The following is a 57,671-nucleotide window of genomic DNA, read 5'->3' as shown; positions in this document are numbered from 1 at the left end:
ACTGCTATGAACGACAAGAACCTGCTCGATCCGGGCTTCGAGCTGACGCTGCGCCCGATGCGCTACCCGGACTTCTACGACCGCTACCGGGACGCCATCAAGAACACCTGGACGGTGGAGGAGGTCGACCTCCACTCGGACGTCGCCGACCTCGCCAAGCTGAGCCCGGGCGAGCAGCACCTGATCGGCCGTCTGGTCGCGTTCTTCGCGACCGGCGACTCGATCGTCGCGAACAACCTGGTGCTGACGCTGTACAAGCACATCAACTCCCCCGAGGCGCGCCTCTACCTGTCGCGGCAGCTCTTCGAGGAGGCCGTGCACGTCCAGTTCTACCTGACGCTGCTGGACACCTATCTGCCCGATCCCGAGGACCGCGCCGCGGCCTTCGCCGCGGTGGAGAGCATCCCGTCGATCCGGGAGAAGGCCCAGTTCTGCTTCCGGTGGATGGACTCGGTCGAGAAGATCGACCGGCTGGAGACCCAGGCCGACCGCCGCCGCTTCCTGCTGAACCTGATCTGCTTCGCGGCGTGCATCGAGGGGCTGTTCTTCTACGGGGCGTTCGCCTATGTGTACTGGTTCCGCTCGCGGGGTCTGCTGCACGGACTGGCGACCGGGACGAACTGGGTGTTCCGGGACGAGACCATGCACATGAACTTCGCCTTCGAGGTCGTGGACACGGTCCGCAAGGAGGAGCCGGAGCTCTTCGACGACGCCCTCGGGCAGCAGGTCACGGACATGCTGAAGGAGGCGGTCGAGGCCGAGCTGCAGTTCGCCCGCGACCTGTGCGGCGACGGGCTGCCGGGGATGAACACCGAGTCGATGCGCGAGTACCTGGAGTGCGTCGCCGACCAGCGGCTGACCCGGCTGGGCTTCGCCCCGGTGTTCGGCTCGCAGAACCCCTTCTCCTTCATGGAGTTGCAGGGCGTGCAGGAGCTGACCAACTTCTTCGAGCGCCGGCCGTCGGCGTACCAGGTCGCGGTCGAGGGCACGGTCGACCTGGACGAGGACTTCTGAGGCAGCCTTCCGAAGACCTCTGACGAGGGCTTCTCGGGGAGGGCGCGGGCCGCGGACGAGGCGGGCGCCCGGACCATCGGTGGTCCGGGCGCCCGCCCGCGTCGTGTGTCGTCCGCGCGGGCGGGTCCGCCCCACCCGCTCCGGCCGCTCCGGCCGCTCCGGCCGCTCCGGTTCCGGATTCCGAACCCGCTCCGGCCGCTCCGATCCCGGATTCCGAACCGCTCCGACCGGTCGGATCCCGGATTCCGAACCGCTCCGACCGGTCAGATCCCGCAGCTGGACGCCGACCAGAAGCGGCTCGCGCGGTGGTCGAGGTGGGTGTGGTCGCCGTGGCCGGGGTAGCCGGGGCCGAGGATGCCGTTGAAGCCGTGGTTGCGGGCCTGCTGGGCGAGGGTGCACAGCGAGTGCGGGCCGGCGCCCAGGTCCGCGGCGTCACCGTAGAGATGGCGGCTGCCGGACGCGCCGCCGACCGCGTCGTTGCAGGCGTGGGAGCGGAAACCGCTGGTCACCCGGATGGGCTGGTCGCCGAGCGCGTGCCGCATGGCTTCCAGCTTCCACATCGTGCGCAGGGCGTTGGACTTGGCGGTGGCGGCGCTCACCGCGCCGCCCGACCAGGTGGAGTTGCAGTCGTTGAGTTCGGCGTAGCTGAAGTGCACGGGGGTGCAGTCGTCGTCCTGGAGGGCGTACAGCTTGTTGAAGGTCGCGGAGCCGGCGACACCGTCGGCGGTGAGACCGTAGGCCGACTGGAAGCGTTTGACGGCGGCGGTGGTGGCGGGCCCGTAGTCGCCGTCGACGGCCAGGACCGCTCCGTAGCCGGGGTACCCGGCCACGCGGATCTGGAGCTCGGTGACATCGGCGCCGGTGGCGCCCTGGGAGAGGGTGCGGGACCAGGTGTAGCAGCCGTCGGCCTGCGCGGTGCCGGCGGTGGCCACGACCCCGCCCGATGAGGCCACCATGAGCATGACAATCGACAGCAGGAGTCGCGCGGTACGTCGGGGCATCGGCCCTCCATGACGAGTCCACCGGATAGGGAGTGCACGCCAGAGACTGGCCCCACGGTCGACGCGCGTCAACAGGGCGTGGGCAGCTGTCATTTGTCGGCCCACTGGCGGTCGCGACCGCGCCCCGCACCGGTGTTCGGGGGCGGGGCGCGGTCAGGACCGGCGGGCACGGAACGGCCGGCGGGCACGGAACGACCGTCGCACGCGGGCCGGTCCATGGGCCGCTCCGTCGCCGGCCGGCCAGGGTCGCCGGCCACGCTCAGGCGCCGGCCACGCTCAGTCGTTGGGGCCGCTCAGTCGTTGGGGCCGCTCAGTCGTTGGGTACGGTCTCGTAGCGCGGCGTGCCCTCGGCCATCTGCCGCAGCGCGTCCTTGCGGTCCCGCTTCGACAGCCGGTCGATGTAGAGCCGGCCGTACAAGTGGTCCGTCTCGTGCTGCAGGCACCGCGCGAAGTAGCCCGTGCCGCGCACCTTGATCGGCTTGCCCTCGGCGTCCTGGCCGTGCACCTCGGCATAGTCCGGGCGGGCGAGCGACGCGTACGCCGTCGGCACCGACAGGCATCCCTCGTTGGAGTCGTCCAGGACCCGGCGCTCCGGCGGCAGCTCCTGCAGCACCGGGTTGCAGACGACGCCCACGTGCCGCACGCCCTCGTCGTCCGGGCAGTCGTAGACGAAGACCTTGAGGTCCACGCCGATCTGGTTGGCGGCGAGGCCCACGCCCTCCGCCGCCCGCTGGCTGGCGAACATGTCGTCGATCAGCGCCGCGAGCTTGTCGTCGAACTCGGTGACGTCCTGGCACTCCCGGTGGAGCACCGGGTTGCCGACGACGGTGATGGGACGGGCGCCGCCGCGCTCGCGGTGGGTCCGCTCGCGCTCCTCGCAGTCCTCCGTGTCGACGACGAAGCCGTCGTTGATCTGCTCGTCCGTCTCCTGCTGCGCCATTTCCGCCGTAAGCCTTCCTCAAAACCGTCTCGATGACCCGTACAGCCTACGGCCCTGCGCAGGTGGTCAGCAGACCTCCTCGAGATCGCGCCACTCCCGGCTGTCGGGGCTGTCGGCCACCCAGCCGTCGAGCAGACCCCGCACCAGCGCGGCGGGGGCGGCGATCCCGCACTCCCGTTCCGGCACCCAGAGCTCACCGGCCGTGCGGTGGCCCAGCGGGCCCGGATGACCCGGCTCGCTGTGGTCGTGCGGGTCCAGGTGCTCCCCCTCCCCCTCGGCGCTCGGCATCACGCCCTCGGAACATGCCCGGCACAGCAGCCGCACCGACGAGGACCAGTCCTCGGCGGCGAATCCGGCGTCGGCGGCGAGCTGTTCCAGCGCGTCCCGGTCCTCCTCGGTCGCGGCCTCGAGCAGCACCACCCAGGTCGGCACGGGCGAGGGCGCCCAGAGCTCGATCTCGTCGAAGACGGGGAAGCTGTGCCCCGCGGTGGTGGTGCGCTCGCCGTGCGGAACACCGTCGTGCAGGACGACCTCGCCCCAGCGCCTGCCGGACGACGGCAGCGGGATCGACAGCACCTCTATCCGCGCGGGATCGAGCCTGCGGCCCCACACGACCTCCGCCTCGCCCTCGGGCGACAGCCGCACGGCCGCGCTGCCCAGTTCCATCCCGACGGGCTCCGCGGCCGCCCCGCCGCCCGCGGCCCTGGCACCACCGGGCACCCTCAGCCCGTAGGCCTGCCAGGCGCGCCGGGCCAGCGGCCAGTCCTGCAGGGCGGTGGCGGCGATCCCCACGTTCCACCAGTCGGGTGCTCCCGCCTCCTTGTCCAGGAGGGCGACGGCCCGCAGGCCCGCGGCGCGGGCCTGCTCCCAGTCGTGGCGGAACTTGTGCAGCAGCGCGAGGTTGAACCAGGACTCCGAGAGCCAGGGCTCCAGGTCCGCCGCGCGCGTCAGCAGCGCGCCCGCGTCCTCGTACCGGCCGTCGCCGATCAGCGTGAACGCGCGGTCGGTGGCCTGCCGCCAAGAGGCGGAGGGCCGATGCCGTACCTTCCCGAAGATCCTCACGATTCCCGCCTGCCGGTCGCTCGGGTCATTGCCCCCGCACACCGCCTGAGTGACTGTGTGCCGATATCTCTCAGTGGTCCTTCTTTCGCATCCAACCATGCCCGGTCGGACGCCCGCTCATTACCCATGGGTTACCCGGCCTGAGCGGGCCCGAGACCACCGCGCGACAGCACACGGGCCAGGGACTCCACGACCTCGGGCTGGTAGTCGTGCGCGGTTCCCAGCCGGAGCCGTTCCAGTGCGGTCAGTGCGCTCCCCGCACTGTCACCGGTGAGATCGTCGTACGCGTTGACGGCGCGGACGATTCGGGCGGGCAGCGGCTGCTCGCGGTACGGGTCGGCCTGCCGCTCCACGACCACCGCGACAGCCGGCGGAACCCCGGTCTGGCGAACGACGGCACCGCCCAGCAGGGCGATCCTGCGCTGCTCCTGCGCCGGAAGCAGGGCGGTCGCCCCGTCCGGGACGGGGTCCACCAGGGACAGCTGGCCGATGTCGTGCATCAGCGCCGCGTACTCCAGTACGGTCAGGTCGGGCCCGGAGAGCCCCATCTCCCGGCCGACCAGGGCGCTCAGGGCCGCGACCCGGCGCGCGTGCCCCTGGGGGGTGTAGCCCGCGATCTCGGTCGCCCGTGCGAGTGAGGCGATGGTCTGCCGGTACGTCGTCCGCACCGCCGCGAACCTCCGCAGCGACAACTGGGTGAGCAGCAGCGGCAGGCAGAACACCGGCGGTGCCCAGAGCCCGGCGACGGCCGTGCCCAGCGCCATGACGGCACCGGTCGCACAGACCGCGGAGCCGATACCGGGGAGCGAGCGCAGTTCGTCCCGCAGCAGCGGCCCGAAGGGTACGGGGGCACCTCCCGTGCGCTCGGCGCCACGGGGGAGGGTGCGGGACCGCACCACCAGGGACGCGAGGACGGCGTCGCACAGGGCGGTGAGCACCAGCACGAGCAGCATCGCCAGGACGTGGCCGGGGCCGGTGGCGAGCCGTTCCGCGGGGGCGCCGGGGCCGTGGAGGGGCTGGACGCAGGCCGCGGCGAAAGTGACCGTGATCACCCTGCGGGCCACCTGGTCGGGCGCCGGTCCCCGGCCGCGGGCGATGTGCGGGACGGCGCCGGCGAGGGTGCCGGCCGTGACGACGGCCACCGTCTGCGGAACGCCGTGCGAGGTGGCCTCCCCGGCGTTCGCGCCGAGCAGGGCGTAGGCGAGCGCGCTCGCGGCGCCGAGAGGGGCGGGCTCCCGCTCCCCCGGCAGGGCTCGCCGGCGGGCGAGTTCGCCCACCGCGATCATCAGGCCGAACACCAGGGCGACCACGGGTTCGGCGACCCCGTGGCGGCCGGTCCACCCGAGCCCGGCCGCGGCGAGCACGGCGGCCGCCCCGTTCACGGCGGTGACGGTGCCCGGTGCGGGCGGCTTCATCCGCCCTGCCGGTGCCGGGCGGCGGGTGCCGCTTCCTGCCGGGCAGGCGTGCCGCCTCGCCCGCGGGACGGCTGGGCGGGCACGGCCGGCTCGTCCGCCGTGACGGCGGCCTCCCAGCCGTGGCGTTCCAGGGCGCGGACGAGGGCCCGGACCATCCGGGGGTCGAACTGGGTGCCGGCGCATCGTTTGAGCTCCTCCACCGCGGCGGGCACCGGCCGCGCCCTGCTGTAGGAGCGGGTCGAGGTCATGGCGTCGAAGGCGTCGGCGACGGCGACGACACGGGCGACCTCGGGGATCTGCCGTCCGGCGAGGCCGTAGGGGTAGCCGCTGCCGTCGAGCCGCTCGTGGTGGTGGAGGATCGCGTCGCGGGCCTCGCCGAGGAAGCCGATGCCCCGGACGATCTCGTGCCCGTACTCGGGGTGCAGCTCGATCACCCGGCGTTCCTCGGGGGTCAGCGGGCCGTCCTTGCGCAGCACCCGGGTGGGTACGCCGAGCTTGCCCACGTCGTGGAGGATGCCGGCGAAGCGGAGCACTTCGAGCCGTTCCTCGTCCATGCCCAGCTCGCGGGCGATCAGCACGCTCGCCCGGCCCACCCGCTCGCTGTGCCCCCGGGTGTAGCGGTCCTTGATGTCGACGGCCTGGACGAGGGCGCGGATGGTGGACCGGTGGGCGCCCTGCTCGCGGTGGTACCGCGCGAAGACCCGGCAGGAGATGTACACGGGCAGCAGCACGAGGAGCGCGGCCGGCGGGCCGTAGGGGCTCCGCCACAGGACGGCCGCCGTCAGCCCGGCCAGCCCGTGGACGAGGTGCGGACCGAGTGACCCGGACAGCAGCCCGCGCCAGGCGGTCCGTACCGGGATGCGCTCGGCGGTGGCGAGGATGCCCCCGTCCAGGGCGGTCACGACGAGGCAGCACGTCAGCGCCGCGGCACCGGCCGGGACCAGGGCGTACGGGAGGGCGGGGCCCGCCAGGACGGCGGGACCGCCGCACAGGGCAGCCGCGGCGGACGCGGCCCCGGCGGCCAGGGCGAGCCGGGCGGCCCGCCAGACGCGCCGGACGCCTGCCGGGCGCCGGTCCACGCGTCCGAGCAGGGCCGCCGGCACCGCGGCCAGCGCGGCCCCGGCGGGTGGCAGCAGCAGCGCGGCGGCGAACAGGACGGGGAAGAACGATCCGGACCCGACCGGGGCGGACCCGACCGGGGTGGACCCGCCGAGCAGCCGCCCGAGGATCGGGGAGCGCCCCGGCACCTCGCTCAGGGCGTGGAGCCCGGCCAGCAGCGCCACGGTGGTCCAGGGCGTGTCCGCCCCGGGGAGCACCGCGGGCAGGGCGCACGCTCCGGCGCCCACCACCGCGCAAAGGATGTACGCGCGCGCCGGTCCGGGAATGCGTCTCACCCGCCGTCAGCCTCCTCGGCAGCCCCCAAACAGAGCGTCAGGCTAGCGAGTCGTCCACGTGCGGACGTTCCGTTGCGGCCGATTGGCACCATCGGGTGACAGGCGCGCGCATGTGCCCATACGAAAGGGCGGCGGACCGAGGACGCGGCGCAGGAGATGAAGCAGACATCGCGCGGGACATCGCGCGGGACACGGCGCAGGGGCGCGACCTCCCGGGTCGCGCCCCTGCGTCCGCCGTCCTGACGGGCCGGCCACTGGGCCGGGCGGGCTACTCGGCCGGGCGGGCTACTCGGCCGGGCTCGGCACGTCCGCCGGGCCGGCCGTCACATCATGGTCGGGCACGGCCTCACCGGCCCTGATGAGCTCGATCCGCCCCATCACCTTGGCGCGCAGGTCCACGGGCACGTCGTCATGGCCGCAGCAGCGCTTGACGAGCTTCTTCACCGCCTGCTCCAGGCCGTACTTCTCAAGGCACGGGGAGCATTCCTCGAAGTGCACCTCGAACTTGGTGCAGTCGGCGTCGGGCATCTCACGGTCGAGAAACTCGTACAGATGGTCGAGTACCTCCGCGCAGTCCGTCTCGTGCGGCTCTCCGCAGCTCATGAGCCCGCGCCTTTCCGATCGTTCGTCGACTCCCCGGCGCCCGCGGGAACGAGCCCGCGCTCACGGGCGTAGTCCTCCAGCATGCCGCGCAGCTGGCGGCGGCCACGGTGCAGTCGGGACATCACCGTACCGATGGGTGTCCCCATGATGTCCGCGATCTCCTTGTACGCAAAGCCCTCGACATCGGCGAGATAGACGGCGATGCGGAACTCCTCGGGGATCGCCTGCAGGGCTTCCTTGACGTCGGAGTCCGGCAGGTGGTCGAGAGCCTGGGACTCGGCCGAGCGCAGGCCGGTCGACATGTGCGACTCGGCGCGGGCGAGCTGCCAGTCCTCGATCTCCTCCGCCGCACTGCGCTGGGGTTCGCGCTGCTTCTTGCGGTACGAGTTGATGAAGGTGTTGGTGAGGATGCGGTACATCCACGCCTTGAGGTTCGTGCCCTCGCGGAACTGGTGGAACGAACCGTAGGCCTTCGCGTAGGTCTCCTGCACGAGGTCCTCGGCGTCGGCCGGATTGCGCGTCATGCGCAGCGCGGCCGAGTACATCTGGTCGAGGTAGCCGAGGGCGTCCCGCTCGAATCGCGCGTTGCGCTCGGCGGCCGTCTCTTCCGTGCGGCCGTCGTCGGTCCCAGTGACCGGACCCACCTCCTCCAACGCTGTGACGGGACCGAGACCGGACCCGCTCGAATCGGAGGATAGACGACCAACCGCTCCGCCCGCCGCCCGAGTCGTCGCCGCCTTCGGTGCGGGCAGCACGGCCCAGTCCAGGTCCGCGGCCTGCGACCGGCTCGGGCAGATGGTCGAACCCATGCGACGGACTCCCTCTCCACTCTCCTGTGCTGACGTGCTGCACAACAGGGAGCGCGCCCTCCGCTATTCCCGGCCACCGCCCGGGCCCGGTCAACGGCCGCCGTTCCCGGCCGCCACCCGGGCCCCGTCAACGGCCGCCGTTCCCACCGTCCGCCGCCCGGGCCGGAGTGCCGCACCGGGGCGCCGGGGCGCCGGGGTGTCACACCAGGGCGGTGATCCACTTCCGTACGCCGTCCACGACCGTCCCCAGCGCCTCCTGCTGGGTCAGGGCGGCCCGCTTGGGCACCGAGAGTGCGTGGTCGGCGGCGTCCACCGGGATCAGCTCGTACCCACCGTCCGGGAACTCCTCCGGCCTGCCGAACGGATCGTTGCCGCCCTGGACGACCAGAACCGGCACCCCGGCGCCGAGGAGCTCGTCCGCGCGGGACTTCTCGGGCCGTCCCGGCGGATGCAGCGGGAAGCTCAGCGCGAGGACGGCTCCCGCCCCCAGCTCACGGGCGGTCCGGCAGGCCACCCGCGCCCCGGCGCTGCGCCCGCCGGCGACGATCGGCAGCCCCTTCCCCTCCAGGGCGGGCCACAGGCCGCGCCATGCGGCGTCCAGGGTCTTCGGCGCGGGCGCGACCTTCTTGCCCGCCACCCGCCACGGCTGCTCCACCAGGGCCACCGTGACCCCGGCGGCGGGCAGCCCGGCCGCCAGGGCCTGCAGGTCGCGGGCGCCGATGCCGCCGCCCGCGCCGTGGCCCACCGCCAGCACCGCGCGGGCCCGGCCGGGGGCCGGGTGCCAGGTGATACGGGCGTCCCCGGCGGGTGTTCCCACGATCTCGCTCTCCGTCACGACAGCAGTGTCACACCACGGCCCGGGAATCGGGGGAAGGATCAGAAGAGCGTGCCGACCTCGGGGGCCGCCAGCTCCTCCACCAGCTCCGGCCCGTTGTTGCGGACGTTGGAGACGGCCGTGCCGACGGGATAGGCGCGCATCAGCCCCGTGGGCGGCGGCGCCAGCAGCCCGCGCAGCTCGTCCGGGTCGGTACGGGACGGGTCCAGCCAGGCGTCCCAGCGGTCCTCCGTGAGCATCAGCGGCATCCGCGGGTGGATGTCGGCCAGCGAACGGGGGCCTTCGGCCGGCGCCACCCCCAGCGGCCCGGTCTCCGCCTCGGTCGTGATCACGGAGCAGGTCACCCACCAGGACTGGGGGTGGTCGTCCGGCAGGGTCCGGTCGCGCCAGAACTCGTACAGCCCGGCCATTGCGAAGACCGAGCCGTCGGCCGGGGTGACGAAGTACGGCTGCTTGCGGGGCCGCTTCTTCCTCCCCTTCACCTCCAGCTCCCGCTCCTCGGTGCCGGTGACCCACTCGTAGTACCCGTCCGCGGGCAGGATGCAGCGCCGGGCCTGGAAGGGCCGGCGGAAGGACGGCTTCTCGTGGACGGTCTCGGCACGGGCGTTGATCATCCGGGCCGCGCCCTCGGGGCTCTTGGCGAAGGACGGGACGAGTCCCCACCTGAGTGTTCGCAGCTGGCGCACCGGACGGCGGTCGTCCGCGTCCTTCAGGGGACGCTCCAGCACCGCGTGGACCTCCTTGGTGGGGGCCACGTTCCAGTCGGGGGCCAGGGCCTCCGACGGCTCCCACTTCTCGACCCGGAAGAGTCCCGTGAGGTCCTCGGGCCTCCGGCTCGCCGCGTACCGTCCGCACATGTGTAACCACCCCTCCGCCCTGTGGATGCGCCCAGTGGAGCGGGCCGCCTCGGCCCGGCACCGGGCGTGGTGCCGGGCCGGCGCCGCATACGTCGCCTCGGCCGCCCGGCCGGTGGCGTCCGGGGTGAGGTACGCGTATGCGCCCGCCGTCTCCTGGTCGCTCCTGTGTCCCAGTCATCCCGGCCACGATGCCCATGTCCCACTGCCACCGGAACACGTCCAAGAGTGGCAGACCGCTGCCGCACGCGGTCACGGCGTCCCGGTCCCCGCAGGCCCGCGCCGGGACCCGGCCGCACAGAACCCGCCCTCACCGGACGCGCCCGCACAGAACCGGGCGTCACAGGACCCGCCCGCACAGAACCAGGCGTCACAGGACCCGCCCGCACAGAACCGGCGGCACAGAACCGGGCGTCACGGGACCCCACCGTCACGGAACCGGCCGGGACGCGAAACCGGCCGTCACGGAACCGGCCGGGACGCGAAACCGGCCGTCACGGGACCGGCCGCCACCGACCCGGCGCGGGCCGGTTGCCGGCCGTCACACGTCCGTCCCGGGGCGCCCGGCTCGGCGCACCCTCACCACCGGCGGGGCGAAAGCCCCGCGGCACCCCGCAGCACCCCGCCGCTCTCACCCCGTGACCTGCACGTTCACCGCCAGGAACGATCGCAGCCGGGTCGGCGTCTCAGATACCGTCCGCAGGTGAGTGCCACCCCGCCACGCCCCGAGCCCCCCGAGGAGCCACCCCGGAAATGGTCACACCCGAGATCTTCGCGACCCAGCCGGCCCCCGACCGCTGGCTGGTCATAGGCACGGCCGTGCTCGCCCTGGCCGCGGTCGTCCCGTCCGCGATATGGCGGCTGTCCCGCAACGCCATCACCATCGCCCACGAGGGCGGGCACGGCCTGATCGCCCTGGTCACCGGCCGGCGGCTGGAGGGCATCCGGCTGCACTCGGACACCAGCGGCCTGACGGTCAGCCGCGGCAGACCGACCGGCCTCGGCATGATCCTCACCGCGGCCGCGGGATACCCCGCCCCGCCGCTGCTCGGTCTCGGCGGCGCCTGGCTGCTCGCCGGGCACCGCATCACGCTGCTGCTGTGGATCGCCACCGCACTGCTGATCGCGATGCTGGTGATGATCCGCAACGCGTACGGGGCCCTCACCGTGGTCCTCACGGGCGCCGCGTTCCTGCTGGTGTCCTGGCTCACCGAACCGGAGGTGCAGGCGGCGTTCGCCTACGCCGCCGTGTGGTTCCTGCTGCTCGGCGGCGTCCGGCCGGCCTTCGAGCTGCAGGCGAAGCGCCGGCACGGGGGTGCGCCGGACTCGGACGCGGACCAGCTGGCGAGGATGACGCACGTGCCGCCCGCGATGTGGTTGTTCCTCTTCCATGCCGTATCGCTGTGCTCGCTGATCGGGGGCGGTCGCTGGCTGCTCGGTCTTTGACCGGTCGGTTTGCCGTGTGACCGGTCGGCGAACGACCGGGCCTCCGCGGGGCCACTAAAGTGTGGGCCATGACCGAGAGCCCCGTGCACACCGCCCTTTGGCCCGCCCCCCACGCGAGTGGGCCCGTCGATGCGACGGTCACCGTTCCCGGATCGAAGTCGGTCACCAACCGCGCGCTGGTACTCGCCGCGCTCGCCGCGGAGCCGGGCTGGCTGCGCCGCCCCCTGAGGTCGCGGGACACCCTGCTGATGGCGGACGCGCTGCGCGCCATGGGCGTCGGCATCGAGGAGCAGGTCTCCTCCAGTTCCACCGCGACCGGCGGCCCCGACAGCGGCGAGGCCTGGCGGATCATTCCGGCCGGGCTGCACGGACCCGCGACGGTCGACGTCGGCAACGCGGGCACGGTGATGCGGTTCCTGCCGCCGGTCGCCGCGCTCGCCGACGGCCCCGTCCGCTTCGACGGCGACCCCCGGTCCTACGAGCGGCCGCTCGGCGAGGTGATCCGCGCCCTGCGGGCCCTGGGCGCCCGGATCGACGACGACGGGCGCGGGGCGCTGCCGATGACCGTGCACGGCTCCGGGGCGCTGGACGGCGGCACGGTGGAGATCGACGCCTCCTCGTCCTCCCAGTTCGTCTCCGCGCTGCTCCTCTCCGCCCCCCGGTTCAACCAGGGGGTGGAGCTCCGGCACCGTGGCTCACGGCTGCCGTCCATGCCGCACATCCGGATGACCGTCGACATGCTCCGCGCGGTCGGCGCACAGGTCGACGAGCCGGAGACCGGCGGTGAGCCGGACGTCTGGCGGGTCCGCAGCGGCGCACTGCTGGGCCGGGACCTCACCGTGGAGCCGGATCTGTCCAACGCCCAGCCCTTCCTGGCGGCGGCGCTGGTCACCGGCGGCCGGGTGACCGTCCCGGACTGGCCGGAGCGCACCACCCAGCCCGGTGACGCGCTGCGGCAGATCTTCACCGAAATGGGCGGTTCGTGCGAGCTGACCGAGGCCGGGCTGACCTTCACCGGCTCCGGCCGGATCCACGGCATCGACGTGGACCTGGGCGAGGTCGGCGAGCTGACCCCGGGCATCGCCGCCGTGGCCGCTCTGGCCGACTCCCCCTCCACGCTGCGCGGCGTCGCGCATCTGCGGCTCCACGAGACGGACCGCCTCGCGGCCCTGACCAAGGAGATCAACGAGCTCGGCGGGGACGTCACCGAGACGGAGGACGGTCTGCACATCCGGCCGCGCCCGCTGCACGGCGGGGTGTTCCACACATACGACGACCACCGGATGGCCACGGCCGGAGCGCTGATCGGCCTGGCCGTCGAGGGCGTGGAGGTCGAGAACGTCGCGACGACCGCCAAGACCCTGCCCGACTTCCCGAGGATGTGGACCGACATGCTCGCCGGGAACTGAGCGGGGCGGCACGAGATGCGCCGCTACGGCAAGCACACCGACGAGGACGACGTCCGGGTCCGCCCGAACCGCAAGGGCAACCGGCCCCGTACGAGCATCCGCCCGAAGCACGAGGACGCCGCGGAGGGCATGGTCCTGACCGTCGACCGGGGCCGCCTCACCTGCCTCGTGGGAGACCGCACCGTCGTGGCGATGAAGGCCCGGGAGCTGGGCCGCAAGGCGGCCGTCGTCGGCGACCGGGTGGGCCTGGTCGGCGACCTGTCCGGCGCCAAGGACACGCTCGCCCGCATCGTCCGCATCGAGGAGCGCGCCTCCGTGCTGCGGCGCACCGCCGACGACGACGATCCGTACGAGCGGGTCGTCGTCGCCAACGCCGACCAGCTGGCGATCGTGACGGCACTCGCCGATCCCGAGCCCCGCCCGCGGCTGATCGACCGCTGCCTGGTCGCGGCCTACGACGGCGGCCTGGAGCCGCTGCTGGTGCTGACCAAGTCGGACCTGGCCCCGGCGTCGACACTGCTGGACCTGTACGGCGCGCTCGACATCCCGTACGTCGTGACCTCACGCGACGAGCTCTACGCGGGCGAGGCGGCGACCGTGGTGCGCGAGTACCTCGACGGCCGGATCACCGCGTTCGTCGGCCATTCCGGCGTCGGGAAGACCACGCTGGTCAACGCGCTGGTGCCGGAGGAGAGGCGGCGCACGACCGGGCGGGTCAACGCCGTCACGGGCCGCGGCCGGCACACCACCACCTCCGCGCTGGCCCTGCCGCTGGCGGGCGCGGGAGGCTGGGTGATCGACACTCCGGGAGTGCGGTCCTTCGGGCTCCACCACGTCGACCCGTCCCGGGTGATCCACGCCTTCCCCGACCTCGAGCCCGGCACGGAGCACTGCCCGCGCGCGTGTTCGCACGACGAGCCGGACTGCGCCCTGGACGAGTGGGTGGCCCAGGGGCACGCCGATCCGGCGCGCCTCTACTCCCTGAGGCGGCTGCTGGCCACGCGGGAGCGACGCGAGGGCGACTGACCCGCCTGCCTGCGCGGGCGACCGCGGTAAGTGCATAATCGCACCAAGTGAGACGAAGCGGTCGCGGGACGCGGTACGCGGGATCGGGGACGCGGGAGGCACTGACATGGCGTGGCTGCTCGTGGTCGTCGCCGGATTCCTCGAGACGGGGTTCGCCATCTGCCTGAAGCTGTCCCACGGCTTCACCCGGCTCTGGCCGACCATCGCGTTCGCGGTCTTCGCGGTGAGCAGCTTCGGGCTGCTGACGCTCGCCCTGCGCAAGCTCGACGTCGGACCCGCCTACGCGGTGTGGACGGGCATCGGGGCGGCGGGCACGGCCATCTACGGAATGGTCTTCCTCGGGGAGATCGCCTCGACCCTGAAGATCGTCTCGATCACGCTGGTGGTGGCCGGGGTCATCGGCCTGCAGCTCTCCAGCCCGGCCCACTGACGGCGGTACGGACCAGCCGGCCGACCCCCTCGGACGGACCCGCGACCACACAGGACAGCGCCAGCCGCACGGCCAGCTCGCAGCGCCGGCCGGCCTCCGCCGCCTCCTCCTCCGTACGGCGCCCGGCGCCCTGCTCCAGCGCGGCAAGCGACCGGTCTCGTACCGCCGCCACCAGCTCACAAGGGGCGGGGTGGCCGGCGTCCGCGCGCCGCTGGGCCGGGACGGCCGGACCGGCGGCGGACCGGACGGCGGGCCTCGGCGCGGGGAGCCGGTCGCTCCACCAGCCCGTGAGCAGGGCGCGCAGCAGCGGCCGGGAGCACGCCTCCGCCACGGTCCACTCGGCCAGCCGGACCAGCTGCTCGCCGGCCGCGGCCGGCTCCGCGAGCACCCGGTCCACGCCGGAGAGGTAGGCGTCGGCCTCGCGCCGCACCAGTGCCCGGGCGAGGCCGTCCTTGCCGCCGAACTCGTTGTACAACGTCTGGCGCGAGACACTCGCCGCCGAGGCGACGTCGACCATGCGGACGGCGGACCAGGGCCGGCCGGCGAGTGCGGCGTGAGCGGCGTTCAGCAGGGCTTCGCGCGCTGTGGGCATCGTGGGCCTCCCGGGCGGGGCCCTCCACGACCCCGCGGCTCTTCGCTCAGAGTTGACGCACGAACACCCACTGTCAAGGGCGTCGGCGGGCCGCGGACGCCCTCCGGCCGCGGAGGCGACCGGGCGGAACGGCCGGGCCGCACCCCGGGGATAGAGTGCGGACATGGCCGACTACCACGATGATCTGCGCCTCGCCCATGTCCTGGCGGACGCCGCCGACGCGGCGACCATGGACCGGTTCAGGGCGCTCGACCTCAAGGTCGAGACCAAGCCGGACATGACCCCGGTGAGCGAGGCCGACAAGGCGGCGGAGGAGCTGATCCGCCACCAGCTCCAGCGCGCCAGGCCGCGTGACGCGGTCCTCGGCGAGGAGTACGGCATCGAGGGCACCGGCCCCAGGCGCTGGGTCGTCGACCCGATCGACGGCACGAAGAACTACGTCCGCGGGGTTCCCGTGTGGGCGACGCTGATCTCCCTGATGGAGGCCGGCGAGGGCGGGTACCAGCCGGTGGTGGGTGTGGTCTCGGCGCCCGCGCTGGGCCGCCGCTGGTGGGCGGCGAAGGGCGCGGGCGCGTACACCGGGCGCAGCCTGTCCGCCGCGACCCGGCTGCATGTCTCCAAGGTTGCGAGGCTGTCCGACGCCTCGTTCGCGTACTCCTCGCTCGGCGGCTGGGAGGAGCGGGGCCGGCTCGGCGGCTTCCTGGACCTGACCCGGGCCGTCTGGCGGACTCGCGGGTACGGCGATTTCTGGCCGTACATGATGGTGGCCGAGGGCTCGGTGGACATCTGCGCGGAGCCGGAGCTCTCCCTCTGGGACATGGCGGCCAACGCGATCGTCGTGCAGGAGGCGGGCGGCACGTTCACCGGCCTCGACGGGGTCCACGGCCCGCACAGCGGAAACGCGGCGGCCTCCAACGGGCTGCTGCACGGGGAGCTGCTGGAGTACCTCAACCGGGACTGAGCGCGGGCCGCCCACGGCGGTTACCGGCCAGTTCGCCTCCCGTGCTCCCCCTTGGGCGCCGCGTCCCCTCTTGTTGCCCCGCACGATCGCTGCGAGTCTGAGAGTCTCCCCATTTGTGAACTTGTGAATCCCTTCTCGTTGAAGGGTTCATCAAGGAGGTGGCTCCATCCATGCTCGTCCGTGACGCCATGAGCACGGTGGTCCTCACCATCGGCCCCGCACACACCCTGAGGCAGGCCGCACGGCTGATGGCCGCACGGCGTGTCGGGGCGGCCGTCGTCCTCGACCCCGACACCAGCGGCCTCGGCATACTCACCGAGCGGGACGTCCTCGTCTCGCTCGGCGCCGGCCAGGACCCCGACCTCGAATCCGCCGCCGCCCACACCACCACCGACGTCGTCTTCGCCGCCCCCACCTGGACCCTGGAGGAGGCCGCGGGCGCCATGGCCCACGGCGATTTCCGCCATCTCATCGTGCTCGACGCCCAGGGACCCGTGGGCGTCGTCTCGGTACGCGACATCATCCGCTGCTGGGCACCCGCCCGGCACCGGACCGACCGGACCGACCGGACCGAGGCGACCCTCGCGGGCTGACCGCGGACACACGAGCGGGCCGGACCTCCTTCCGGGAGGTCCGGCCCGCTCTGCCACGGCAAGCGGTCCAGTGCTGGTTTTCGTCAGCCGCGCAGGGCCTGGACCGCGGCCTCCAGCCGCTTGCCGAAGTCTCCGTCGGCCCGACGGAAGTTGCCGATCGCCCGCTCGGCGATGTCGTCCCGCGAGACCTTGGCGATGAAGCCGGCCAGGTTCCCGACCAGCCGGCCCCTCTCCTCCTCGGACATCAGCCGGTAGAGGTTGCCGGCCTGGACGAAGTCGTCGTCCTCGGAGTGCGACGGGGCCTCGTGGCCGCCGGTGGCCCCCGAGACCGGGACGGGCTGCCACAGCGGCCGGTCCGTCTGGAAGGGACCGCCGAAGCTGTTCGGCTCGTAGTTCTTGGCGCCCTTGTGGCGGCCGTCGTAGAGCAGGCCGTCACGGGAGTGGCTGCGCGCCTCGGTGGCGCGCGGACGGTTCACCGGCAGGTGGTCGGCGTTGATTCCGACGCGGTAGCGGTGGGCGTCGCCGTACGCGAAGAGACGGCCCTGGAGCATCTTGTCCGGGGAGGGGCCGATGCCCGGCACGAAGTGCGCGGGGCTGAAGACGGACTGCTCGACCTCCGCGAAGATGTTCTCCGGGTTGCGGTTCAGCTCCAGCCTGCCGATCTCGATCGGCGGGTAGTCCTCGTGCGGCCACACCTTGGTGAGGTCGAACGGGTTGAACCGGTAGGTCGCCGCGTCCGCCGCGGGCATGATCTGGACCTGCACCGTCCACGACGGGAAGTCACCGCGCTCGATGGCCTCGCGCAGGTCGCGCTGGTGGCTGTCCGGGTCCGCACCGGCGAGCCGGTCGGCCTCGGCCTGGACGAGGTTCCTGATGCCCTGGTCGGTCTTGAAGTGGTACTTGACCCAGAAGACCTCGCCCGCCTCGTTGTTCCACTGGTAGGTGTGCGAGCCGTAGCCGTTCATGTGGCGGTACGAGGCCGGGATCCCCCGGTCACCGAACAGCCAGGTCACCTGGTGGGTCGACTCGGGCGACAGGCCCCAGAAGTCCCAGACGTTGTCCGCCTCCTGGCTGCCCGTGTACGGGTCGCGCTTCTGCGTGTGGATGAAGTCGGGGAACTTGATGGCGTCCCTGATGAAGAACACCGGGGTGTTGTTGCCGACGAGGTCGTAGTTGCCCTCCTCGGTGTAGAACTTCAGCGCGAAACCCCGGGGGTCGCGCACCGCGTCCGCCGCGCCGAGGCTGCCCGCCACGGTGGAGAAGCGCAGGAACGTCTCGGTCCGCTTGCCGACCTCGGAGAGGAAGTTCGCCCGGGTGTAGCGGGTGACGTCCGCAGTCACCGTGAACGTGCCGTAGGCGCCGGCGCCGCGGGCGTGCACCACCCGCTCCGGAATGCGCTCACGGTTGAAGTGCGCGAGCTTCTCGAGCAGCAGCTGGTCCTGGACCAGGACGGGTCCGCCGGCACCCGCGGTCTCGCTGTTCTGGTTGTCCGCGACCGGCGCACCGGCTTCGGTGGTGAGCGGTCCCTGCGACATGTGCGCCTCCTGCGAAAACTGCGTCATCGCCTGCCAGTCCTGTCCCTTGGCTAATGATGTTCACGATCCTACAATGGACATTATCTAAGTCAAATGCCCATCCAAACTCACATCCGTTCGGGACCCGCTCCCCCGACTGTTAGGCTGATACGCATGAGCGACCTGTTGGAACGCCTGCGCGGACGCGGCTGGCGCATGACCGCGCAGCGGCGCGTCGTGGCCGAGGTCCTCGACGGTGAGCACGTCCACCTGACCGCCGACGAGGTGCACGCCCGCGCGGTCGAGCGGCTGCCGGAGATCTCCCGGGCCACGGTCTACAACACCCTGGGTGAGCTGGTCTCACTGGGCGAGATCCTGGAAGTGGCGACGGACCACCGCGCCAAGCGGTACGACCCGAACGCCCACCGCCCGCACCAGCACCTGGTCTGCGCGCGCTGCGGCGCGATCCGGGACGTCCACCCCGACGGCAATCCACTGACGGACCTGCCCGACTCGGAGCGCTTCGGCTTCACGATCTCGGACGTCGAGGTCACCTACCGGGGCCTCTGCCCGAGCTGCGCGAGCGCCTAGCACCGCGCGGGGCGGGACCCCGCGACCGCTTCACGGGCGGGCCGCCACGGCCCGCCCGTTCCCGTCCTCGTTCCGTACCCGTCCGGTTCCCGTTCCGTCCCCGTACCCGTTCCACCGACGGCACTCGTCCGGCCGGCCCTCCCTCGGCGGCTCTCCGCCCGGCCGCCGGCGCACCCGCCGGCGCACCCGCCGGCCCACTGCGCCGCCCGCGGCCGGCGAGGAGCGCCACGCGCCACGCCCGACCGGGATCCGCTCGCCCCGGGACCTCACCGCGAAGGCCGCCCCCCGGGATCCGCTCGCCGGGGTCGGGCCGCCGGTCGGCCCGACCCGGATTCGGCCCACTCCAGCCCACCGCCCACTCCGGCCCACTTCGGCCGGCAACGCGCCGAAGGCCCGGATCCAGTGGATCCGGGCCTTCGGTCTTCAGTAGCGGGGACAGGATTTGAACCTGCGACCTCTGGGTTATGAGCCCAGCGAGCTACCGAGCTGCTCCACCCCGCGTCGGCGTGCTCAACAGTACGACACCCCGCGGACCAGAGCAAATCCGTATCCGATCAGCCGTTCGGGCCGCTGAGCCGTGTGACGCCTGCCTCAGGCCGTGAGCTCCTGGTGCAGCGCCTCACGGAGCGCGGCCGCCCGATCCGCGACCTCGGCGGGCCCCAGCTCCACCGCGCGGGCGCACCAGCGCTGGCCCTCCGCCAGCTCCCCGCGGCGCGCGGCCAGCAGGGCGAGCCGGAGCGCCGCGCGCCCGTGGCCCGCGCGGGCCGCACGGGCCCACCAGAGTGCGGCCTCGCGCTCGTTGCCCTCACGGGCCAGCAGCAGACCCAGGTTGAACGCGCCGTTGCGGCTGCCCGCCTCCGCCGCCTCCCGGTACCAGCGGGCGGCCTCGGAGACGTCGCCACGGGCCGCGGCGAGCATGCCGATACGCACCTGCGCCCGGCGGTGCCCCTGCACGGCGGCCCGCTCGTACCACTCCTCGCACTCGGTCTTCTCGCCCATCGGCTCACCCAGCGCGGGCGCGCCGGGCGGCGGCTGGCGCGCGTCCAGCAGCGTCGCGAGCCGGAACGCCGCCTCGGCGCTTCCGCTGCCGGCGGCGCAGCGCAGATGCCGCTCCGCCGCATGCTCGTCCCCGTCGCGCAGAGCGGCCATCCCGACCTGCAGGGCGGCCTCCGTGTGCCCGGCGGCCGCCGCCCGGGCGTACCAGCGCAGCGCCGCACGGTCCTCGTCCCGCCCCGCGTAGAGGATGCCGAGGTTGAACGCGGCGTCCACGCTGCCCGCCTCGGCGGCCTTGGAGAACCAGGGCTCGGCACCGGCCGGGTCCCCGGCCTGCAGCAGCAGCACGGCGAGCGCGTTGGCGGCCTCGCGGTGCCCGGTGTACGCGGCACGGCGGTACCACTGCTCGGCCTGCCCGGTACGGCCCTGGGCCGCGCACAGCAGACCGAGGTTGTACGCCCCGTTCACATCGCCCGCGTCCAGGGCGGCGCGGTACCAGCGCTCGGCGGACTGGTGCTCACCGCGGGCGGCGTGCAGCGCGCCCAGCGCGTTGGCAGCGTTGCCATCGCCGTCCTGGGCGGCCCGCAGCCACCACACGGCTGCGCCCTCCTCGTCGCCGGCGTCCTTCAGCAGGAACCCCAGGGCGCAGGCGGCCCGCGCCTCGCCGTCCCTGGCGGAGGTGAGGTACCAGCGCGCAGCCTCCTTCAGCTCGCCCCGGCGCTCCAGGATGCCGCCGAGGTGCAGCGCGGCCCTGCGGTGCCCGCGGGCGGCCGCCTGCCGGTACCACTGCTCCGCCTCGTCCTGGCGCTCGGACGCCCCGGACACCGCGCCCGCGGTGGGGCCGTCGGCCACCACGGACACGGCCGGGCCGGAAGGCTCGGCGGCACTGCGGGGGATGACCTTGAAGTTGTCCAGGGTCTCCTGCGTGCTCTTGATGTCCTGGAAGGTCTGGACGGGCAGCTCGCGGGCCCCTGGCCCTGGAACGTGCTCGGCTGGCCGGGCGTCAACGTCCCCGCGGGCTTCACCTCCGACGGTCTTCCCGTCGGGGCGCAGCTGCTCGGCCCGGAGGGCACGGAGGAGCTGCTGATCTCGCTCGCCGCGCAGTTGGAGGCCGACCGGCGATGGTACGAGCACCGCCCCGACCCGCTGAGGACGTGGAGCGCCCCGGTGGAACAATGACGCGCATGCCCAGCCAGACCAGCGCCTCCGCGGAGCCCGCCGCAGCCGCCACTTCGGCTCGGCCGCGCCGCCGGTCGTACCGGCCACGGCCGCGCCGGTGTCACCGGGCCTGCGGGGCCCCTTGCCGCCGGCGGCCGCGACGGGGCGGCGGGCCGCCGGAGCGCCACCGCCCGGCGATCGCCGCTCGAGCGCACGTGCCAGCCGGTACGCGGCCTCGCGGTGGCCCTGCTCGGCGGCCGCGCGCAGCCAGCGCTCGGCACCCGGCTCGCTGCGGTGCTCGAGCAGATCGGCCAGGGCGTAGGCGCCGAGGGCGTGCCCCTGCTCGGCGGACTGGCGCAGCCAGTACTCGGCGGCCGGCTCGTCGCCCCGCTCCCGGAAGTGCCGGCCGAGCGCGTGCGCCGCCGCCGCGGAACCGGCGACCGCGGCGATCCGCCACCAGCCGGCCGCCTCGTCGGCGTAGCCGCGCTGGTGCAGCAGCACACCCAGATTGTTCGCGGCGGCGCGGTCCCCCTCCGCGGTGGCCGTGCGCAGATGCGGCTCCGCTCCGTCAAGGTCGCCCCGGCGCAGGAGCATCGCCCCCAGGACGCTCATGGACGCCACGTCGCCCGCCTCGGCGCCGCGACGGTGCCGGGCCTCGGTCTCCGCCTCGGCGTCGGTGACCGGCAGCGGTTCCACGGGCGTCAGGGACTCGAGCGGGTCCACGGCGTCGACGGCGTCGACGGCCGTCGCATCGGCCACACCCACCGCCGCTCCGGCGGTGACGGCGTGCTCGTGCGCAAACCGCCCCATCTCCAACAGAGTTGTCCCGTCCCCCATGAAATCCATCGTCGCACCACCTGCAACCCGCGTACACCTGGTATACCGCAGCCAGTGAGGTCACTTCAGCGTTTTGTCGACATGCCCACAGAGAGACAAGTCAAACACGCAGCACTCCAGAGCGCCGGACTCAACCCGCCCGAATCGGGACAGACTTCGGGAACAATTTCCCCCGCACACGCCGAGGGCCCGGATCCTGATGGATCCGGGCCCTCGATCTCAGTAGCGGGGACAGGATTTGAACCTGCGACCTCTGGGTTATGAGCCCAGCGAGCTACCGAGCTGCTCCACCCCGCGTCGTTGTGTACCTACCGTACCACGGTGCGGAGTGGAGCCCGTCCGGTGAACCACCCGTTCGGTCAGCCTCCGGGTTTACGCGACGGTGCCCCGGGGGCCGCCTGCGACTGTGCCGCCGCCGCCCGGTCCAGCGCCGCCTGCAGATCGGCCTGGGCCTTGCCGTACGCCGTCCAGTCGTTCTTCTTGAGCGCCTCCTGGCCCGCCTCGTACGCCTTCTGGGCGTCCGCGATGGCCTGCTTCAGCGCCGCGCTGCCCGTCGCCGGCGGCTGGGGCGTGGTGTCGCCCGGCTCCGCCGGAGGCTGCGTCGTGGGCGGCGGCTCGGCACCGTCGACCCCGAACACCGCGTTCAGCGCCTCGTCGAGGCTGTCCTTGAAGACCGGCTTGCCGCCGTAGGACACCGCCACCTTCTTCAGCAGCGGGTAGTTGGCGGCGCCGCCTCGGGCGTACACCGGCTCGACGTACAGGAACCCGCCGTCCAGCGGAACCGTCAGCAGGTTGCCGTAGTCGATCTCCGAATCGGTGCCCCGCAGGTCGCGGACGAACGTCGCGACCTCCGGCACGCTGTTGAGCTCGCTCTGCACCTGGGACGGCCCCTGCACGGTGGAGGTCACCCTCAGCAGTCTGATCGAGCCGTAGTCCTTGCTGTTCGCATCGGCGTCGACGGCCATGAACGCGCCCAGGTTGGGCCGCCCGCTGGGCGTGAACGTCGTCGTCAGCGAGAACTTCTGCTCCTGCTCGCCCGGCATCTTCAGGCTCAGGTAGTACGGCGGGACCGCGCTGCCGTCCTTCTGCGTCGGGTCGTTCGGCACCTGCCAGGCGTCACTGCCGGTGTAGAACTGCTCGGGGTCCGTCACGTGGTACCGGGTGAGCAGCTCCCGCTGGACCTTGAACATGTCCTGCGGGTACCGGAGGTGGGCCAGCAGGTCCGGCTCGATCTCGCCCTTGGGCTTGACCGTGTCCGGGAAGGCCTTCATCCAGGTCTTGAGGACCGGGTCCTTGGTGTCCCACTGGTACAGGTCCACCGTGCCGTCGTAGGCGTCGACCGTGGCCTTCACCGAGTTGCGGATGTAGTTGACCTGGTTCTGCTGCGCCACGACGGCACGCTGGCTGTCGGTCAGCGAGTCGGCCGTGGTGTCCCCGAGCGTCGTGCGCGAGGCGTAGGGGTACCCGTTCGTCGTGGTGTAGGCGTCGACGATCCACTTGATGCGGCCGTCGACCACCGCCGGGTAGGCGTCGCCGTCGATGGTGAGCCAGGGGGCCACCGCCTCGACGCGCTCCTTGGGCGTGCGGTTGTAGAGGATGCGCGAACCGTCGCCGATCGCTCCGGAGTAGAGGATCTGCGGCTCGCTGAACGCCACCGCGTACGCGGCCCGGTTGAAGGCACCGGAGAGGTCGACCCCGCTCTTGCCCTTGAAGCTGGTGGTCACCTCGCCGTTCTTCTCGTAGTCCAGCTCCTTCTGCGGCCCGCCGACGATCGAGTACTGCTCGGTCTTCTCGCCGTAGTAGACCCGCTGCTCGTACGTGCCGAGCTGGCCCTTGGTGGGCAGGCCGGACTCGATGAAGTCCGGGGCACCGACCGTGCCCTGGTCCTCGTCGGTGATCGTGTTGGTGCCCTTGGCCGCGATCGCGCCGAAGCCGTGGGTGTAGGTGAAGTGGTCGTTGATCCAGTTGCGCTTGGGGATGCCCTTGATGTTCAGCTCGCGCAGACCGATGACCGTGTCCTGCGGCTTCCCGTCGGGGCCGGTGTACCGGTCCACGTCGAGGGTCGCGGGGAACTGGTAGTACTTCCGCTCCTGCTGGAGCTGCTGGAAGGCGGGCGAGACGATGTTCGAGTCCACGAGCCGGTAGCTGGCCGCCGTGGCGGCCTGCTCGCGCTGCTGGGCCTTCCGCTTCGGGTCGCCCTTGCCCCCGTAGTTCTCGGCCTTCGCCGCGTCGATGCCGTACGCCTCACGCGTGGCGTCGATGTTCTTCTTGATGTACGGGGCTTCCTTGGCCTGCTCGTTCGGCTGGACCTGGAACTTCTGCACGATGGCCGGGTACAGACCGCCGATGAGGATGGCCGAGAGCACCATCAGCCCGAAGCCGATCATCGGCAGCTGCCAGGTGCGCCGCCAGAGCGTCGCGAAGAACAGCAGGGCGCAGATGACCGCGATGCAGAACAGGATCGTCTTCGCCGGCAGATAGGCGTTCGCGTCGACGTACCGCAGGCCCGTCCAGTTGCCCGCCGCCTTGAAGTCACTGGACTTGACGGCCAGGCCGTACCGGTCCAGCCAGTACGCCACGGCCTTGAGCGCGACGAAGATCCCGAGCAGCACCGACAGATGGCCGGTGGCCGCGGCGGTGGCGCGCGCGCCGGGGCTGGTGACCCGCAGCCCGCCGTACAGGTAGTGGGTGAGGACCGCGGCGATCAGGGAGAGCACCACCGCGGCGAAGCCGAAGCCCAGCAGGAACCGGTACCAGGGCAGGTCGAACGAGTAGAACGCCACGTCCATCCCGAACTGGGGGTCCTTCTGGCCGAACGGCACGCCGTTGACCCACATCAGCCAGGTGCGCCACTGGGAGGAGGCGGACGCTCCGGCGATCAGACCGACGAGCGCGGTGATCCCCAGGAGCGCCCACTTCTTGTACGGGGCGATGCCCATGCGGTACCGGTCGAGGCTCTGCTGCTCGAGCGACATCGCGCTCAGCGGCGGCCTCAGCCGGTGCGCCAGCCAGATGTTCAGCCCGACGGAGGCGGCCATCAGCAGGCCGAAGACCACGAACAGGCCGATCTTGGTCCAGAGGGTCGTGGTGAACACCGACGAGTACGCCACCGAGCGGTACCAGAGCCAGTCGGTCCAGAACCCGGCGAACATGACAAAGGCCATGGCGAGCACGGCCAGCACGCCGAGCGTCATCAGCAGCGTCCGTACGCGCCGGGACGGCCGGCCCACTCTCATCCGTGGCCCGGTCGGGCCTCCGCCGCGGTCCGGCATCTGGAAAGCCAACGTGCGCCCCTCGAGTTCGCGGTTGTATAAGCGTTGTCCGGTGCCGTCCCATGCGTCCGGCACCTCTGCTGCAGGCCCACGCGATCGTAGGGCCCACTCATGCAACTTACTGAAGCTTTACCTAGTTCCCGACTCCGGGGCCGGAGGAGGCAGGATATTGAGCATGTCCAACGTTTCCCCCGGCGGCCCCCCGATGGCCGCGAGCCCGCTCACCCGCGCGGTGCTCGAAATCGACGAGTACGCCTCCGGCCTCGGCTGGGACCAGCCGGCCCGGCTCTTCGCCCTCGTCGACACCGCACAGCTGCGCGCCCAGGAGCCGGGTCTCGCCGCCCAGCTCGGTCTCGACGAACCCGACGGAGCGGACGCGGCCGCTCCGCTGACCCCGGTCGAGCAGGACGAGATCCCCTCCGGCACCCCGCTGGACGAGTTCCTCGGAACGATCGCCTGGCCCGACGCGGTGGCGGGGTGCGCACTCACCGTGGAGCGGCTGATGCTGCCGCCGTCCGCGGAGACCTCCGTCCCCGAGGGCCTCGACGAGGCGGGCCTGGCCGCCTGGGTGGCCGCGCATCCGGACCGCCAGGAGGTCCGGATGACCGTGGCGGTGCTGCGGGACGGCGCCAGGGAGTCGGCACTGCGGCTGCGGGAGAAGGACTCCCCGACCGAGGTGCTCACCGGAGCCGACCTGGTGCCGGGGCTGGCCGAGGCCCTCTCGGCGACGTTCGAGGTGTGACGGCGCGCAACCGCGCCGAGGAGTGCCAAGAGGGGCGTGCCGCGGTCGCGGCACGCCCCTCTGCCCCCGTGCGGAAGCCCGTTCGGCCGCGAGCGGGGCCGGTGCGGGCGCCTCGCTCCCCGAGGGGGCCGCTCAGCCCTCCGAGCAGCCGGGCAGACCGGCGGTCTTCCCGGTGCGGATCTTCTCCAGCGACTTCGTCGCGTCGTCGATCGTCTTCACCCTGACCAGCGTGAGGCCGTCGGGGACGTCGGAGGCCGCGGCGGCGCAGTTGTCGCTCGGCGTCAGGAAGTACTCCGCCCCCGCGTTCCGCGCGCCGACCAGCTTCATCTCGATGCCGCCGATGGGTCCGACCACGCCCCGGTCGTCGATCGTCCCCGTACCGGCGATGAACCTGCCCCCCGTGAGGTCCACCGGGCTGAGCTTGTCGACGATCCCCAGGGCGAACATCAGCCCCGCGCTCGGGCCGCCCACGTCGGCCAGCTTGATGTCGACGGAGAACGGGAAGGTGTGGTCCGTACCGGCCGTGATGCCCACGATCGTCCGCTTGGCCTGCTCCGACCGCACCGTCCCGACCTGCACGTCCTGGGAGGTCGTCGGTTCCCTGCCGGCCTTCTCCGCCGCGGCCGCCTCCTTGGCCGGGACGATGGTGAAGGTCACCTTGGCGCCGGGCTTGTGCTTGACCACGGCCTTGGAGACGTCGTCCGGCTTCTTCACCGGCGTACCGTCGACCGCCCTGATCACATCACCCGCGTGCAGGGCGCCCTGGGCCGGGCTGTCCTTGCGGACCGAGGACACGACGACCCGGGAGCTCACCGGGATCCCCAGCTCGCGCAGAGCCGCGACCTTGGCACTCTCCTGGGACTGGCTGAACTCCTCCGCGTTCTCCTGGTTCGACTGCTCCTCGGTCTTGCCGTCCGGGTAGAGCGTCTCGTGCGGCACCACGACGTTGTCATGAGCCAGCCAGCCGTACACGACCTCCGCCAGGTTCATCTTGTAGTCCGCGCCCGTGACCCGGACCGTCGTCATGTTGAGGTGACCGGAGGTCGGATAGGTCTTCCGGCCGGAGATCCGCAGGACCGGCTCGCCACCGGAGTCGCCGAGGGTGTTCACCGTGGGCCCGGGCGTCATCTCCGAGTAGGGCGGAGTCATGAACACACCCACGCAGAGCAGCACGATGAGGACCAGGGTGGAGGCGAGCATCGTCGCTGTGCGGCGTGGCATGGAACGACAGTACGGGACTGGTCCGTCAGTGCACCTGTCGGGCCGGTCCGTACGGGGCTCGCGGCAGGGCCGCCGCGCAGGGGCCGTGCCGGACGCCCCCGGAAGGCGACAGCAGCCCCCGAGCCGCCCCCGAAGAACCCCGGCTACGACCGGTCGACCGGTCGACCGGTCGGGTCAGACGGCGTCCGTCCCGGAGTGGGACCTCTCCATGGCGTCCCGGAAGCGTGCGTAACCGGCGAGCTCCGCGATGTCACCGGTGGTCCGGTTCCTCGATGCCCAGCTCCCCCATATCGCCGCGCCGACGACGGCGAAAAGCGGGATCAGCAACCAAGCGAGCGCCGCCATCACGACCTCCCTACCCCATGAGCCGGAACCACTGCCTGTGCAGCCGACCGATCAGCAGATTAACCGGGTGCCGCTTCAACGCTGGTGCCAGGGGGGCGGTTACGCAAATCGGGCCCATGGCCGCCGGGGACGGCGTCACGCGCCCCTCCGACGGCACCGAGAGCCGCCCACCCGTCACCCGACCACCACCCCACAACGACGGCGCTACGCGCCGACCCACCCACCCGTCACCCGACCACCACCCCTGGAAGACGGCGCTACGCGCCGACCCATTCTTCGGTGCCGTCGGAGAACTGCTGGTGCTTCCAGATCGGGACCTCGTGTTTGAGGTCGTCGATGAGTGTGCGGCACGCCTCGAAGGCCTCACCCCGGTGCGGGCACGAGACGGCGACGACCACGGCCAGGTCCCCGATCTCCAGGTCGCCCACGCGGTGGACGGCCGCCAGCGCCCGGACCGGGTACTCGGCCGTGACCTTCTCGGCGATGCGGCGCATCTCGGCCTCGGCGGTGGGATGGCAGGAGTAGCCGAGCGCGTCGACGTCCGCGCCGCCGTCGTGGTTGCGCACGGTGCCCACGAACAGCGCCGTGCCCCCGGCCGCCGCATCGCCCACGGCGCGGAACACCTCGTCGACGGAGAGCGGGGTGTCCCGGATCGCCAGCAGCCGGATCGGGTCCTCCGCCGCCTGCTCACCCGGGTGATCGTTCATGCTTCCCATGGAGCCATCGTGCCGCACACCGCCGACATCCCGGAATAGCGCATTCGACCGGGCGGCGGCGAGGCAGCTTGGAGTCTCCTACAGAAGGGGACTCCACAGGTACAGAAGGACACTCCACAGGAGACATCCTCCTCGCCCTCCAGGGCAAGACCGCAGGGGCCTCCCGGCAGGAGACGCTGCGGCCCCCCGGGGCGAGTGCCCGGTTCAGAGACCTCGGCGCTTGCGGGCGCGGCGGACGAGCGCCGCAGTGCCGAGCAGGGCGACGGTCGCGCCCGCGGCGCCCGCCGCGGCGGTGGCGTCCTTGCGGCCGAGGCGGCGGCCCGCGACCGTGTGCCGGCCCTGGACCTCCTCGAGCAGCGCCCCCAGCACCTCCTCGTTGGTCCACCGGGGGCGCCAGCCGGCGTCGTGCAGCCTGCCGACGCTGACGACCCACGGGTGCATGGTGTACGCGAGGTCGCCCGCCGGGGAGGGGGTGAGGCCGATCCGGTGCAGCCGCGCCGCCGCCCCGAGGGCGACCGCCGAGGGCAGTTCCATGCGCCGGATACCGCTGAGCTCCTCGACCTCCTCCTGCTCCAGCCAGCCGTCGCAGCCGACCGCGAACTCTCCGTCGACCTTCTCCAGGGCGGCGTACTCCAGCGCGCTGACCAGGTCCTCGACATGGCAGAACTGCCAGGTCGGGCGGGATCCCGCGACGACCAGCAGCCTCGGCGACTCGAAGTAGCGGGTGAGCGCCGTGTCGGTGCCGCCGACCAGCACGGCGGGCCTGGCGACGGTGACGTTCAGCCCCGGGTGGGCGCGGGGCGCCCGGCGTCCCAGGCGCTCGATCTCCAGCAGGTCGCCGACGGCCGTGGCCTCCGCCGTGGCACGCAGCTCCGCGTCCTCGGAGAGCGGGACGTCGTTGTCGGCCAGCGCCCCGTAGACCATCGCCGAGGTGCACAGCACGACCCGGCGGACACCCGCGGCCGCGGCCGCGGTGAGCACGGTCTGCGTACCGCGGACGTTGTACGCGGTACGCGCCGCGGAATCGGTCTCGAGGTCCAGATCGAGCGCCAGGTGCACGACGACGTCGGCTCCGCGGAACTTCTCGGCGATCGCCGGGTCCCGCACGTCCAGGACGTGCCAGTGCGCCTCGGGCACGTCGCCCCGGCGCTCGTCGACCGCGATGACCCGGCCGATGTCGTCCGACGCGACGAGGCGCCTGGTCAGCAGGTCACCGACGCCGGAGGCGGCGCCGGTCACCGCGACCACGGGGCCGCGCCCCGCGGCCGGGGTCGAGGGGTTTCGCGTTGCGCGAACCTGCGGATCTGGGGAACTCACCGGGCGTCTCCAGCGGTTGTCTTCAGTACGTGCGCGGACGGTCGTGTACGTACCAGGTGGCGTCCATCCTGCCGCAGGCCGTGAGCCGGTGGAGCATCCAGCCCATGTCCGGCTTCACATGTCGACGCCTCCGCCGCCGGCCGGGCGCCGCTTAGGCTGGTGGTGTTGTCGGGCATTCGCCGCCGGCGGGAAGCCGGTGGCCCTACGAGCCGAGGAAACCCGTGAGTGACACCCCATTCGGATTCGGCCTTCCGCCGGAGGAGCCGGAGAACGGCGACGAGGGCAAGAAGAAGGACCCCGCCGGAGGTGGGCAGGGCTCCGGCGGCGGCCAGGGCGGCCCGGCGAACCCCTTCGGATTCGGGTTCCCGGGCGCGGGCGGTCCCGGCGGCGGCGCGGACAATCCGTTCGCCGCGATGTTCGGCTCGCTGAACCCGGCCGACCTCGGGGCGGCCTTCCAGCAGCTCGGCCAGATGCTGAGCTACGAGGGCGGTCCGGTGAACTGGGACATGGCGAAGCAGATCGCCCGTCAGACGGTCTCCCAGGGCACGCAGGACGGCACGAAGGACTCCAGCGTCGGCCCCGCCGAGCGCGCCGCGGTCGAGGAGGCCGTGCGTCTCGCCGATCTGTGGCTCGACGATGCCACGTCCCTGCCGTCCGGTGCCGGCACCGCCGTGGCGTGGAGCCGCGCGGAGTGGGTCGAGGCGACCCTTCCGGCGTGGCAGCAGCTCGTCGACCCGGTCGCCGAGCGCGTGGGCGTCGCCATGGGCGATGTGCTGCCCGAGGAGATGCAGGCCGTGGCGGGCCCGCTGATCGGCATGATGCGCTCCATGGGCGGCGCCATGTTCGGCCAGCAGATCGGCCAGGCCGTCGGCGTGCTCGCGGGCGAGGTCGTCGGATCGACGGACATCGGCCTGCCGCTGGGCCCGGCCCGGAAGGCCGCGCTGCTTCCGCTGAACATCGAGGCGTTCGGCAAGGACCTCGGCGTCCCCAAGGACGAGATCCGGCTGTACCTGGCGCTGCGCGAGGCCGCCCACCAGCGGCTCTTCGCCCACGTCCCGTGGTTGCGCTCGCATCTGTTCGGCGCGGTCGAGGGCTACGCCCGCGGGATCAAGGTCGACACGTCCAAGCTCGAGGACGTGGTCGGCCAGTTCGACCCCGCGCACCCCGAGCAGGTGCAGGAGGCACTCCAGCAGGGCATGTTCCAGCCGGAGGAGACCCCCGAGCAGAAGGCCGCGCTGGCCCGTCTGGAGACCGCGCTGGCCCTGGTCGAGGGGTGGGTGGACGCCGTGGTGCACAACGCGGCCAGGAACCGGCTGACCTCGGCGGACGCCCTGCGCGAGACGCTTCGCCGCCGCCGCGCCTCGGGAGGTCCGGCGGAGCAGACGTTCGCCACCCTCATCGGGCTCCAGCTGCGTCCGCGCCGGCTGCGGGACGCGTCCAGGCTGTGGGCGTCGCTCACCGACGCGCGCGGCGTGGACGGCCGCGACGGACTCTGGGCGCACCCGGACATGCTGCCGACGGCCACCGATCTCGACGACCCGGACGGATTCGTCCACCGTGAGCAGCTCGACTTCTCGGAGCTGGACAAGATGCTCGGCGAGGCGGCCGAGGGCCGGGACGGGGACGACACCGACTCGTGAGCCTGTACGACGACGCCATCCGCGTGCTCGAGGAGTACGACGGCGGGCAGGCAGAGCTGCGCCGGACCTATCTGGATCATCTGGCGGACCGTCCCGACGGCGTGTGGAAGGCGTGCCGGGACGGTCACATCACGGCCAGTGCCCTGGTCGTGGACCCGGCGCGGGAGCGGGTGCTGCTGACCCTGCACCGGAAGCTGGGCAGGTGGCTGCAGATGGGCGGTCACTGCGAGCCCGGTGACACCGCGCTGGCGGACGCCGCGCTGCGGGAGGCGATCGAGGAGTCGGGCATCACCGGGCTGACGCTGCTTCCCGGCGGTCCCGTGACGCTGGACCGGCATGCGATCCCGGCGCCGTGCCACTGGCACCTGGATGTGCAGTACGCGGCGCTGGCGGCCCCGGACGCGGCTCCCGCGATCAGCGACGAGTCACTCGATCTGCGCTGGTTCGGCTACGCGGAGGTGGCGGATGTCGCCGACGCGTCGGTGGTCCGTCTGCTGGAGCGCACCCGCGCTCGGCTCTGACGCGGCACCGGCACGGCTCCGACGCGGATCTGGGGCGGCTCTGGGGCGGCACCGGGACGCTCTCGGCCCGGCTTCGGCGGTGCCCGGGCCGTGCAGCGGCCGTGCCGGCACCTCCCTCGGTAGCCGAACCGTCCTCCCCGCTCCACGCCCCGGCCGGCTCGGGGCCCGGGCGGTCGTATCCGGCCGATCGCGGCAGACCGACCCGGCCGGCCGCTCGAGGCCGCCGATCGTGGCCGGGTGCCGGGTGCCGGGCGTCCGGGACCGGCCGCGGACGGGGCCGGGGCAGGGGGCCGGGGTCGGGGGACCGGTCAGGCGCCGGGCGGGTCGGGGGCGGTCCGTCGTCGCGTACCGCCCCCGACCGGTCGCCGGGTGCTCAGCTCCAGACGTTGCCCTGGTTCTGGCCGCGGGATCCGTGCTGGCCCGCGCCGAACTGGGCCCGTACGCCCTGACCCACCTGGGCGTTCTGCGGCGGCAGCACCTCACTGGGCTGGACCAGCGCGAAACCCTGCCCGAGGAAGCTCAGTTCCCAGCCCTCCCCCGTGTTGCCCCGGCGCCGCCAGACGCCGGTGGAGTGGGTCTGCGCCTGCATCTGCACCCGCAGCGAGGAGGACCAGGCGACGATCGCGTCGGCGTCCACGTTGACGTACTTGTCGGGGGTGACCTGCATCATCAGCGGCTGACCCGAGGTCATCAGCGCGACCTTGCCCCGCCCCGAGATGTTGAGCTGGTACTTCCCGGAGCCGGAGATGCCGTACTGGCTGTCCACGGCGATGACCTCCGTGTGCAGCGTGGAGTCCAGCGCCAGTACATAGGCGCTGTCGACCGTGATGCCCTCCTGGTCCACGTCCACCACGTGGACGTACTGGGCGAGGTTGGCGAAGTAGACCGTGCCCTGGCCCGAGCAGCGCATCAGGTCGAGGCCCTCGCCGGTGCGCGCACGGGCGCCGCGCCGGTTCCCCGGCTGGTACTCGCCGTCGAAGTCGATCAGTCCCTGGTAGGCGACCATCGCGCCCTTGCGGGCGAGGACATCGTCGTGCCCGGTGAGCGCGACCCGCAGGAGCTGCGGGTTCTGCACGACGTAGCGGTCCTGGGACTGCTGCTCCGCGTGGCTGAAAAGCGGACTCTGCATGATGTGTTCTCGCTCCCCCTCAGCCCCGGACCCGCAGTCGGTCGGTGCTGTCCTCACTCGGCTGTACGACGACGATGCCCTGGCCCGAGAAGGCCATCTGGAAGGCCTCTCCGCTGCCCCGCCCGATCAGGGAGGAGGCCTTGAAGCTGCGCTTGCCCTTCACCTTCAGGTTCGGCGACCAGGCCACGAGGGCGTCCGGGTCGACGTAGGTCTCGTCCTCGCCGCGGCCGCAGTCCACGACGACGGGCGTGCCGCGCGAGGTGAGCGCGACCCACCCGGTACCCGAGACCGTGATGTTCCACAGCCCCTGGCCCGCGAACTTGGCGAGGCCCTTGACCCTCTCGACGCCCCACTGCAGATGCGCGTCGAAGGCCAGCAGATTGGTGCCGTTGACCGAGATCGAGTCGTTGTCGAGGTTGACGACCACGACGTCGGCGCCGTAATCGGCGAGGTAGAGCAGTCCGTCTCCGGAGCACTTCATGATGGGCGCGCCCTCGCCGGTGACCCACTGGCCGGCGATCTGCCGGACGGCGGGCGGGTTCGGCTCGTACTGGATGAAGCCCTCGTAGGCGACCATCGAGCCGGCACGGGCGAACAGGTCCTGGCCGGAGGCCATGGCGACCTTGAGCATCGTGCGGCCGTGGTTCTCCATCCGGGCCACCACGGGCGTCGGGGCGAAGCCCGCGAGTTGCTGGTTCATTTCTCCGGGCTCCCTCAGACCTCGTAGGGCTGGACGACGACGAAGTTGCCGGGGGCTCCCCGGAACTGGAGGTTCACGGTCTCTCCGCTGTGGCCGGGGTAGGCGTTGCGGCGCAGCCGCACCTGGCTGGAGAGGATCACCTGGGACGCCGCCGACCAGGCCACGACGGCGTTGGAGTCGGCGAACGTGGTGGGCGTCACCGGGAGGACCACCGGGGTGCCGTGGGTCTTGACGACGACCGTGCCGGTGCCCTGGAACTGCATGGTGAACAGCGCCCCGCCGGGTATGCCGTGTCCCTCGATACGGCGGACCTCGTGCTGCAGCGACTCGTCGAAGGCGAGCACGTTCTCCGCGGAGACGCAGATCGCGTCCCCCTGGAGCTCGATGGGATGCAGATGCGCGCCGCCCTCGGCGAGGAAGACCTGGCCGCGGCCGCTGCAGCGCATCAGCTGCATCTCCTGGCCCGTGGCGTTGCCGACGATCCGGCCGGAGAAGCCGGCGCCCTTGTAGCCGAAGTCGACCTTGCCCTGGTACATGACCATGCTGCCCTGGCGGGCGAGCACGGATGTGCCGCCCATGGCCAGGTCGACGCGCATGAGCTGCTGGTTCTGCGGGGTCCACCGCTGGCCGGTGGGGAGTTCCTTGTACGGCTGGAGGGCCGCCTGGAGGCCCGGGCCGGTCTGCGGGACTCCCTGGGGGACGCCCTGGGGGACGCCGGGCACGCCGTACGGGGCGGGCTGCTGCCCGTACGCGGCCGGTGGCGCCGGGGGCACCTGCCCCGCGGGCGGGCCCGGGATCTGCCCGAACTGCGGCTGCTGCGGGGGCTGTCCGTACGAGGGCGGCGGCGCCTGCGGCGGCACCGTGCCGACCGGCGGGGTCATCGGGGCGGCGATCGTCGGCGCGGAGTGCACCTGCGGGTCGGCCGGTGCGGGCGCGCCGAACCCGGGCGCGGGCTGCGGCGGCCGGCCGGCCTGCGGGGCCGGAGGCGCCGCGGGAACCCCGAACGGAGGGGGAGCGGCGGCGGGGGCGGGAGCGGCCGGCGGGGCGAACCCGGGCACGGCCTGCGGCGGCTGCTGCGGAGCGGGCTCCTCCTCGGCCACCTCGCCGCCGAAGTTCTTCAGCAGCGCGTCGAGGCCGCCGTCGAAGCCCTGGCCGACGGCGGCGAACCGCCAGACGCCCTTGAGGTAGAAGTCGCCCAGCATCACGGCGCGTTCGGTGGAGAACTCCGCGCCGGTGAAGGCGTAGCGGACGACTTCCTCGCCACCCGCGACGATCCGGATGTACCCGGGGCCGATCTGCGACATGTCACCGGCACCGTCGACGGTCGCGGTGAACGACAGCCGGTGGATGTGCGCCGGCAGGCGGTCCAGGGTGACCCGGAACGACTCCGTGTCGCCGGCCTGCGCACCGAGCAGCTGAATGGACTCCTCGGGTGACTTCGGCTGGTTGAAGAAGACGAAATAGCGGTCGTCCGAGAGCCGTTCGTCGGCGTCGAGCCCGAAACAGCTGATGTCGAAGCTCAGCCCGGGGGCGGAGATCTGCACGCCCACGTACAGATCGGTCCCCGGTGTCAGGTCACTGATCTTGGCCTTGTGGCCGCGTTGGAATTCCCTGGCCATGCGTAACGACCGTCCCCCATCCCGACGAAATGCGATTGCGTCGCGCCAGGCTAACGGCTTGCGGTGACATTGAGCCAAGCCGGGACGCATTCGGTACAGGATCGGAAGGCGTCACTCGCCGCGGGCGGCGGGCAGATGGGGCAGCCGGTCCGCGGCGACCACTCCCTCCAGGTAGCCGCGGGCGCGCTCGGTGCGCGGGTACCCGTCGAGGAGCCGCCAGAAGCGGGGCCCGTGGCCGGGCACCAGCAGGTGGGCCAGCTCGTGGAGGAGCACATAGTCCACCACGTACTCGGGCATGCCCTTCAGCCGGTGCGAGAGGCGGATGCTGCCCTCCGCGGGAGTGCACGACCCCCAGCGGGTGTTCTGGTTGGTCACCCAGCGCACCGACGCCGGCCGCGCGCGGCCGTCCAGGTACTGCTCGGAGAGCCGGCGGGCGCGCTCCGCCAGTTCCCCGTCGCCCAGGGTCCGCCTGCTCTCCTGGGCCGCGAGCTTGTCCAGCATCACCGTCACCCAGCGCTGCTCCTCGGCCTCGGTCATCCGGGCCGGGATGAGCACGACGGTCCGGTCGCCGTCCCGGTACGCGGAGACCGTTCTGCGGCGCCTGGCGCTGCGGCGGACCTCGACCGCGCTCGTCGCGGCGTGGTGGGAGGGCTGGGCGGTGGTACTGCGGTGCTGGCTCGGGGCGCGGAGCGGTCGGTCGGCGGGCACGCCCCGACGGTACCCGCTGGAGCAGGGGAAGTCCCGCCCCGGGCGGTCCGGGGCCGGCCGGGAGAACGGTCCGGGCCCGCACCACGGAACAGTGCGCACTATTCGAATGACTAATACCCCACACCTGTGGACAACTTTTCCGCCCTTCGGCGCGGGCGGGCATTCTGATGCCGGACGGAATCGGTCTCGCCGACGGGGCGCGGAGTTCTGCCGGATGGGGCGCCGAGCCTTGTCCGATGGGGCGCCCGCGGGACCCGTGGGACCCGTGGGACCGCGGAACGGACGGTACACGTAGGGAGCGTGCACCGAGCGATCACGAATTGGCCTTGGAACGGGGGTTGTTGTGCATCCGGTGGTGAAGCCCGCACTGCGGCGGGCATGGCGGGATCTGCGCTATGTGCAGTTCGGGATGACGGCGGCGCATGCCGTGGTGATGGGTCCGGTGGACACGGCGACCGGCAGCCTGCTGTCGCGGTTCGACGGCACGCGGGGGCTGCCCCGGCTGCGAGCGGAGGCCCGGGCGATGGGGCTGCCAGACGGCCACGTCGACGCCCTGCTGGAGCGGCTGACCGAGGCGGGCCTGGTGGACGACGTGACGGGCGGCGGTCCGGCGGTCTCCGCGCTGCGGAAGCGGAAGGAGGCGTACGACCGGCTGCGGCCGGACCTGGCGTCGCTGTCGGTGGTCCATCCCGAACCGGGCGGCGGCGCGGCCCGGCTGGCCGCCCGCGGCGCGATGCGGGTACAGGTGCGCGGCGCGGGCCGGGTCGGTGCGGCACTCGCCGCCGTGCTGTCCGCCTCCGGGGTGGGCCGGGTGGACGTGCTGGACGGGGGGCGTGTGGAGCCGTGGGACGTGGCGCCGGGCGGGCTGCCGGCGGAGGCCGTCGGCGAACGCAGGGCCGTGTCCGCCCGGCAGCTCGTGCTCCGGTCCGCCCCGGGCAGGGGGCGGCGAACCGCCCGGTGCTCCGACGGCGACCCGCCGGAGCCACCGCCCCTCTCCCTGGTGATCGTCACCCCGCGCGACGGCTTCCCCGCGTACGCCCCGGACCCGGTGGCCGCCGAGGACTGGATGGCCACCGGGACTCCCCATCTGTACGCGGGTGTTGTCGAGGCGTCCGGCGTGGTCGGCCCGCTGGTGCTGCCGGGCGGCTCGGCGTGCGCCGGCTGTCTCGCGCTGGGGCGGGCCGACCGGGATCCGGTGTGGCCGCGGATGGCTGCCCAGTGGCGTACGCCCCGTCACCGGGGATCGAGCCCGGGTCCGTGCGACCTCGGACTCGCCACGGCGGTCGCCGGCATGGCGGCCTCGCACGCCCTGTCGTTCCTGGACGGTGAGCTGCCGGCCTGCACGGGCACCCGCTGGGAGGTCTCGCTGCCGCTGCTCGAGTGGCGGTCACGGCGGATCCGGCCCCACCGTGACTGCCCCTGCGGGGCGGCTGGGCAGACTGAGGGGGAGCGCGCCTCGGGGGCGGGGACGCCGCACGACACAATGGCCGGGGCAGCGGCGTCGACGGAGCGGTTCCGGATGACGGACGCGGCACGGCAGCTGGGAATTGGAGGGGCGCATGTCTGATCTTCCCCGGAAGGCGGTCACCCGTACGGCCAAGTTGGCCGCTCTGCCACTGGGCTTCGCCGGCCGCGCCACATGGAGCCTGGGCAAGCGGATCGGCGGCAGATCCGCGGAGATCGTGGCACGCGAGTTGCAGCAGCGCACGGCGGAGCAACTGTTCAGGGTGCTCGGCGAGCTGAAGGGCGGCGCGATGAAGTTCGGGCAGGCCCTGTCCGTCTTCGAGTCGGCTCTGCCCGAAGAGGTGGCCGGGCCCTACCGGGCCGCGCTCACCAAGCTCCAGGACGCCGCTCCCCCGATGCCGACGCGCACGGTCCACGAGGCGCTGGCGGAGCGGCTGGGCGACGACTGGCGCACACTCTTCCTGGAGTTCGAGGACAAGCCCGCGGCGGCCGCGTCCATCGGCCAGGTCCACCGAGCGGTCTGGCACGACGGGCGCGAGGTCGCGGTTAAGGTCCAGTACCCGGGGGCAGGAGAGGCCCTGCTGTCGGACCTGTCCCAGCTGAGCCGGTTCGCGAGACTGCTGGGACCGCTGATCCCGGGGATGGACGTCAAGCCGCTGATCGCCGAGCTACGCGACCGGGTGTCGGAGGAGCTGGACTACGAACTGGAGGCCCGCGCCCAGCGGGAGCACGCGGCGGAGTTCGCGGGCGATCCCGACGTGGTGGTGCCCGACGTGGTGCACCAGGCCGACCAGGTGCTGGTCACCGAGTGGATCGACGGGACTCCGCTGGCCGAGGTGATCAGCGGCGGCACGCAGGAGCAGCGGGACCGTGCCGGCCAGTTGCTGGCACGGTTCCTGTTCTCCGGCCCCGCCCGGACGGGGCTGCTGCACGCCGATCCGCATCCGGGGAACTTCCGGCTGCTGCCACCGGCCGGTACGGCGGAGGGGGAGGGAGATCCGGCCGGGTGGCGGCTCGGCGTCCTGGACTTCGGCACGGTGGACCGGCTGCCCGGCGGACTTCCCCGGACGATCGGCGACTCGCTCCGGATGACTCTGGCGAGGGAGGCCGAAGCGGTCTACGGGGTGCTGTGCGAGGAGGGCTTCGTCAAGGAGTCGATCGACCTCGACCCGGACGCGGTGCTGGAGTATCTGCTGCCGATCATCGAACCCGCGGAGGCGGACCGGTTCACCTTCACCCGCGGCTGGATGCGGACCCAGGCCGCTCGGATAGCGGATCCCCGTTCCCCCGCGCACCAGTTGGGCAAGCAGCTCAATCTGCCGCCGTCCTATCTGCTGATCCACCGTGTGACGCTGAGCACGATAGGCGTGCTCTGCCAGCTGAACGCCACCGTACGGCTCCGGGACGAACTCGAGTCCTGGCTGCCCGGCTTCCTTGCCGGCCCCGAGACCGGCCCCGAGACCGGCAGCGAGACCGGTGCCGAGGCCGGCGGCGTTACGGCGGAGGTCTGACCTCCTCCGGCCCGTCCTCGGACGCGGCACGGGCCCGGTCTCCCGGCAGGACCAGTACGTCCGGCCGGGAGCACGGCGGCCCGGCCCGCAGAACATGGTGACCGGTGGGCCGGTCACCACCAGGACGAGTCGAGCCGGCCCTCGATGGCCCTGATGTTGGCCCGTGCGCACTTCTCGCAGAAGTAGTGTCGGCGTCCGTTCTCCACGGAGCAGGTCCAGGTGGGGGGAGTGCCCTCGGCGACCGCGCCGCACCGGGAACACACGACGTTCTCGGCACCCGGCGGGGCTGGGTGATGAGTCTGTTCGTCCACCACGTGACGATAACCCCGTACGGCGCCCGGGGCGGGACAACGCACCGTGGGGGGCCGGTCCGGAGACCGGCCCCCCACGGGAGGCGCTGATGGTGCGGACGGCCAGGCCTCCGTCGACGACGGAGACCTGACGGCCGGGTTACTGCATGACGGCCATGGCCAGCGCGCGGCGGGCGCGCAGCGAGGCGCGTTCGGCGCGCCGCTGCATCCGGCGAGCGGCCGCCAGGCGCAAGGCCCGGCGCTCCGCTTCCGCTTCCCGCAGGCGCTCGTGCATATGCGCACGGGCCAGGGCTTCTGGGATGAGTTGCATCTCACGGGTCCTGTTCTGACGCGAGCTGTTCGCGCCGATGGTGGTGACGTACGGGGTCGCGGTGCCGGACGGCTCGCTGGTGGAAGAGGTCATCGGGGCCTGCTTCTGGGGATCGTGCGTGAGGGGGCGGTCGACGGTTCCCGGATGCGCGCTCATGCCGCGACCGGGTTCTTGCGCGGGCGGCCACGCGGCCGCTTGCGGGCGACGACCACACCCTGGACGAAGAGCTCTCCGCCCCAGACGCCCCAGGGCTCACGCCGCTCCTTGGCACCGGCGAGGCAGGCCTCGACCAGCGGGCAGGTGCGGCAGAGGGACTTGGCGTACTCGACGTCCGCCGGCGACTCGGCGAAGAAGACCTCCGGGTCGTAGGAACGGCAGGGGACGGGTGCGCCGAGGCTCTCGATGGCGTCGTCGAGCGCGGAGAGCGCGGTGAGGGGGGTCAAGGTGGAGTCCTCCGTGAGACCGGGCGGGGGGATCGTTTGGGAAGGCGGTACGGACGGGGCGTGCGCTTCGAGTTGCACGGTGGTGTCTTCCTCGTCTTTTCGGTCCGGTCGGTGGACCGGGCTTCGGCTGGTACCGGGTCTTGCTGGTCCCGAGGCCCCTTCGCTCTGTTTCCTCCTCGGGGAAACAGAAGGGCCGCGGATCCCTGGTGGGGTTCCGCGGCCCTGAAGGCGCCGGCCTGATCATGGATCAGGCTGGATCACTCCAGGGTTCGAGCCCACGGAAGGCCCACATCGTGTGGTGCTGCGTCTGCTTCTTGATTCCGGCACCGGTCGCCGCGAGGGCATAGGCCTTGGCCTCTGCCGTCACTGCTGCTGCTTCCAGTGCCCTGGTCGGTCGCTCATTGCGCTCCCGGACAGGCAGATCCGCACCGAAGACGGCCGGACGGGCGGCCACGGAGCAGGGCAGACCGGTGCCAATGAACGCCGAACCGGAGAGGCCGAGCGAGCAGGCGGAGACGACCGAGCGATCGGTCATTTCGGCGGTCGTGCGGATGAAGCTGGTGTTGATGCTGATCACTGGAATCGCCTCCTCTCGGCGTCTCGGGGACCGGCCGGGGCCGATCACGCGTATTCGGATAAGTAGAGCACGGCAGCAGGGCTTCGGAGAAGCCGCCGTTCCCGTGGTTAAGAACCTATGGGGACGACTGGCACGCGCGCAAACTATTTTCCCGACGAGTTTGCATCAGTCGCCCTCCTCGCCGCCCCCGGCCTCCTGGCCTGCGCAGATGGCCAGGACGACGGCGCCGAAACGGTCCAGCTTGCGTCCCCCCACCCCGGAGATCGCGGCAAGCTCCCGCTCGCTGCCGGGCACGGCCTCGGCGATCGCCATGAGGGTCTTGTCGGTGAAGACGCAGTACGCCGGCTGGCCCAGCTCCCTGGCTTGCTCCGAGCGCCACTCGCGAAGCCGCTCGTACAGCGCCTCGTCCATGTCCGAGGGGCAGTCCTCACAGCGCATCAGCTTCATCTCGCCGGCGTCGGTGAGCGTCTTTCCGCACACCCGGCACAGCACCGGGCCGCGCCGCTTCCGCCGGCCGGTGTCGCCGCGCTCGACGCCTCCGGCGCCGCCGGCCGCTCGGGGGCCCGGGGCCGCGGAGCCGGGCCTGAGCCCGTTCAGGAAGCGGGTGGGGCGGCGGGAGGCACGTCCGCCGGGCGAACGGGAGAGCGCCCAGGAGAGCGAAAGATGGAGCCGGGCGCGGGTGACGCCGACGTACAGGAGCCGGCGCTCCTCCTCGACCTGTTCGTCGGTCTTGGCGTAGGTGATCGGCATCATCCCCTCGGTGAGCCCGACCAGGAACACGGCGTCCCACTCCAGTCCCTTGGCCGAGTGGAGTGAGGCCAGGGTGACGCCCTGGACCGTCGGGGCGTGCTGGGCCGCGGCGCGCTCGTCGAGCTCGGCGACCAGGTCGGCGAGGCCGGCCCCGGGCCTGCCGCGCGCGAAGTCCTCGGCCAGCCGGACGAGGGCGGCCAGCGACTCCCAGCGGTCGCGCACCGCACCCGAGCCGGTGGGCGGCTCGGTGGTCCAGCCCTTGGTGGACAGTACGGCCCGGACCTGCGAGGGCAGATCCTCCGCGTCGTCCAGCAGGGCGTCGTTGCCCCCGGCGCGGGCCGCTCCCCGAAGCGCGACGCCGGCCTCCCGGACCTCGGCTCGCTCGAAGAAGCGCTCCGCGCCGCGCAGCTGGTAGGGCACACCCGCGTCGGCGAGGGCCTGCTCGTAGACCTCGGACTGGGCGTTGACCCGGTACAGCACGGCGATCTCACCGGCCGGGACGCCCGCGGCGATCAGGTCGCGGATCCGGCGGGCGGTGCCCTCGGCCTCGGCGGGCTCGTCCGCGTACTCCGTGTAGGACGGCTCCGGGCCCGGGTCGCGCTGCGAGACCAGCTCCAGGCGGTGCTCCGCGGCGCGGCCGCGTGCCTGCCCCAGCAGACCGTTGGCCAGATGGACCACCTGGGGGGTCGACCGGTAGTCGCGCACGAGTTTCACCACCGTCGCCTGGGGGTGACGGGTGCGGAAGTTCAGCAGATGGTCGGGAGTGGCACCGGTGAAGGAGTAGATCGTCTGGCTGGCGTCGCCGACGACGCACAGGCTCTCCCGGTCGCCGAGCCACAGCTCCAGCAGCCGCTGCTGGAGCGGCGACACGTCCTGGTACTCGTCCACCACGAAGTGCTGGTACTGACGGCGGATCTGGTCGGCGATGTCGTGGCGGTCCTGGAGGATGCCTACGGTGAGCAGCAGGACGTCCTCGAAGTCGATCACCGATCGATCGCGCTTCAGCTGCTCGTACAGCGCATAGATCTGGCCGATCTCCGCGGGGTCGCGCGGAGCGTCCCTGAGGGACTTGGCGACGGCGGCCGGGTAGTCGGCGGGGACGGTCTGGGTGACCTTGGCCCACTCGATCTCGCTGGTCACGTCCCTCAGCTCGTTGCGGTCGAGCCGGACACGGCAGCGGGCGGCCGCCTCGGCGACGAGCTGGATCTTGCGCTCCAGCAGCCTCGGCAACTCCCCGCCGACGGCTTTCGGCCAGAAGTACTGGAGCTGCCGCAGGGCGGCCGAGTGGAAGGTGCGGGCCTGCACGCCCCCCGCACCGAGCTGCCGCAGCCGGCCACGCATCTCCCCCGCCGCACGGTTGGTGAACGTGACGGCCAGCACACTCGCAGGCTGGAGTATCCCGGCCCGCACCCCGTAGGCGATGCGATGGGTGATCGCCCGCGTCTTGCCCGTGCCGGCGCCGGCCAGGACGCACACCGGGCCGGTCAGGGCCGTCGCGACCGCCCGCTGCTCGGGGTCGAGCCCGTCGAGCACAGCGTCCGCGGACTCGGGGACCGGAGGGAAGAGAGAGGAGTGCGTTGCTGCTGTCACCCCGCCATGCTGCCAGGTACCGCGAGATCACCGGGACGGTTGTCCACAGTGGGACGGGATTGGTCGTACCGGTGGGGCCGAGGGGGCCTGGGTGGGCGGGAGCCCATACGGGAGCCCATACCGGGATACCGCTGGTACCGATTGCCCGGCTACCACCGGATGGCAATGGAAACCACCGGACAACCGGTGGACACCGGCGGTACCGGCGGTACCGGCGTGGGAATGGCGGCGGGGCCGCGTACGTTCACCACCCGGAAACCCCGTGGGGCACCCACCCCCACCGGCCCAGAGAAGCGGGAGAGGAAACATGCAGGGAACTCTGACGATGTACAGCACCACCTGGTGCGGCTACTGCCGGCGGCTGAAGAGCCAGCTGGACCGCGAGGGGATCTCGTATGTCGAGATCAACATCGAGGAGGACCCGCAGTCGGCCGCGTTCGTCGAGAAGGCGAACAACGGCAACCAGACCGTCCCGACCGTCCTCGTGGTGCCGCCGAACGGCGGCGAGAACATCGTCATGACGAACCCCAGCCTGGCCCAGGTGAAGCAGGCCCTCGCGATCTGACGCACCGGCCCCGCCCCCCGTCACGCCCCCTCGGACGGAGAACGCCGAAGGGGGCGTCGTCGTGCCGGAGCGCCTCCGCCCGGCGCCCGCCGCCCGCGCCGCGCCTGGAAGCCCGGTGGGAGGACGGCCCCGGGCAGGTGGCTCCGTCCACGGCCTTCTCGCGGGCCGGAGCCAGAGGCGGGGGCCCGGCCGGAGGTGAACGGTCTCAGGCGGGGGAACCCGGCTTCGGCAGGGGCTTTCCGTACCAGAGCTCGATCAGCCGGGAGGCGATCGAGATGCCGTACGGGGGGAGGACCTCCCCCGACTCGAAGGCCGCCCGCAGATCCTCCCTGGAGAACCAGCGGGCCTCCTGGATCTCCTCGCCGTCCACGGAGACCTCGGACGAGGTGGCGCGGGCCATGAAGCCGAGCATCAGGCTGGACGGGAAGGGCCACGGCTGGCTGGCGACGTACTCGACCTCGCCGACCGTGACGCCTGCCTCCTCGTACACCTCCCGGATCACCGACTGCTCGATCGACTCGCCGGGCTCGACGAATCCCGCCAGCGTGGAGAAGCGGCCTTCCGGCCAGTGGACCTGACGGCCGAGCAGCGCCCGGTCCTCCTCGTCCGTGACGAGCATGATCACGGCCGGGTCCGTACGCGGGTAGTGCTCGGCGCCGCAGGCCGGGCAGCGGCGGATGTGCCCGGCGGCCGCGATGACGGTCCGCTCGCCGCAGCGGGAGCAGAACCGGTGGAGCCGCTGCCAGTTCTCCAGGGCGACCGCGTGGACCATCAGTCCCGCGTCCCTGGGCGGCAGCAGCAGACCGGCCTCACGCAGTCCGGCGGGTCGGGCGGACTGGTCCATGCGGCCCGGCAGCGAGTCCTTCTGCAGCGCGAAGTAGCTGACGCCGTCCCCGTCGGTGCCGAGGAAGTACCGGTGGGTCTCGGTGGGGGGCGCCTCGAACGCCGGGGTCGTGACCAGCTCGGTGCCGCCGTCGGGGGTGTCGTCGACCAGCACCTGCCCCCCGGAGACGACGAACACCCGGGTCGTCGGGTGGCTCCACGCCGCAGCCAGCCATGCCTCGTCGAGTCGGTGGTGCGCGGCGCGGTCGATGCCGCTGGGCGCGGTGAGGCCGATGGGACGGCCGTCGGCGACATGGTCGAAGGTGCTCACAGGTGCTTCCCACTCCCCCGGATTGACCGGTTCTCGGCCGGTTCTCTGCGCATGACCGGTTGTCTGTCAGTGGAGGGCGCCGGGCAGGTCGCCCCACAGGTACGCGGCGGTTTCGACGCCCTTCAGCAGCAGGGCCAGCTCGACCTTCTCGTTGGGCGCGTGCCAGCCGTCGGACGGTACGGAGATGCCCAGGAACAGGACCGGGGCACCGAGCACGTCCTGGAGGTCGGCGGCGGGCCCCGACCCGCCCTCCCGCGTGAAGCGGATCTTCTGCCCGTCGAAGGCGCGGCTCATCGACCGGGCGAGCGACCGCAGGGCGGGGTGGTCCAGGGGCGTCAGGCAGGGCCGGGTCGCCGCGCCGAAGGTGATCTCGTGGCGGATGCCCGCGGGCACCCTGGACTCGACCCAGGTGCGCACCGCGTCCTCCACCCGGTCCGGGTCCTGGCCCGCGACCAGCCGGAAGGAGAGCTTGAGCCGGGCCGAGGCCGGAATGATCGTCTTCCCTCCGGGCCCCTGGTAGCCGCCGCCCATGCCGTTGACCTCTGCGGTCGGGCGGGCCCAGATGCGCTCCAGAGTGGTGTGGCCCGCCTCGCCGAGCGTCCCGTACGACTTGGCCGTGCGCAGCCACTCGGACTCGTCGAACGGCAGCTCGGCGAGCAGTTCGCGCTCGGTCGCGGTCAGCTCGCGGACACCGTCGTAGAAGCCGGGCACCGCCACCCGCTCGTGCTCGTCGTGCAGCGCCGCGACGATCCGGGCGGCGACGGTGGCCGGGTTGGGCACGGCACCGCCGAAGGATCCGGAGTGGATGTCCTGGTCCGGTCCGTACAGCGCGATCTCGCAGTCGGCGAGACCGCGCATGCCGGTGCACACGGTGGGGGTCGTCTCCGACCACATGCCCGTGTCGGAGACGATCACGACATCGGCGGCGAGCCGGTCCCGGCGCTGCTCGACCAGGGCGCGGAAGTGCGGTGAGCCGGACTCCTCCTCGCCCTCAACGAGCAGCTTGAGGTTCACGGCCGGGCTCGTGCGGCCCGTGGCGGCCAGGTGGGCGCGCACGCCGAGGGTGTGGAAGAGGACCTGGCCCTTGTCGTCGGCGGCGCCCCGGCCGTACATCCGCCCGTCCCTGACGACCGGTTCGAAGGGGTCGGTGTCCCAGCCGTCCTCCCGGGCGGCGGGCTGCACGTCGTGGTGGCCGTAGACGAGCACCGTGGGAGCGTCCGGGTCGCCGGACGGCCACTCGGCGAAAACGGCCGGGGCTCCCTGGGCGGCTCCCGGCGCGGCCGGGGGGACCTCCCAGACCTCGGCGGTCGGGAAGCCTGTGTCGCCGAGCTTCGCCGCCAGCCACTCCGCACTTCGCCGTACGTCCTTGTCGTGCTCAGGCTGCGCGGAGACGGACGGGATGCGCAGCCACTCGGCGAGGTCGCCGAGGAAGGCCGCGCGGTGCTCCGCTATGTACGTACGGACGGCGTTGTCCGGAGTGTCGCTCATGGCCTCGAGCCTATCCGGCGCCGGGAGCGGCCTCGCCGACCGCCCGGTCGGGAACGGGCCGGGGCGGACGGCCACCGCCCGGCCGGGAACGGTCCGGGGCCGACGGCCACCGCCCGGTCGCCGTCACCGGACGCGGTGGCCGTCACCGATCCCGCGGTCGCCGGTCCCTGGAGCGCCGGTCCCTGGAGCGCCGGACGGGGGGCCACCGTGCCCGGAGTCGCCGTACGGCGGGTGGTCGTCCCTGAGGATCCGCTCCAGGCCCGCCCTGCCGGGCAGTCCGCCCGGGCGGACGACCTCGCCGGTGCGCACATGGACGAACGCCGCGGCCACCGACTCGGGCGGGAGGCCGTGCTGCTCGGCCCAGGCGAGGCGGTAGACGGCGAGCTGCAGCGGATCGGCGTCGCGGCCGCGGCCGGTCTTCCAGTCCACGATCTCGAAGGCGCCCGTCGTCTCGTCGCGGTAGACCGCGTCGATCCGGCCCCTGACGACCCTGCCCGCCAGGGTGACCTGGACGGGGGCCTCCAGCCGGTACGGGACACGGCCGGCGTAGGGCGTGCGCTCGAACGCCTCCTTGAGCGCGACAAGCTCGCGCTCGTCCTCGATACCGGCCTCGTCCGGGTCGCCTCCCGGCAGTTCGTCCGGCCCCAGCATGGGCAGCGGCAGTTCCTCGAAGCGGGACTCCACCCAGGCGTGGAAGCGGGTGCCCCGGCGGGCTGCGCGCTGGGGCGGACGGGGCATCGGGCGTGCCAGCTCCCGCGCGAAGCCGTCCGGGTCGGCGGCGAGCCGCAGCAGCTGGGACGCCGACAGCGACGCCGGCAGGGCAACCTCTCGCACGGACTCGCGGGCGCGGCGGAGCTCGCCGGTGAGTGCTTCGAGATCGCGGTCCCAGGAGGCGATGGCCCGGGCGTCCTCGGGAGTGAGGGGTTCAGCGCGCTGGGAGGGCAGGTGGAGGCGGCCCTCAGCGCCGGTGTCCGGCACGGGACCGGCCGCGGCGGCGGTGACCGTGAGTTCGCCGGGCACCGGCACGGGACCGGCCCCGTCGTACGCGGGCCCGTCGTAGGCGGCCCCGGTGGCCGTGAGAGCGGACGCGGACGCGGTGCCGAGGGACGCGGTGCCGGCAGGCGCGGTGCCGGCAGGCGCGGTGCCGGCAGGCGCGGTGCCGGCAGGCGCGGTGCCGGCGGACCCGGTGCCGGCGCGCTCGTGGCCCTCGTCCGGCCAGGGCTCCTCAGGCAGCGGCTCCTCCGGCCACGGCTCCTCCTGCCCCGGCTCGCCAGGGGGCTCCGTGAGCTCCTCGGACCAGAGGTCCTCGCCGGACGGTGCGTCCTGGTGGGTGCCGCCGGTTCCGCCCGGCGCCGATCCGTCGCGCCAGACCCCCTCGCGGTCGCCGGGCCGGGCGGAAGGGGCGTCCCCGGACACGGCCCGGGACCACCCCGGCGCCGCCGCGGCTTCGGCGCCGGTCATCGACGCCAGATGGGCCAGCACCGTGCCCGCGGCCTCCCGGCGGCGCGCGGTCGCCGTGGGATCCAGCGGAAGGGGCCACGCCTGCTCCGCCGCCGCGGTGTGCAGCGCCGGGTTCTCGGCACCCTCCTCCGGTTCCTCGGCCCATGCCTCGATCTCGCCGAAGCCCGCGGCGCAGTGGTCGTACAGCGCCTCCAGGAACGCCGACGGGCCGCGGCGGCGCTTCTGGGTGGGGCCCCACCAGTGCGCCGAGCCGAGAAGCAGCGAGCGGGGGCGGGTGAACGTCACATAGCCGAGCCGCAGTTCCTCCGTGTGCTGATGCGCCTTCATCTCCTCCTTGAAGGCACGGAGGCCCTTCGCGTCCCAGGAGGTGATGCCGGGCAGGGTGGCCGCGTCGCCCCGCAGCTCATGGGGCAGGACCTTGGCCTGGGAGGTCCAGGACTCACGGGAGCGGGTGCTGGGGAACTGTCCGGCGACCAGACCGGGCACCGCGACGACGTCCCACTCCAGCCCCTTGGACTTGTGGGCGGTGAGCACCTTCACCGTGTTCTCGCCGCCTGGCAGCGCGTTGTCGAGGCCCTTCTCGTACTGCTCGGCCGTCCTCAGGAAGCCGAGGAAGGCCAGCAGGGTCGCCTCGCCGTCGAGGGAGGCGAAGGACGCGGCGATGTCGAGGAAGCCCGCGAGGGTTTCGCGGCGGCGGGCGGCCAGGGCGTGCGGCGAGGCGGCGAGCTCCACGTCCAGGCCGGTGGTGGCGAGGACGCGGTGGAGGACGTCCATCAGCGGATCCGCCAGGGAACGCCGCAGGTCGCGCAGTTCGGTGGCGAGACGGGCGAAGCGGACCCGGGCCTCGGCGGAGAACGGCAGGCCGTCGTCCGGTCCGGCCGGCTCGAGGAAGGTGTCGAGGGCGTCGGCGAGCGAGACGACCTCGGCCGGGTCGGTGCCCTCGACGGCGGCCGCGAGCCGCTGGTCGGCGTCCGCCTCCCCGGCACCGGGGCGGTGGACCATCAGGCGCGCCCGGCGACCGAGCAGGGCCAGGTCCCGGGCGCCGATGCGCCAGCGCGGCCCGGTGAGGAGGCGGACCAGCGAGGCGTTCGCGCCCGGGTCCTGGAGCACCTCGCAGACCGCGACCAGGTCGGCGACCTCCGGCAGGTGCAGCAGCCCGGAGAGTCCGACGACCTCCACGGGGACATCCCGGGCGACGAGCGCGCCCTGGATCTCGGCGAAGTCGCCCGCGGTGCGGCACAGCACCGCGATCTCGCCGGGCTCCTTGCCCGTGCGGACGAGATGGGCGATCGAGTCGGCGAGCCACTCGATCTCCTCCGCGTGGGTCGGCAGCAGCGCGATCCGCACCGATCCGTCCCGCTCGGCCCCGGGGGCGGGACGGAGCGCCTCGACGCCTTCGTGGCGGGCGCGCAGCGGCTCGGCCAGGCCGTTGGCGAGGTCGAGGAGTCGGCCGCCGCTGCGGCGGTTCTCGCTCAGGGTGAACCGGGTGGCGGGGCGGCCGTCGGCGCGGGGGAAGTGCCGGGGGAAGTCGTCGAGGTTGGCGACGGACGCGCCGCGCCAGCCGTAGATCGCCTGGCAGGGGTCGCCCACCGCCGTCACGGGATGGCCCGCGCCCTCGGCCGGTGTGCCGTCCGGGGCGGCGCCCCGGCCGAACAGACCGGCGAGCAGCAGGCGCTGGGCCACGGACGTGTCCTGGTACTCGTCGAGCAGGACCACCCGGAACTCGTCGCGCAGGATGCGGCCGACCTCGGGGCGGGTGAGCGCGAGCCGAGCGGAGAGCGCGATCTGGTCGCCGAAGTCGAGGAGGTCGCGGGACCGCTTGGCCTCGCGGTAGCGGACGACGAGATCGAGCAGTTCCCGGCGGGCGGCGGCCGCCTCGGGGACCTTGCGCAGGTCGGCGTTGCCCAGTTCGACGCCCTCCAGTTCGCGCAGCAGCGCGGAGTCGTGGGCCTGGAGTTCCCCGGGCGCCACGAGGTGTTCGGCCAGCTCGGCCTCGAGCGCGAGCAGATCGCCGACCAGGGAGGGGAAGGACTTGGTCAGGGCGGGGTAGGGGCCCGGAGCCTCGCGCAGCACCCGTGCGGCAAGCTGGTAGCGCGTGGCGTCGGCGAGCAGCCGGGAGGCCGGCTCCAGTCCGAGGCGGAGGCCGTGGTCCGTGAGGAGGCGTCCGGCGAAGGCGTGGTAGGTGGAGATGCTCGGTTCACCCGGCGGGTCGTCCGGGTCGATCACGTCCGGGTCGGTGACCCCGGCCCGGACGAGGGCGGTGCGGACGCGCTCGGCGAGCTCTGCCGCGGCCTTGTTGGTGAAGGTCAGCCCGAGAACCTGCTCGGGCTGCACCTGGCCGGTGCCCACCAGCCACACCACCCGGGCGGCCATCACCGTCGTCTTCCCGGACCCCGCCCCGGCCACGATGACCTGCGGCGCGGGCGGCGCGGTGATGCAGGCCGTCTGCTCCGGGGTGAACGGGACGCCGAGCAGCTCCTTGAGCTGCTCGGGGTCGGTGATGCGTGCGGACACCCGAGAGAGGCTAGCGGCGACCGCCGACAGCGCCCGCCACCGGTGACCTCGCCGGGGTGGGCCGTGGCCCGGTGCGGTGGCCCAGTGCGGTGGGTCGGGTGGCGGTCGTACGGCCGCGGGCGGGCCGAGTACGGCGGTCGCAGGGCCGCCTGCGACGGGGGCGGCGGTCGCAGGGCCGCCGCCGACCGGGGCGGCGAGCCGTCCCGCCGTCACTCGACGATGTGGCGCCCCTCGGGCCTGGCACTGCACGAGGAGCGGAAGGCGCAGTGCTCGCACTGGGAACCGGTGCTGGGGGTGAAGCGCTCGTCGAGGACCCGGCCCGCGGCGGTGGCGAGCAGGTCGCCGACCCAGTCGCCGGAGAGCGGTTCCTGGGACTGGACGCGCGGGACCGCCTCCCCGCCCTCCTTCTTGGGCGCGGCCTGGCGCAGATGCACGAGTTCGGCGCCACCGGACTCGGGTCGGCCGCCGTCGAAGAACTCGTCGACGGCGCCCTCCCTGACGGCGAGCTGGTAGACGGCGAGCTGAGGGTGGCGTTCGACCTCGCCCCTGGTCGGGGCCTGCTTGCCGGTCTTGAAGTCGACGACGTACGCCCGGCCGCGTTCGTCCCGCTCGACGCGGTCCATGGAGCCTCGGATGCGCACCTCGTACGGGCCGGCCTCGAGCGTGACGTCGAAGTCGTGCTCGGTGGCGACGGGGATGCGGCCGCCCCGGTCCGTGACGTGCCATCGGACGAAGCGCTCGAGCGCCGCGCGCGCGTGTTCCTTCTCCTGCGCGGACTTCCAGGGTGCGTCGAAGGCGAGGGCGTCCCACACCGAGTCGAGTCGTTCCATGAGGACGGCAAGGTCGGCGGGGGTACGGCCGGAGGCGACCTCGTCGGCGAGGACGTGCACGACGTTGCCGAAGCCCTGGGCCGCGGTGGCCGGGGCGTCCGCCCTCACCTCGCGTCCCAGGAACCACTGCAGGGCACAGGTGTTCGCGAGCTGGTCCAGGGCGCTGCCGGACAGGGTCACCGGGTGGTCGCGGTCGCGGAGGGGCACCCCGCTGTGCGTCGGGTCCTGCAGTCCCCACCACCGGTACGGGTGCGCCGCGGGCACGAGGGGCTGGCCCTCGTCGTCGGTGAGCGCGGCGAGACGGGCGAGCCGTCGCGCCGCGGCGTCGCGGAGCGCGTCGGAGGCCTCGGGGTCGACGGTGGTGGCCCTGAGTTCGGCCACCAGCGGGGCGACGGCGAGCGGGCGGCGCGGGCGGCCGGTGATGTCGCGCGGTTCGACGCCGAGTTCGGTGAGGAAGCGGGAGGGCTGGTCGCCGTCGTCGGAGGGGGCCTTGACGGCGGTGACGACGAGGCGGTCGCGGGCGCGGGTGGCGGCTACGTAGAACAGCCGGCGCTCCTCGGCGAGCAGGGCGCCGGGGGTGAGGGGCTCGGCGAGTCCGTCGCGGCCGATCCGGTCGGCCTCCAGCAGCGAGCCGCGGCGGCGCAGGTCCGGCCAGAGGCCCTCCTGCACCCCGGCGACCACGACGAGGCCCCATTCGAGGCCCTTGGACCGGTGTGCGGTCATAAGGCGCACGGCCGCCGGGCGCTCCGGCCGGCGCGCCAGCGTGTCGGCGGCGATGTCCTGGGCCTCCAGTTCGTCCAGGAAGTTCAGCGCGCCGCGGCCGCCGGTGCGTTCCTCGGCGCGGGCGGCGGTCTCGAACAGCGCGCAGACGGCGTCGAGGTCGCGGTCGGCGTTACGGCCGGCCGGACCGCCGCGGAGGGCGGTCCGTTCCAGGCGCTGCGGCCAGGACGTGCCGGTCCACAGCTCCCAGAGGGCCTCCTCGGCGGTGCCGCCGCCGTCGAGGAGGTCGCGGACCCTGCGCAGCAGCACACCGAGCCGCTGGGCGGGTCGAGCGTAGGCGGGGTCGTGCACGGTGAGCCGTTCGGGTTCGGCGAGGGCTCGGGCGATGAGCACGTCGGAGGGGGGCGGCACGCGGTCGCCGGCCGCGCGCGCCTCGTCGCGGAGGGCGCGGCCGAGCCGGCGGAGGTCGGCGGTGTCCATGCCGCCGAGTGGGGAGGTGAGGAGGGTCGCCGCGGTGTCGGCGTCGATGGGGGGTTGCTCCTGACGCTCCTGACGAACGGAGCCGGGACCGGGATCCGCGAAGCCCGTGGGACCGGGATCCGCGAAACCGGCGGGACCGGGACCCGCGGATTCCACGGGATCGGAACCGGGACCGGAACCGGAACCGGGACCGGGGGAGCCGGGACCGGTGCGGGAACCGGAGACTGCATCCGGGCCGGAAGGGATGGCGGGTACCGCGTGCCCGTCGCCGTCCCCGCTGCCGTCGACGGCGCCCCCACCGCCGCGGCCGCCGCCGTCCCGGCCGTGCTCTCCCCGGCCGCCCTCTCCCGTACCGTCACCGTCCCGGCCGTGCTCCCCCCGGCTGTCACCTTCCCGGCCGTCACCGTCCGCCGCCGTGCGCCCCGGGACGAGCGGCCTCGCAGCGGCCCGCAGGGCGGTCAGGAGGGGCGTCACCGCGGCCTCGTGGCGCAGGGGGACGTCGTCGCCGTCCGTCCGGACCGGTACTCCGGCCATGGTGAGCGCGCGCCTCGTCGCCGGGAGACTGCGGCTGCCCGCCCGGACGAGGACCGCCATGTCGTGCCACGGCACGCCCTCCTCCAGGTGGGCGCGCCGCAGGATGTCGGCGACGTTGTCGAGTTCCGTCGAGGCGGTCGGGTACGTGTGGACCTCGACACGGCCGCCGGAGCGGGCGGCGGTCAGCTCGCGGTGGGCCCGGACCCTGTCCGAGGGCAGCCGGGGCAGGGGCATCCGCTGGGTGAGCAGACGGGTCGCCGACAGCAGGTCCGCCCCGGAGCGGCGGGACGTCCTCAGAACCGCGACCGGGGCCGGGCGGCCGTCGCCCCGCCGGAAGACCGTCGGGAAGTCGAGGATGCCGTTCACGTCCGCGCCCCGGAACGCGTAGATGGACTGGTCGGGGTCGCCGAACGCGACCAGGGTGCGGCCGTCCCCCGCCAGCGCCCGCAGCAGCCGGACCTGGGCCGGGTCGGTGTCCTGGTACTCGTCGACGAAGACGGCGTCGTACCGTTGGGCGATCCGGTCGCCCGTCCCCGGCCGCTCGGCGAGAAGCGACGCCCGGTGGACGAGCTCGGCGTAGTCCAGGACGCCCTGCAGATCCAGCACGTCCAGGTACTCGGCGAGGAAGGCCGCCGCGGCACCCCAGTCGGGACGTCCGGTGCGCCGGGCGAAGGCCGCCAGCGCGTCCGGACCGAGACCGAGCTCCCGGCTGCGCGCGAGCACGGCCCGCACCTCGTCGGCGAAACCGCGGGTGGTGAGGCACGCCCGCAGCTCGGCGGGCCAGCGTGCCCCGGCCCTTCCCTCCCGCTCCAGGTCGAGCTGTCCGGCCAGCAGCTCACGGACGGCCACGTCCTGCTCGGGACCGGACAGCAGGCGCAGCGGCTCGGCGAAGAGATCCGCGTCCTGGTGGGCCCGCACCAGCGCATAGCAGTAGGAGTGGAAGGTGGTGGCCTGCGGCGCCCGCGCGCCCCCCAGCCGCACGGCCATCCGGTCGCGCAGTTCGACCGCCGCCTTCCGGCTGAAGGTGAGCACCAGCAGCCGCTCCGGGTCCGCGCCCCGCTCGATCCGGGAGGCGACCGCCTCGACGAGGGTCGTCGTCTTCCCCGTGCCCGGCCCCGCGAGTACGAGCAGCGGCCCGCGCCCATGGTCAACCACCGCGCGCTGCGAGGCGTCCAGGAGAGGGGGATCCACCGGGCCCGGCGAGGTACGCACCAGTCGGTACGCGCCCGGGGTCCGCCCCTTGCGCCCTTGCGGGCCCGGGGGGAACCCCTGCCGTACCCGACGGTGCGGTGTACGCCCGGTTTCGGAGGAGGAACTCACGTGGATCGCCGGTCCTGGTGGGTGTGCTGACGGTGGTGACGACGGGCCCGGCGCGGGGGCACGGGCGGGGCGGACGGGTCTCGGGCCCGGTAGGGGGCGCCACCGGCGGCGCGAGCGCCCCGGGTGGTGGGGAAGACGCTACGCCCACGGGCTCCCGCGCCGTGGACGGACCGCCCGTGACCGCCGCCGGCACCGGCCGCCGGCTCCGGACGTCCCATCCCGCGGCCGGATGGCGGAAGCTGTCAGATGTGAGCTCCTTCGCCCGTCCCGTCCGCAGCGCGGGTGACACCGTCCCATCGGGCCCGCCGCATGTCCAGGCGCGGCACGTGCCCCTTCGCGCCCGGCGGCGCCTGCCGCAGCGGGGTGCCCTCGGCGCGGTAGTGACGCAGTGCCCGCAGTTCGTGGCCGGCCAGCAGGGCACCGTCGGAGCGCACCACACGCCACCAGGGAACCGCTCCTCCGTAGAGCGCCATCACCCGGCCGACCTGGCGCGGCCCTCCCTCGTCCAGCCATTCGGCGACGTCCCCGTACGTCATGACCCGGCCGGGTGGTATCCGCTCGGCGACCCCGAGCACCCGCTCCGCGTACTCCGGCAGCTCCGGCAGCTCCGGCACCTCATCGCTCATCCGGTCCATCCTGCCCCATGCCACCGACAGCGGGCGGGGATCGCGGCATATTGCCTATACCAAGCGAAACAGGGGCAGCCGGCACAGCATGCGCCTTCGCGTCGCACCCTGATGCCACCCGGTGTCGGTTCGCCATGCCACCATCGTCCGGGCGGTGACTGGTGATACGAGATCAAGAAGAGACCGACACGACGAAGGAGCTGGGCGTGCAGCCTCCCGCGGCGGCGAGCACCTCCGGACCCGAGTCGCGCCCCGGACCCGAGTCGCGCCCCGGACCCGCCGAACCGCACCGGGGCCACGCCCAGGACCCCGCCGGGGACCGGGACCCCGAGCCGAACCGGAGGGACACCCCCTCCGACCCCGGCACCGCATCCCCCGGGGCCTCCTCCGCGGGCTCCGCCCCGGCCGACGGCTCCGCGGAACCCGGCCGGCCCGCCGCGCCGGACCGCCCTCCGGCCGAGTCCGGGCGCCGGGCGCCGGAACACGAGCGCCGCCGCACGGCCGGCGACGGCGACGACGGCGACGAAGACGTCGCCCACATCGACCGCCTCTCCGGCGACGAGCCCCTGCTGCCCGCCCGCGTCCACCGCCCCTCCGACCTGACGCGGCTGCTGGCGGGCATCCTGGCGATCGCCGTCGTCCTGGGTCTCGCCGCCTTCGCCCACGGCACGACCACCGGCCTCGAGTCGGACATCTCCAAGGGCACCGGTCAGGCCCCCGACCTGCTGGTGAAGCTCGCCGGGCTGATGTCGAGCATCGCGGTGCTGCTCGTCCCGGTCGCCTTCGCGATCGAGCGGCTGATCAAACGGGACGGACTGCGGATCGCCGACGGTGTGCTCGCAGCCGTGCTCGCGCACGGCGTGACGCTCGCCACCGACCTCTGGGTCGCCAAGGCCGCGCCGGCCCAGATCCAGGACGCACTGACCCAGCCGGCCTCGGGCGGCGGGCTCACCGACCCGGTCCACGGCTATCTCGCCCCCGTGATCGCCTATATGACGGCGGTCGGCATGGCGCGCAGGCCACGCTGGCGCGTCGCGCTGTGGGGTGTGCTGCTCCTCGACGCCTTCGCGATGCTCGTCGCCGGCTACACCACACCGTTCTCGATCATCCTGACCGTGCTGATCGGGTGGACCGTCGCCTACGGGACGCTGTACGCCGTCGGATCCCCGAACGTGCGGCCGACCGGTCAGACCCTGCTGGCCGGCCTGCGGCACGTCGGCTTCCGCCCGGTCACGGCCATGCGCGCCGAGGACGCGCCGGACTACGCCGACCAGGGCGACCGGGGGCGGCGGTACCTCGTCACCCTGGAGGACGGCCCGCCGCTCGACGTCACCGTCGTCGACCGCGAGCAGCAGGCGCACGGCTACTTCTACCGGGTCTGGCGCCGGCTGACGCTGCGGGGCATCACCACCCGCCGCTCCAACCAGTCGCTGCGGCAGGCCCTGGAGCAGGAGGCACTGCTCGCCTACGCGGCCATCGCCGCCGGTGCCAACGCGCCCAGGCTGATCGCCACGTCCGAGCTCGGCCCGGACGCGGTCATGCTGGTGTACGAGCACCTCGGCGGCCGCTCGCTGGACTCCCTGTCGGACGGGGAGATCACCGACAAGGTGGTCCACGGCGCGTTCCGGCAGGTACGGGCGCTGCAGTCGCGCCGTATCGCGCACCGCAGGCTCACCGGCGACGCGATTCTGGTGGATCGTTCCGGCAGGGTGGTGCTGACCGACCTGCGCGGCGGCGAGATCGCCGCGGGTGACGTGGTGCTGCGCATGGACGTCGCACAGTTGCTGACGACGCTCGGTCTGCGGGTGGGAGCCGAGCGCGCGGTCGCCGCGGCCGTCGAGGTGCTGGGGCCCGACGGGGTCGCGGACTGCCTGCCGCTGCTGCAGCCCATCGCGCTCAGCCGCTCCACCCGGGCGACGCTGCGCCGCCTGGCCCGCGAGCGGGCACAGCGCGAGCGGGAGGCGGTGCTGGCCGCGGCCGAGTCGGCCCGGCGGGAAAGGGCCGAGCAGGGCACTGACGGTACGGAGGACGGCAGGAAGGCCGTCCGCAGATCGCTGCGCGCCGAGAAGCAGGCCGAGAAGCGGGCCATGGGCGAGGCGCTGGACGAGGCCCGTGAGGAGGACCTGCTCGCCCAGATCCGCCACCAGGTCCTGCTGATCCGCCCGCAGGCGCCGGTGGAGCCCGCCCGGCTGGAGCGGATCCGGCCGCGCACGCTGGTCAGCCTGATCGCCGGGGCCATCGCCGCGTACTTCCTGCTGTCGCAGCTGACGCGGACCGACCTCACCGTGGTCAGCCAGGCGCACTGGGGCTGGGTCGCCGCCGCGGTGCTGTTCTCGGCGCTGAGCTATGTGGCGGCCGCCATGAGCCTGCTGGGCTTCGTGCCGGAGCGGGTGCCGTTCCCGCGGACGGTCGTCGCGCAGGTCGCCGGCTCGTTCGTGAAGATCGTCGCGCCGGCGGCGGTCGGCGGTGTCGCGCTGAACACCCGCTTCCTGCAGCGCTCCGGGGTCCGCCCCGGGCTCGCCGTGGCCAGCGTCGGCGCCTCGCAGCTCTTCGGTCTCGGCGCGCACATCCTGCTGCTGCTGGCCTTCGGCTACCTCACCGGCACGGAGAAGACGTCGTCGCTCACGCCGTCGAGGACCGTCATCGCGGGACTGCTGACCGTGGCGGTGCTGGTGCTGGTGGTGACCGCGATCCCGTTCCTGCGGAAGTTCGTGGCGACCCGGCTGCGGTCCCTGTTCGCCGGGGTCGTCCCGCGCATGCTGGACGTGCTCCAGCGGCCGGGGAAGCTGATCACCGGAATCGGCGGCATGCTGCTGCTCACCGGCTCCTTCGTGATGTGCCTGGACGCCTCCATCCGGGCCTTCGACAACGGCGACCAGCAGCTCAGCTACGCCAGCATCGCCGTCGTCTTCCTGGCCGGCAACGCCCTGGGGTCCGCTGCCCCGACTCCCGGCGGTGTGGGCGCCGTGGAGGGCGCGCTGACCCTGGGCCTCATCGCCGTGGGGCTGCCGCCGGAGGTCGCGGCCCCGGCCGTGCTGCTGTACCGGCTGCTGACGCTCTGGCTTCCGGTGCTGCCGGGGTGGCTGTCGTTCAATCACCTCACCCGGAAGGGTGCGCTCTGACGAGCCGCGGATGACGCGTTCCACGGGGCGCCCGCCGGTCCCGGCCGAGGGCGCCTCGTCCGTGCGCGTCCGGACGGCCTGACGGCCCGGCGATCGGTCCGCATCGGCCGAGGGGAGTCCTGCGCAGTGCCGCGCCGCCGGACCCGCGCCGCCGGACGGGCGGCCGCTGCGGGTCCGGCGGCGCGGCCGTATCCGCATGCGGCCCTCCCCACCCCGCGCACCCGGCACTCGCCCACCTTCAGTGGGGACAGCCCATGACTAACCCATGACCGAGTGGGGAGGAAGTGTGCACACGCTGTGCTTGAATAGCTCACAACTCGGCCAGATGGCGGGATCTGATCGATTGCCACTTCTTCCTGCCTCTTCCGGGACGACTTGCGCACGGTTCGGGGTCACCGGCCCGCGCCGATGCGCACACGTGGTGGAGGACCTGGCGAACGATCCGCAGCCGCCGCGGGCGGCTCTCCGACCGAGGGCCCCGCGCATCCTTCTCCC

The 57,671-nt window shown here is 73.1% G+C and carries 46 protein-coding genes, 2 tRNA genes and 1 pseudogene; 16 read left to right on the top strand and 33 right to left on the bottom strand.

What is annotated here, in order from left to right:
• Positions 1–6: 6 nt before the first annotated feature.
• Positions 7–1,014: a ribonucleotide-diphosphate reductase subunit beta gene (locus tag DDW44_RS20435; RefSeq protein WP_017947116.1), complete on the top strand. Its 1,008-nt coding sequence runs from the start codon at positions 7–9 to the stop codon at positions 1,012–1,014.
• 263 nt (positions 1,015–1,277) lie between these two features.
• Here the strand turns inward: DDW44_RS20435 and DDW44_RS20430 are convergent, their stop codons facing one another.
• The 9 genes from DDW44_RS20430 to DDW44_RS20390 all read right to left on the bottom strand — a co-directional run bounded on the left by DDW44_RS20430 (position 1,278) and on the right by DDW44_RS20390 (position 9,930).
• On the bottom strand, positions 1,278–2,015 hold the full coding sequence (locus DDW44_RS20430) for a D-Ala-D-Ala carboxypeptidase family metallohydrolase (protein WP_108907299.1): 738 nt from the start codon (positions 2,013–2,015) through the stop codon (positions 1,278–1,280).
• 310 nt (positions 2,016–2,325) lie between these two features.
• Positions 2,326–2,955, bottom strand: a complete 630-nt coding sequence (def, locus tag DDW44_RS20425) for a peptide deformylase (RefSeq protein WP_018892033.1) — start codon at positions 2,953–2,955, stop codon at positions 2,326–2,328.
• Positions 2,956–3,021: 66 nt separating this feature from the next.
• Positions 3,022–4,017, bottom strand: a complete 996-nt coding sequence (locus DDW44_RS20420; RefSeq protein ID WP_108908893.1) for a tetratricopeptide repeat protein — start codon at positions 4,015–4,017, stop codon at positions 3,022–3,024.
• A 131-nt stretch (positions 4,018–4,148) separates the two neighbouring features.
• Positions 4,149–5,432, bottom strand: a complete 1,284-nt coding sequence (locus DDW44_RS20415; protein WP_108907298.1) for an HD-GYP domain-containing protein — start codon at positions 5,430–5,432, stop codon at positions 4,149–4,151.
• Entirely contained in the window at positions 5,429–6,826 is a 1,398-nt protein-coding gene (locus tag DDW44_RS20410; RefSeq protein ID WP_108907297.1) for an HD-GYP domain-containing protein, read from the bottom strand. Before DDW44_RS20410 ends, DDW44_RS20415 begins: the two co-directional genes overlap by 4 nt.
• A 285-nt stretch (positions 6,827–7,111) precedes the next feature.
• Positions 7,112–7,429 (bottom strand): mycothiol system anti-sigma-R factor, encoded by a 318-nt coding sequence (gene rsrA, locus DDW44_RS20405; protein WP_017947122.1) that lies wholly within the window; start codon positions 7,427–7,429, stop codon positions 7,112–7,114.
• A complete protein-coding gene (locus DDW44_RS20400; RefSeq protein WP_017947123.1) occupies positions 7,426–8,073 on the bottom strand; it encodes a sigma-70 family RNA polymerase sigma factor in 648 nt (215 codons plus the stop codon). The genes rsrA and DDW44_RS20400 overlap by 4 nt, the downstream gene beginning before the upstream one ends.
• A 364-nt stretch (positions 8,074–8,437) precedes the next feature.
• A complete protein-coding gene (locus DDW44_RS20395; RefSeq protein ID WP_017947124.1) occupies positions 8,438–9,073 on the bottom strand; it encodes an alpha/beta hydrolase family protein in 636 nt (211 codons plus the stop codon).
• Positions 9,074–9,114: 41 nt separating this feature from the next.
• Positions 9,115–9,930 carry an SOS response-associated peptidase gene (locus DDW44_RS20390; protein WP_018892029.1) on the bottom strand — a complete coding sequence of 272 codons (816 nt, stop codon included), beginning with the start codon at positions 9,928–9,930 and terminating at the stop codon, positions 9,115–9,117.
• A 750-nt stretch (positions 9,931–10,680) separates the two neighbouring features.
• Here DDW44_RS20390 and DDW44_RS20385 point away from each other — a divergent pair.
• The 4 genes from DDW44_RS20385 (at position 10,681) to DDW44_RS20370 (ending at position 14,238) form a co-directional block, all read left to right on the top strand.
• Positions 10,681–11,373 carry a M50 family metallopeptidase gene (locus tag DDW44_RS20385; protein ID WP_108907296.1) on the top strand — a complete coding sequence of 231 codons (693 nt, stop codon included), beginning with the start codon at positions 10,681–10,683 and terminating at the stop codon, positions 11,371–11,373.
• Between the two features lie 68 nt (positions 11,374–11,441).
• Positions 11,442–12,782, top strand: a complete 1,341-nt coding sequence (gene aroA, locus DDW44_RS20380; protein ID WP_018892028.1) for a 3-phosphoshikimate 1-carboxyvinyltransferase — start codon at positions 11,442–11,444, stop codon at positions 12,780–12,782.
• Between the two features lie 15 nt (positions 12,783–12,797).
• Positions 12,798–13,808, top strand: coding sequence for a ribosome small subunit-dependent GTPase A (rsgA, locus tag DDW44_RS20375; protein ID WP_018892027.1), 1,011 nt, complete (start codon positions 12,798–12,800; stop codon positions 13,806–13,808).
• A gap of 106 nt (positions 13,809–13,914) precedes the next feature.
• Entirely contained in the window at positions 13,915–14,238 is a 324-nt protein-coding gene (locus DDW44_RS20370) for a DMT family transporter (protein ID WP_027733504.1), read from the top strand.
• Here DDW44_RS20370 and DDW44_RS20365 read toward each other — a convergent pair.
• Positions 14,204–14,830 carry a TetR/AcrR family transcriptional regulator gene (locus DDW44_RS20365; RefSeq protein WP_108907295.1) on the bottom strand — a complete coding sequence of 209 codons (627 nt, stop codon included), beginning with the start codon at positions 14,828–14,830 and terminating at the stop codon, positions 14,204–14,206. The genes DDW44_RS20370 and DDW44_RS20365 overlap by 35 nt on opposite strands.
• A 163-nt stretch (positions 14,831–14,993) precedes the next feature.
• Between DDW44_RS20365 and hisN the strand changes: the two genes are divergently transcribed.
• Positions 14,994–15,791 carry a histidinol-phosphatase gene (hisN, locus tag DDW44_RS20360; protein WP_018892025.1) on the top strand — a complete coding sequence of 266 codons (798 nt, stop codon included), beginning with the start codon at positions 14,994–14,996 and terminating at the stop codon, positions 15,789–15,791.
• Between the two features lie 170 nt (positions 15,792–15,961).
• Positions 15,962–16,384: a CBS domain-containing protein gene (locus DDW44_RS20355; RefSeq protein WP_018892024.1), complete on the top strand. Its 423-nt coding sequence runs from the start codon at positions 15,962–15,964 to the stop codon at positions 16,382–16,384.
• A gap of 83 nt (positions 16,385–16,467) precedes the next feature.
• Here DDW44_RS20355 and DDW44_RS20350 read toward each other — a convergent pair whose 3' ends face one another.
• Positions 16,468–17,946: a catalase gene (locus tag DDW44_RS20350; protein ID WP_279634812.1), complete on the bottom strand. Its 1,479-nt coding sequence runs from the start codon at positions 17,944–17,946 to the stop codon at positions 16,468–16,470.
• 126 nt (positions 17,947–18,072) lie between these two features.
• Here DDW44_RS20350 and DDW44_RS20345 point away from each other — a divergent pair, with 126 nt between their 5' ends.
• Positions 18,073–18,489 (top strand): Fur family transcriptional regulator, encoded by a 417-nt coding sequence (locus DDW44_RS20345; protein ID WP_108907293.1) that lies wholly within the window; start codon positions 18,073–18,075, stop codon positions 18,487–18,489.
• A gap of 427 nt (positions 18,490–18,916) precedes the next feature.
• Here DDW44_RS20345 and DDW44_RS20340 read toward each other — a convergent pair.
• Positions 18,917–18,990 (bottom strand) — tRNA-Met (locus tag DDW44_RS20340).
• A 603-nt stretch (positions 18,991–19,593) separates the two neighbouring features.
• Between DDW44_RS20340 and DDW44_RS33375 the strand changes: the two genes are divergently transcribed.
• Positions 19,594–20,661 carry an amidase family protein gene (locus DDW44_RS33375; protein WP_341867091.1) on the top strand — a complete coding sequence of 356 codons (1,068 nt, stop codon included), beginning with the start codon at positions 19,594–19,596 and terminating at the stop codon, positions 20,659–20,661.
• 465 nt (positions 20,662–21,126) lie between these two features.
• Here DDW44_RS33375 and DDW44_RS33565 read toward each other — a convergent pair.
• From DDW44_RS33565 to DDW44_RS20305, 3 genes and pseudogenes are all read right to left on the bottom strand, one after another.
• A pseudogene (locus DDW44_RS33565) lies at positions 21,127–21,234 on the bottom strand (hypothetical protein); the annotation flags it as partial.
• Between the two features lie 466 nt (positions 21,235–21,700).
• Positions 21,701–21,774, bottom strand: a tRNA-Met gene (locus tag DDW44_RS20310).
• A 62-nt stretch (positions 21,775–21,836) separates the two neighbouring features.
• On the bottom strand, positions 21,837–24,749 hold the full coding sequence (locus DDW44_RS20305) for a UPF0182 family membrane protein (RefSeq protein ID WP_170812777.1): 2,913 nt from the start codon (positions 24,747–24,749) through the stop codon (positions 21,837–21,839).
• Between the two features lie 175 nt (positions 24,750–24,924).
• Between DDW44_RS20305 and DDW44_RS20300 the strand changes: the two genes are divergently transcribed.
• The gene (locus DDW44_RS20300; RefSeq protein WP_108907291.1) at positions 24,925–25,491 is read left to right on the top strand and encodes a PPA1309 family protein; all 567 of its coding nucleotides are present in this window, start codon (positions 24,925–24,927) and stop codon (positions 25,489–25,491) included.
• A gap of 132 nt (positions 25,492–25,623) precedes the next feature.
• On the opposite strand, the gene DDW44_RS20295 is transcribed toward DDW44_RS20300, so the two are convergent.
• The 4 genes from DDW44_RS20295 to DDW44_RS20285 form a co-directional block, all read right to left on the bottom strand.
• Entirely contained in the window at positions 25,624–26,712 is a 1,089-nt protein-coding gene (locus tag DDW44_RS20295; protein WP_166802800.1) for a YlbL family protein, read from the bottom strand.
• A gap of 174 nt (positions 26,713–26,886) precedes the next feature.
• The gene (locus DDW44_RS32125) at positions 26,887–27,057 is read right to left on the bottom strand and encodes a hypothetical protein (RefSeq protein ID WP_017947139.1); all 171 of its coding nucleotides are present in this window, start codon (positions 27,055–27,057) and stop codon (positions 26,887–26,889) included.
• A gap of 257 nt (positions 27,058–27,314) precedes the next feature.
• Complete coding sequence (locus DDW44_RS20290) at positions 27,315–27,773, bottom strand: molybdenum cofactor biosynthesis protein MoaE (RefSeq protein ID WP_017947140.1); 459 nt, start codon at positions 27,771–27,773, stop codon at positions 27,315–27,317.
• A gap of 204 nt (positions 27,774–27,977) precedes the next feature.
• On the bottom strand, positions 27,978–29,090 hold the full coding sequence (locus tag DDW44_RS20285; RefSeq protein WP_026165174.1) for an SDR family oxidoreductase: 1,113 nt from the start codon (positions 29,088–29,090) through the stop codon (positions 27,978–27,980).
• Positions 29,091–29,311: 221 nt separating this feature from the next.
• Here DDW44_RS20285 and DDW44_RS20280 point away from each other — a divergent pair, with 221 nt between their 5' ends.
• Positions 29,312–30,730: a zinc-dependent metalloprotease gene (locus tag DDW44_RS20280; RefSeq protein WP_017947143.1), complete on the top strand. Its 1,419-nt coding sequence runs from the start codon at positions 29,312–29,314 to the stop codon at positions 30,728–30,730.
• Positions 30,727–31,251, top strand: a complete 525-nt coding sequence (locus DDW44_RS20275; RefSeq protein ID WP_108907289.1) for an NUDIX hydrolase — start codon at positions 30,727–30,729, stop codon at positions 31,249–31,251. Before DDW44_RS20280 ends, DDW44_RS20275 begins: the two co-directional genes overlap by 4 nt.
• A 373-nt stretch (positions 31,252–31,624) precedes the next feature.
• Here the strand turns inward: DDW44_RS20275 and DDW44_RS20270 are convergent, their stop codons facing one another.
• From DDW44_RS20270 to DDW44_RS20255, 4 genes are all read right to left on the bottom strand, one after another.
• Positions 31,625–32,380 (bottom strand): AIM24 family protein, encoded by a 756-nt coding sequence (locus tag DDW44_RS20270; RefSeq protein WP_017947145.1) that lies wholly within the window; start codon positions 32,378–32,380, stop codon positions 31,625–31,627.
• A 19-nt stretch (positions 32,381–32,399) separates the two neighbouring features.
• Positions 32,400–33,080, bottom strand: coding sequence for an AIM24 family protein (locus tag DDW44_RS20265; RefSeq protein WP_027733493.1), 681 nt, complete (start codon positions 33,078–33,080; stop codon positions 32,400–32,402).
• Between the two features lie 14 nt (positions 33,081–33,094).
• Entirely contained in the window at positions 33,095–34,699 is a 1,605-nt protein-coding gene (locus DDW44_RS20260) for a TerD family protein (protein WP_108907288.1), read from the bottom strand.
• Between the two features lie 111 nt (positions 34,700–34,810).
• A complete protein-coding gene (locus DDW44_RS20255) occupies positions 34,811–35,407 on the bottom strand; it encodes a M48 metallopeptidase family protein (RefSeq protein ID WP_017947148.1) in 597 nt (198 codons plus the stop codon).
• A 343-nt stretch (positions 35,408–35,750) separates the two neighbouring features.
• Here DDW44_RS20255 and DDW44_RS20250 point away from each other — a divergent pair, with 343 nt between their 5' ends.
• Positions 35,751–36,974 (top strand): TOMM precursor leader peptide-binding protein, encoded by a 1,224-nt coding sequence (locus DDW44_RS20250; protein WP_108907287.1) that lies wholly within the window; start codon positions 35,751–35,753, stop codon positions 36,972–36,974.
• Complete coding sequence (locus tag DDW44_RS20245) at positions 36,967–38,382, top strand: ABC1 kinase family protein (RefSeq protein WP_027733489.1); 1,416 nt, start codon at positions 36,967–36,969, stop codon at positions 38,380–38,382. Before DDW44_RS20250 ends, DDW44_RS20245 begins: the two co-directional genes overlap by 8 nt.
• A 113-nt stretch (positions 38,383–38,495) precedes the next feature.
• Here the strand turns inward: DDW44_RS20245 and DDW44_RS20240 are convergent, their stop codons facing one another.
• From DDW44_RS20240 to DDW44_RS20220, 5 genes are all read right to left on the bottom strand, one after another.
• The gene (locus DDW44_RS20240; RefSeq protein WP_078503409.1) at positions 38,496–38,693 is read right to left on the bottom strand and encodes a hypothetical protein; all 198 of its coding nucleotides are present in this window, start codon (positions 38,691–38,693) and stop codon (positions 38,496–38,498) included.
• Between the two features lie 139 nt (positions 38,694–38,832).
• Positions 38,833–39,159, bottom strand: coding sequence for a hypothetical protein (locus DDW44_RS20235; protein WP_017947151.1), 327 nt, complete (start codon positions 39,157–39,159; stop codon positions 38,833–38,835).
• Positions 39,156–39,524 carry a WhiB family transcriptional regulator gene (locus DDW44_RS20230; protein WP_026165175.1) on the bottom strand — a complete coding sequence of 123 codons (369 nt, stop codon included), beginning with the start codon at positions 39,522–39,524 and terminating at the stop codon, positions 39,156–39,158. The genes DDW44_RS20235 and DDW44_RS20230 overlap by 4 nt, the downstream gene beginning before the upstream one ends.
• A 169-nt stretch (positions 39,525–39,693) precedes the next feature.
• Positions 39,694–40,023, bottom strand: coding sequence for a hypothetical protein (locus DDW44_RS20225; protein WP_108907286.1), 330 nt, complete (start codon positions 40,021–40,023; stop codon positions 39,694–39,696).
• Between the two features lie 165 nt (positions 40,024–40,188).
• The gene (locus tag DDW44_RS20220) at positions 40,189–42,363 is read right to left on the bottom strand and encodes an ATP-dependent DNA helicase UvrD2 (protein WP_108907285.1); all 2,175 of its coding nucleotides are present in this window, start codon (positions 42,361–42,363) and stop codon (positions 40,189–40,191) included.
• A 307-nt stretch (positions 42,364–42,670) separates the two neighbouring features.
• Here DDW44_RS20220 and DDW44_RS20215 point away from each other — a divergent pair, with 307 nt between their 5' ends.
• On the top strand, positions 42,671–42,928 hold the full coding sequence (locus tag DDW44_RS20215) for a mycoredoxin (RefSeq protein ID WP_026165177.1): 258 nt from the start codon (positions 42,671–42,673) through the stop codon (positions 42,926–42,928).
• A gap of 205 nt (positions 42,929–43,133) precedes the next feature.
• Here the strand turns inward: DDW44_RS20215 and nudC are convergent, their stop codons facing one another.
• The 5 genes from nudC to DDW44_RS20190 form a co-directional block, all read right to left on the bottom strand.
• Complete coding sequence (gene nudC / locus DDW44_RS20210; protein ID WP_018889032.1) at positions 43,134–44,081, bottom strand: NAD(+) diphosphatase; 948 nt, start codon at positions 44,079–44,081, stop codon at positions 43,134–43,136.
• A gap of 66 nt (positions 44,082–44,147) precedes the next feature.
• Positions 44,148–45,569 carry a dipeptidase gene (locus DDW44_RS20205; RefSeq protein WP_108907284.1) on the bottom strand — a complete coding sequence of 474 codons (1,422 nt, stop codon included), beginning with the start codon at positions 45,567–45,569 and terminating at the stop codon, positions 44,148–44,150.
• A 123-nt stretch (positions 45,570–45,692) separates the two neighbouring features.
• Complete coding sequence (locus DDW44_RS20200) at positions 45,693–49,544, bottom strand: ATP-dependent DNA helicase (RefSeq protein ID WP_108907283.1); 3,852 nt, start codon at positions 49,542–49,544, stop codon at positions 45,693–45,695.
• A gap of 209 nt (positions 49,545–49,753) precedes the next feature.
• Positions 49,754–53,428 carry an ATP-dependent helicase gene (locus DDW44_RS20195; RefSeq protein ID WP_108907282.1) on the bottom strand — a complete coding sequence of 1,225 codons (3,675 nt, stop codon included), beginning with the start codon at positions 53,426–53,428 and terminating at the stop codon, positions 49,754–49,756.
• Positions 53,429–53,670: 242 nt separating this feature from the next.
• Positions 53,671–54,054, bottom strand: a complete 384-nt coding sequence (locus DDW44_RS20190) for an MGMT family protein (protein ID WP_108907281.1) — start codon at positions 54,052–54,054, stop codon at positions 53,671–53,673.
• 206 nt (positions 54,055–54,260) lie between these two features.
• Between DDW44_RS20190 and DDW44_RS20185 the strand changes: the two genes are divergently transcribed.
• Complete coding sequence (locus tag DDW44_RS20185; protein WP_108907280.1) at positions 54,261–57,176, top strand: lysylphosphatidylglycerol synthase domain-containing protein; 2,916 nt, start codon at positions 54,261–54,263, stop codon at positions 57,174–57,176.
• The last annotated feature ends 495 nt before the right edge of the window (positions 57,177–57,671 follow it).

The sequence above is a fragment of the Streptomyces tirandamycinicus genome, assembly GCF_003097515.1.
Classification (GTDB): domain Bacteria; phylum Actinomycetota; class Actinomycetes; order Streptomycetales; family Streptomycetaceae; genus Streptomyces; species Streptomyces tirandamycinicus.
The sequence above is the reverse complement of the archived record's forward strand: the minus strand, read 5'-3'. Positions and strand labels throughout refer to the sequence as shown.

What these genes read in the sequence shown, in the direction of transcription:
- DDW44_RS20415 (WP_108907298.1), bottom strand. Translation starts at nt 5,432, where the DNA reads ATGAAGCCGCCCGCACCGGGCACCGTCACCGCCGTGAACGGGGCGGCC.
- DDW44_RS20365 (WP_108907295.1), bottom strand. Translation starts at nt 14,830, where the DNA reads ATGCCCACAGCGCGCGAAGCCCTGCTGAACGCCGCTCACGCCGCACTC.
- DDW44_RS32125 (WP_017947139.1), bottom strand. Translation starts at nt 27,057, where the DNA reads ATGGCGGCGCTCGCTTGGTTGCTGATCCCGCTTTTCGCCGTCGTCGGC.
- DDW44_RS20265 (WP_027733493.1), bottom strand. Translation starts at nt 33,080, where the DNA reads ATGAACCAGCAACTCGCGGGCTTCGCCCCGACGCCCGTGGTGGCCCGG.
- DDW44_RS33375 (WP_341867091.1), top strand. Translation starts at nt 19,594, where the DNA reads ATGCCGCTCCGCCGCATGCTCGTCCCCGTCGCGCAGAGCGGCCATCCC.
- DDW44_RS20435 (WP_017947116.1), top strand. Translation starts at nt 7, where the DNA reads ATGAACGACAAGAACCTGCTCGATCCGGGCTTCGAGCTGACGCTGCGC.
- DDW44_RS20350 (WP_279634812.1), bottom strand. Translation starts at nt 17,946, where the DNA reads ATGACGCAGTTTTCGCAGGAGGCGCACATGTCGCAGGGACCGCTCACC.
- DDW44_RS20345 (WP_108907293.1), top strand. Translation starts at nt 18,073, where the DNA reads ATGAGCGACCTGTTGGAACGCCTGCGCGGACGCGGCTGGCGCATGACC.
- DDW44_RS20295 (WP_166802800.1), bottom strand. Translation starts at nt 26,712, where the DNA reads ATGCCACGCCGCACAGCGACGATGCTCGCCTCCACCCTGGTCCTCATC.
- DDW44_RS20245 (WP_027733489.1), top strand. Translation starts at nt 36,967, where the DNA reads ATGTCTGATCTTCCCCGGAAGGCGGTCACCCGTACGGCCAAGTTGGCC.
- DDW44_RS20235 (WP_017947151.1), bottom strand. Translation starts at nt 39,159, where the DNA reads ATGAGCGCGCATCCGGGAACCGTCGACCGCCCCCTCACGCACGATCCC.
- DDW44_RS20270 (WP_017947145.1), bottom strand. Translation starts at nt 32,380, where the DNA reads ATGCAGAGTCCGCTTTTCAGCCACGCGGAGCAGCAGTCCCAGGACCGC.
- DDW44_RS20305 (WP_170812777.1), bottom strand. Translation starts at nt 24,749, where the DNA reads ATGCCGGACCGCGGCGGAGGCCCGACCGGGCCACGGATGAGAGTGGGC.
- hisN (WP_018892025.1), top strand. Translation starts at nt 14,994, where the DNA reads ATGGCCGACTACCACGATGATCTGCGCCTCGCCCATGTCCTGGCGGAC.
- DDW44_RS20390 (WP_018892029.1), bottom strand. Translation starts at nt 9,930, where the DNA reads ATGTGCGGACGGTACGCGGCGAGCCGGAGGCCCGAGGACCTCACGGGA.
- DDW44_RS20385 (WP_108907296.1), top strand. Translation starts at nt 10,681, where the DNA reads ATGGTCACACCCGAGATCTTCGCGACCCAGCCGGCCCCCGACCGCTGG.
- def (WP_018892033.1), bottom strand. Translation starts at nt 2,955, where the DNA reads ATGGCGCAGCAGGAGACGGACGAGCAGATCAACGACGGCTTCGTCGTC.
- DDW44_RS20300 (WP_108907291.1), top strand. Translation starts at nt 24,925, where the DNA reads ATGTCCAACGTTTCCCCCGGCGGCCCCCCGATGGCCGCGAGCCCGCTC.
- rsrA (WP_017947122.1), bottom strand. Translation starts at nt 7,429, where the DNA reads ATGAGCTGCGGAGAGCCGCACGAGACGGACTGCGCGGAGGTACTCGAC.
- DDW44_RS20290 (WP_017947140.1), bottom strand. Translation starts at nt 27,773, where the DNA reads ATGGGAAGCATGAACGATCACCCGGGTGAGCAGGCGGCGGAGGACCCG.
- DDW44_RS20370 (WP_027733504.1), top strand. Translation starts at nt 13,915, where the DNA reads ATGGCGTGGCTGCTCGTGGTCGTCGCCGGATTCCTCGAGACGGGGTTC.
- DDW44_RS20205 (WP_108907284.1), bottom strand. Translation starts at nt 45,569, where the DNA reads ATGAGCGACACTCCGGACAACGCCGTCCGTACGTACATAGCGGAGCAC.
- DDW44_RS20355 (WP_018892024.1), top strand. Translation starts at nt 15,962, where the DNA reads ATGCTCGTCCGTGACGCCATGAGCACGGTGGTCCTCACCATCGGCCCC.
- DDW44_RS20190 (WP_108907281.1), bottom strand. Translation starts at nt 54,054, where the DNA reads ATGAGCGATGAGGTGCCGGAGCTGCCGGAGCTGCCGGAGTACGCGGAG.
- rsgA (WP_018892027.1), top strand. Translation starts at nt 12,798, where the DNA reads ATGCGCCGCTACGGCAAGCACACCGACGAGGACGACGTCCGGGTCCGC.
- DDW44_RS20260 (WP_108907288.1), bottom strand. Translation starts at nt 34,699, where the DNA reads ATGGCCAGGGAATTCCAACGCGGCCACAAGGCCAAGATCAGTGACCTG.
- DDW44_RS20430 (WP_108907299.1), bottom strand. Translation starts at nt 2,015, where the DNA reads ATGCCCCGACGTACCGCGCGACTCCTGCTGTCGATTGTCATGCTCATG.
- aroA (WP_018892028.1), top strand. Translation starts at nt 11,442, where the DNA reads ATGACCGAGAGCCCCGTGCACACCGCCCTTTGGCCCGCCCCCCACGCG.
- DDW44_RS20215 (WP_026165177.1), top strand. Translation starts at nt 42,671, where the DNA reads ATGCAGGGAACTCTGACGATGTACAGCACCACCTGGTGCGGCTACTGC.